45 protein-coding genes and 2 pseudogenes (2 of these 47 cut by a window edge) are annotated in these 57,671 nt (G+C 70.5%); 27 read left to right on the top strand and 20 right to left on the bottom strand.

Going from position 1 to position 57,671, the window contains the following annotated elements:
• Positions 1–335 (top strand): annotated as a pseudogene (locus DIZ27_RS48455) (IS630 family transposase); it begins 700 nt to the left of the window's first position.
• Here the strand turns inward: DIZ27_RS48455 and DIZ27_RS20085 are convergent.
• Positions 324–728 carry a hypothetical protein gene (locus DIZ27_RS20085; RefSeq protein WP_109379808.1) on the bottom strand — a complete coding sequence of 135 codons (405 nt, stop codon included), beginning with the start codon at positions 726–728 and terminating at the stop codon, positions 324–326. The pseudogene DIZ27_RS48455 and the gene DIZ27_RS20085 sit on opposite strands and share 12 nt — an antisense overlap.
• Before the next feature lie 416 nt (positions 729–1,144).
• On the opposite strand from DIZ27_RS20085, the gene DIZ27_RS20080 reads away from it, so the two are divergent.
• Together DIZ27_RS20080 and DIZ27_RS20075 are read left to right on the top strand one after the other, a co-directional pair.
• Complete coding sequence (locus DIZ27_RS20080) at positions 1,145–1,753, top strand: helix-turn-helix transcriptional regulator (RefSeq protein WP_109379807.1); 609 nt, start codon at positions 1,145–1,147, stop codon at positions 1,751–1,753.
• Positions 1,750–3,066, top strand: a complete 1,317-nt coding sequence (locus tag DIZ27_RS20075) for an MFS transporter (RefSeq protein ID WP_109379806.1) — start codon at positions 1,750–1,752, stop codon at positions 3,064–3,066. Before DIZ27_RS20080 ends, DIZ27_RS20075 begins: the two co-directional genes overlap by 4 nt.
• Positions 3,067–3,184: 118 nt before the next feature.
• Here the strand turns inward: DIZ27_RS20075 and DIZ27_RS20070 are convergent, their stop codons facing one another.
• The 3 genes from DIZ27_RS20070 to DIZ27_RS20060 form a co-directional block, all read right to left on the bottom strand.
• A complete protein-coding gene (locus DIZ27_RS20070) occupies positions 3,185–4,129 on the bottom strand; it encodes a hypothetical protein (RefSeq protein ID WP_109379805.1) in 945 nt (314 codons plus the stop codon).
• 87 nt (positions 4,130–4,216) lie between these two features.
• Positions 4,217–4,771 (bottom strand): helix-turn-helix transcriptional regulator, encoded by a 555-nt coding sequence (locus DIZ27_RS20065; protein ID WP_109379804.1) that lies wholly within the window; start codon positions 4,769–4,771, stop codon positions 4,217–4,219.
• A gap of 325 nt (positions 4,772–5,096) precedes the next feature.
• Positions 5,097–5,426, bottom strand: a complete 330-nt coding sequence (locus tag DIZ27_RS20060) for a hypothetical protein (protein WP_146228967.1) — start codon at positions 5,424–5,426, stop codon at positions 5,097–5,099.
• A gap of 132 nt (positions 5,427–5,558) precedes the next feature.
• Between DIZ27_RS20060 and DIZ27_RS20055 the strand changes: the two genes are divergently transcribed.
• A complete protein-coding gene (locus DIZ27_RS20055) occupies positions 5,559–6,017 on the top strand; it encodes a hypothetical protein (RefSeq protein ID WP_109379802.1) in 459 nt (152 codons plus the stop codon).
• A 520-nt stretch (positions 6,018–6,537) separates the two neighbouring features.
• On the opposite strand, the gene DIZ27_RS20050 is transcribed toward DIZ27_RS20055, so the two are convergent.
• The 4 genes from DIZ27_RS20050 to DIZ27_RS45790 form a co-directional block, all read right to left on the bottom strand.
• Complete coding sequence (locus DIZ27_RS20050; protein WP_109379801.1) at positions 6,538–7,440, bottom strand: MauE/DoxX family redox-associated membrane protein; 903 nt, start codon at positions 7,438–7,440, stop codon at positions 6,538–6,540.
• A gap of 36 nt (positions 7,441–7,476) precedes the next feature.
• Positions 7,477–8,091 (bottom strand): cell wall protein, encoded by a 615-nt coding sequence (locus DIZ27_RS20045; protein WP_109379800.1) that lies wholly within the window; start codon positions 8,089–8,091, stop codon positions 7,477–7,479.
• Positions 8,092–8,107: 16 nt separating this feature from the next.
• Complete coding sequence (locus DIZ27_RS48785) at positions 8,108–8,311, bottom strand: RlpA-like double-psi beta-barrel domain-containing protein (RefSeq protein ID WP_375231986.1); 204 nt, start codon at positions 8,309–8,311, stop codon at positions 8,108–8,110.
• Between the two features lie 1,059 nt (positions 8,312–9,370).
• Complete coding sequence (locus tag DIZ27_RS45790; RefSeq protein ID WP_181383608.1) at positions 9,371–9,535, bottom strand: hypothetical protein; 165 nt, start codon at positions 9,533–9,535, stop codon at positions 9,371–9,373.
• A 258-nt stretch (positions 9,536–9,793) separates the two neighbouring features.
• Here DIZ27_RS45790 and DIZ27_RS20030 point away from each other — a divergent pair, with 258 nt between their 5' ends.
• Positions 9,794–10,318 carry a hypothetical protein gene (locus DIZ27_RS20030; protein WP_109379798.1) on the top strand — a complete coding sequence of 175 codons (525 nt, stop codon included), beginning with the start codon at positions 9,794–9,796 and terminating at the stop codon, positions 10,316–10,318.
• Between the two features lie 1,031 nt (positions 10,319–11,349).
• Complete coding sequence (locus DIZ27_RS47195; protein WP_258308469.1) at positions 11,350–11,994, top strand: PP2C family protein-serine/threonine phosphatase; 645 nt, start codon at positions 11,350–11,352, stop codon at positions 11,992–11,994.
• 161 nt (positions 11,995–12,155) lie between these two features.
• Here DIZ27_RS47195 and DIZ27_RS20020 read toward each other — a convergent pair whose 3' ends face one another.
• Positions 12,156–16,841: a cation-translocating P-type ATPase gene (locus DIZ27_RS20020; protein ID WP_258308468.1), complete on the bottom strand. Its 4,686-nt coding sequence runs from the start codon at positions 16,839–16,841 to the stop codon at positions 12,156–12,158.
• Positions 16,842–17,406: 565 nt separating this feature from the next.
• On the opposite strand from DIZ27_RS20020, the gene DIZ27_RS20015 reads away from it, so the two are divergent.
• The 3 genes from DIZ27_RS20015 (at position 17,407) to DIZ27_RS20010 (ending at position 18,810) form a co-directional block, all read left to right on the top strand.
• Positions 17,407–18,054: a hypothetical protein gene (locus DIZ27_RS20015; RefSeq protein ID WP_109379797.1), complete on the top strand. Its 648-nt coding sequence runs from the start codon at positions 17,407–17,409 to the stop codon at positions 18,052–18,054.
• 283 nt (positions 18,055–18,337) lie between these two features.
• Positions 18,338–18,568, top strand: coding sequence for a luciferase family protein (locus DIZ27_RS45180; RefSeq protein WP_146228966.1), 231 nt, complete (start codon positions 18,338–18,340; stop codon positions 18,566–18,568).
• 20 nt (positions 18,569–18,588) lie between these two features.
• On the top strand, positions 18,589–18,810 hold the full coding sequence (locus DIZ27_RS20010) for a three-helix bundle dimerization domain-containing protein (RefSeq protein WP_109379796.1): 222 nt from the start codon (positions 18,589–18,591) through the stop codon (positions 18,808–18,810).
• An 88-nt stretch (positions 18,811–18,898) separates the two neighbouring features.
• Here DIZ27_RS20010 and DIZ27_RS20005 read toward each other — a convergent pair whose 3' ends face one another.
• Entirely contained in the window at positions 18,899–19,315 is a 417-nt protein-coding gene (locus tag DIZ27_RS20005; RefSeq protein ID WP_375231985.1) for a VOC family protein, read from the bottom strand.
• Positions 19,316–19,465: 150 nt separating this feature from the next.
• On the opposite strand from DIZ27_RS20005, the gene DIZ27_RS20000 reads away from it, so the two are divergent.
• Together DIZ27_RS20000 and DIZ27_RS19995 are read left to right on the top strand one after the other, a co-directional pair.
• Positions 19,466–21,886 (top strand): serine hydrolase, encoded by a 2,421-nt coding sequence (locus DIZ27_RS20000; RefSeq protein WP_309074881.1) that lies wholly within the window; start codon positions 19,466–19,468, stop codon positions 21,884–21,886.
• Positions 21,879–22,895, top strand: coding sequence for a serine hydrolase (locus tag DIZ27_RS19995; RefSeq protein WP_181383607.1), 1,017 nt, complete (start codon positions 21,879–21,881; stop codon positions 22,893–22,895). Before DIZ27_RS20000 ends, DIZ27_RS19995 begins: the two co-directional genes overlap by 8 nt.
• 549 nt (positions 22,896–23,444) lie before the next feature.
• On the opposite strand, the gene DIZ27_RS19985 is transcribed toward DIZ27_RS19995, so the two are convergent.
• The 4 genes from DIZ27_RS19985 to DIZ27_RS19970 all read right to left on the bottom strand — a co-directional run bounded on the left by DIZ27_RS19985 (position 23,445) and on the right by DIZ27_RS19970 (position 29,290).
• Positions 23,445–25,901 carry an ABC transporter permease gene (locus DIZ27_RS19985; protein ID WP_109379792.1) on the bottom strand — a complete coding sequence of 819 codons (2,457 nt, stop codon included), beginning with the start codon at positions 25,899–25,901 and terminating at the stop codon, positions 23,445–23,447.
• The gene (locus tag DIZ27_RS19980; RefSeq protein WP_109379791.1) at positions 25,895–26,632 is read right to left on the bottom strand and encodes an ABC transporter ATP-binding protein; all 738 of its coding nucleotides are present in this window, start codon (positions 26,630–26,632) and stop codon (positions 25,895–25,897) included. Before DIZ27_RS19980 ends, DIZ27_RS19985 begins: the two co-directional genes overlap by 7 nt.
• A gap of 120 nt (positions 26,633–26,752) precedes the next feature.
• Positions 26,753–27,268, bottom strand: coding sequence for a DedA family protein (locus DIZ27_RS19975; RefSeq protein ID WP_109379790.1), 516 nt, complete (start codon positions 27,266–27,268; stop codon positions 26,753–26,755).
• Positions 27,269–27,442: 174 nt separating this feature from the next.
• Positions 27,443–29,290: an AfsR/SARP family transcriptional regulator gene (locus tag DIZ27_RS19970; protein ID WP_109379789.1), complete on the bottom strand. Its 1,848-nt coding sequence runs from the start codon at positions 29,288–29,290 to the stop codon at positions 27,443–27,445.
• Between the two features lie 264 nt (positions 29,291–29,554).
• Between DIZ27_RS19970 and DIZ27_RS19965 the strand changes: the two genes are divergently transcribed.
• From DIZ27_RS19965 to DIZ27_RS19955, 3 genes are all read left to right on the top strand, one after another.
• On the top strand, positions 29,555–30,853 hold the full coding sequence (locus tag DIZ27_RS19965; protein WP_181383606.1) for a sensor histidine kinase: 1,299 nt from the start codon (positions 29,555–29,557) through the stop codon (positions 30,851–30,853).
• Positions 30,817–31,485, top strand: coding sequence for a response regulator transcription factor (locus DIZ27_RS19960; RefSeq protein WP_258308467.1), 669 nt, complete (start codon positions 30,817–30,819; stop codon positions 31,483–31,485). The genes DIZ27_RS19965 and DIZ27_RS19960 overlap by 37 nt, the downstream gene beginning before the upstream one ends.
• Before the next feature lie 467 nt (positions 31,486–31,952).
• Entirely contained in the window at positions 31,953–32,828 is an 876-nt protein-coding gene (locus DIZ27_RS19955; protein WP_109379786.1) for a helix-turn-helix transcriptional regulator, read from the top strand.
• 25 nt (positions 32,829–32,853) lie between these two features.
• On the opposite strand, the gene DIZ27_RS19950 is transcribed toward DIZ27_RS19955, so the two are convergent.
• Genes DIZ27_RS19950 through DIZ27_RS19940 form a run of 3 tightly spaced genes read right to left on the bottom strand, consistent with a single transcriptional unit; the run spans position 32,854 to position 35,181 of the window.
• Positions 32,854–33,303, bottom strand: a complete 450-nt coding sequence (locus DIZ27_RS19950) for an NUDIX hydrolase (RefSeq protein ID WP_109379785.1) — start codon at positions 33,301–33,303, stop codon at positions 32,854–32,856.
• A 23-nt stretch (positions 33,304–33,326) separates the two neighbouring features.
• Complete coding sequence (locus DIZ27_RS19945; protein ID WP_109379784.1) at positions 33,327–34,607, bottom strand: MAB_1171c family putative transporter; 1,281 nt, start codon at positions 34,605–34,607, stop codon at positions 33,327–33,329.
• Positions 34,608–34,614: 7 nt separating this feature from the next.
• Positions 34,615–35,181, bottom strand: coding sequence for a hypothetical protein (locus DIZ27_RS19940; RefSeq protein ID WP_258308466.1), 567 nt, complete (start codon positions 35,179–35,181; stop codon positions 34,615–34,617).
• A gap of 60 nt (positions 35,182–35,241) precedes the next feature.
• Between DIZ27_RS19940 and DIZ27_RS45175 the strand changes: the two genes are divergently transcribed.
• Positions 35,242–35,550, top strand: a complete 309-nt coding sequence (locus DIZ27_RS45175; RefSeq protein ID WP_146228965.1) for a hypothetical protein — start codon at positions 35,242–35,244, stop codon at positions 35,548–35,550.
• Positions 35,551–36,152: 602 nt separating this feature from the next.
• Here DIZ27_RS45175 and DIZ27_RS19935 read toward each other — a convergent pair.
• From DIZ27_RS19935 to DIZ27_RS19925, 3 genes and pseudogenes are all read right to left on the bottom strand, one after another.
• A pseudogene (locus DIZ27_RS19935) lies at positions 36,153–36,599 on the bottom strand (rhomboid family intramembrane serine protease); the annotation flags it as partial.
• A 616-nt stretch (positions 36,600–37,215) separates the two neighbouring features.
• On the bottom strand, positions 37,216–37,440 hold the full coding sequence (locus tag DIZ27_RS19930; protein WP_109379783.1) for a tautomerase family protein: 225 nt from the start codon (positions 37,438–37,440) through the stop codon (positions 37,216–37,218).
• Between the two features lie 21 nt (positions 37,441–37,461).
• Entirely contained in the window at positions 37,462–41,364 is a 3,903-nt protein-coding gene (locus tag DIZ27_RS19925; protein WP_109379782.1) for an amino acid adenylation domain-containing protein, read from the bottom strand.
• Positions 41,365–41,607: 243 nt separating this feature from the next.
• On the opposite strand from DIZ27_RS19925, the gene DIZ27_RS19920 reads away from it, so the two are divergent.
• The 12 genes from DIZ27_RS19920 to DIZ27_RS19860 form a co-directional block, all read left to right on the top strand.
• Positions 41,608–41,913, top strand: coding sequence for a chorismate mutase family protein (locus DIZ27_RS19920; protein ID WP_109379781.1), 306 nt, complete (start codon positions 41,608–41,610; stop codon positions 41,911–41,913).
• On the top strand, positions 41,910–44,000 hold the full coding sequence (gene pabB, locus DIZ27_RS19915; protein WP_109379780.1) for an aminodeoxychorismate synthase component I: 2,091 nt from the start codon (positions 41,910–41,912) through the stop codon (positions 43,998–44,000). Before DIZ27_RS19920 ends, pabB begins: the two co-directional genes overlap by 4 nt.
• A complete protein-coding gene (locus tag DIZ27_RS19910; RefSeq protein WP_109379779.1) occupies positions 43,997–44,863 on the top strand; it encodes a prephenate dehydrogenase/arogenate dehydrogenase family protein in 867 nt (288 codons plus the stop codon). Before pabB ends, DIZ27_RS19910 begins: the two co-directional genes overlap by 4 nt.
• Positions 44,864–44,995: 132 nt before the next feature.
• Positions 44,996–46,672: a class I adenylate-forming enzyme family protein gene (locus tag DIZ27_RS19905; RefSeq protein WP_109379778.1), complete on the top strand. Its 1,677-nt coding sequence runs from the start codon at positions 44,996–44,998 to the stop codon at positions 46,670–46,672.
• The gene (locus DIZ27_RS19900; RefSeq protein ID WP_109379777.1) at positions 46,669–47,283 is read left to right on the top strand and encodes a DsbA family protein; all 615 of its coding nucleotides are present in this window, start codon (positions 46,669–46,671) and stop codon (positions 47,281–47,283) included. Before DIZ27_RS19905 ends, DIZ27_RS19900 begins: the two co-directional genes overlap by 4 nt.
• Positions 47,284–47,387: 104 nt before the next feature.
• Positions 47,388–50,000 carry an ATP-grasp domain-containing protein gene (locus DIZ27_RS47190; protein WP_258308465.1) on the top strand — a complete coding sequence of 871 codons (2,613 nt, stop codon included), beginning with the start codon at positions 47,388–47,390 and terminating at the stop codon, positions 49,998–50,000.
• On the top strand, positions 50,000–51,325 hold the full coding sequence (locus DIZ27_RS19885) for an MFS transporter (protein ID WP_109379776.1): 1,326 nt from the start codon (positions 50,000–50,002) through the stop codon (positions 51,323–51,325). Before DIZ27_RS47190 ends, DIZ27_RS19885 begins: the two co-directional genes overlap by 1 nt.
• Entirely contained in the window at positions 51,322–52,569 is a 1,248-nt protein-coding gene (locus DIZ27_RS19880; protein WP_109379775.1) for an ATP-grasp domain-containing protein, read from the top strand. Before DIZ27_RS19885 ends, DIZ27_RS19880 begins: the two co-directional genes overlap by 4 nt.
• Before the next feature lie 22 nt (positions 52,570–52,591).
• Positions 52,592–53,548: a PLP-dependent cysteine synthase family protein gene (locus DIZ27_RS19875; protein ID WP_258308464.1), complete on the top strand. Its 957-nt coding sequence runs from the start codon at positions 52,592–52,594 to the stop codon at positions 53,546–53,548.
• Complete coding sequence (epsC, locus tag DIZ27_RS19870; protein ID WP_258308463.1) at positions 53,538–54,101, top strand: serine O-acetyltransferase EpsC; 564 nt, start codon at positions 53,538–53,540, stop codon at positions 54,099–54,101. The genes DIZ27_RS19875 and epsC overlap by 11 nt, the downstream gene beginning before the upstream one ends.
• A 155-nt stretch (positions 54,102–54,256) precedes the next feature.
• On the top strand, positions 54,257–56,824 hold the full coding sequence (locus DIZ27_RS47185) for an ATP-grasp domain-containing protein (RefSeq protein WP_258308462.1): 2,568 nt from the start codon (positions 54,257–54,259) through the stop codon (positions 56,822–56,824).
• A protein-coding gene (locus DIZ27_RS19860; protein WP_258308461.1) for an MFS transporter crosses the window boundary here: on the top strand, positions 56,821–57,671 show its 5' portion. 415 nt of this gene lie beyond the right edge of the window; the window shows 851 of its 1,266 coding nt (coding positions 1–851); the start codon lies at positions 56,821–56,823; its stop codon lies beyond the right edge, outside the window. The genes DIZ27_RS47185 and DIZ27_RS19860 overlap by 4 nt, the downstream gene beginning before the upstream one ends.

Raw genomic sequence — 57,671 nt, 5'->3', positions numbered from 1 at the left:
TGGCCGCCCACCCCACCGCCCCGGTCGTCGCGGTGCTCTGCGACAACGACTCCATCCACCACGCGAAGGCGGTGACCGCCTACCTGGCCGGCCACCCCCGCCTGCGCCTGCTGTTCGGCGCCCGCTACAGCTCGCACGACAATCCGGTCGAGCGCATCTGGGCCGCGCTGAAGGCCCACCTCGCCAACACCGCCGTCACCTGGCCGGGCCGCCTGCGCCAGGTCCACGCCTTCTTCCGCCAACGCTCACCCACCCAGATGCTGACCACCGCCGCACCCTGGTCCTCGCCCTGGCTGCCGAGGAATTACGCGCAGAACTTCAGGTCATCCGCTTAGCAGCGCGGCCAAGCCGCCGTCACCGATCGGCAACTGCTCGACTCCGGTACCTTCATGCGCAGGAAGAAAGCCGTCCCGGCCGAGATAGAAGAGCGAAGCCGGCCCGAGGACATCAAGAACAGGCAGCACCGCACGCAGACGAGCGATGTCGACGAGCTCTGTGTGGGTCATCTTCCGCGCGGCGTCGTCCACCATCTCGGCAGCCCGCACGCTCGGCGCAGTGACGATGGCAGCGTCACCGATCCGTACGATCCCGGTCCACGACGGCGGAGACAACCGCGACCTGGGCGCGACCACAACCCTCGCCCCTCCTGAGGGGCAGAACTCGACCGGTGTGTCCGCCAGCTCCACCCACAGCTCCCGGGCGCGAACGAGCAAGAGATCATCAACCATGGCCGCATCCTGTCGTCTCCGCAGCCGGAGCGCGACTAGATTCCTCCCGGAGGGACAGCCCGTACCGCAAATGTCCGGTCTCATCGAAGTTAGTCGACTGGATTGCGTTGACCTGCGTGGACTGGATTGAGTGAGACAGCGTCGGTGGGAGACCAAGCCCGCCCTGCGGGCCTGAATGCCCCGTTCCAGTCGAACCGGCTTCGGTCTCAGGCGATCTGGTCAAGGGCCGGGCGCAGTCCGCTGGTTGACATCGAGGTCGGCAGGATCCCTGCCGACTCGCCCGCACCGGGCCCGGCAGCAGGCCGCCGCAGGCGCCTAACTGCGTCTGCCTTCCATGAACGTGCCCCCGGCGGCTGCCCGACGTTGGCCAATGTGAGCGTTGACTCTCACAAATCATGAGAGGAGACTCTCACATCATGGACTCCAATAATCGCCTGGGCGATATTGAGATCACTGACCCGCAAGCGATGCGGGCGTTGGCGCATCCGGTGCGGTTGGCGATCCTTGCCCGGCTACAGCGATACGGGCCGGCGACTGCGACGCAACTCGCGCCTGACGTGGGAGCGACTCCGACGGTGACCAGCTGGCATCTGCGCCACCTGGCAGGCTTCGGACTGGTCCGCGACAGCGAGCCCGGACCGGACCGCCGCCAGCGGCGGTGGGAGGCGGTGGCGCGCGGATTCCGGTTTGAGTCGCCGCAGGACCCGGCGGATGAGGATGGTCAGTCAGCCGCGCGGGTGCTGTCGCAGCAGATGTTCCTGCATTATGCAGAGGTTCCGAGCCGGTGGGCTGCCGAGATCGAGCCCGAACTCGAGCCGGAGTGGCGCAGGCTGGCCGGGCTGGCCAACACCCGCGTCGTCGTTTCCGCTGAGGAACTCGCCGCTATCGAGGACGGGATCGAGCGCCTTCTCGCGCCGTACGTCACTCGTGACCCGGCCGAGCGGCCTGCCGACGGCCGTTGCGTCCGGCTGATGCGCTACGTCCTGCCGGAAGGTGCCGAGGAGCAGACCGGGCAGACACCGTGAACAGCCCGGACCGGACCGCTGCAATATCACTGTGGCGGGACCTACGGTTCCGCCGCTTCTGGGCCGGTCAGTCGATCTCCCAGTTCGGCGACCGGATCACCGAACTGGCCCTGCCCCTGATCGCCATCAGCGCCCTGAACGCTTCGGCCAACCAGGTGGCGTGGCTGACCGCACTGATCTGGATCCCGAACCTGCTCGCAATTTTCCTGGGGGCGTGGGTCGACCACCGGGCCCACAAACGCCGTCTGATGATCCTCGCCGACCTGGTGCGCGCCGCAGTGCTGCTCAGCATCCCGGTGGCCTACCTGTTAGGGGCGGTGACGCTGGGACAGTTGTATGCCGTGGCGTTACTGACGGGCGCCGCCGGGGTCCTGTTCAACACCGCCTATCCGCCGTTCTTCGTGCGCCTCGTGCCGCGCGCATCCTACGTCGACGCGAACAGCAAACTCAGCGCCAGCCGGTCCGTATCGTATGTCGCCGGCCCGGCCATCGGCGGCGCCCTGGTCCAGGCGTTGACCGCACCCGTCACCCTCGTTGTGGACGCCCTGACCTTCCTGGCGTCAGCCGTCCTGATCAGCAGGGTTTCCGTCGACGAGCCCCCGGCAGCCTCCGGCAGCGCAGCGGCACCCTCACTGTTGCGGCGTGCCAGGGAAGGCCTGTCGTTCGTCATCCGTCACCCAGTGCTGCGGGCCGGTCTCGGCTGCGCGGCGACCGTCAACTTCTTCACCTTTGTCGCGGGCAGCGGGCTGATCGTGTTGTTCGCCAGCCGGAGCCTCGGGCTGTCCGCCGGAGTGATCGGCATCGCATTCGGGATCGGCGCGAGCGGTGCCCTGCTTGGCGCGGTGTTCGCCCCGAAGATCTCGCGACGGATCGGCGTGGGGCGCAGCATCGTCGTGGGCGCGGTGCTGTTCCCGGCGCCGATCGCCATCGCCGCCGCGGCAAACGGCCCACTCTGGCTCCGTGCCGGAGCCTTGGCCTCGGCCAAGTTCCTCTCCGGCTTCGGCGTCATGCTGTTCGACGTCAACCTCAATTCGCTCCAGGCCGCGGTGATCCCCGATGGCATGCGCAGTCGCGTGGCCGGCGCGTACAGCACCCTCAACTACGGCATTCGCCCCGTCGGTGCCATCGTCGGCGGCCTGCTCGCGACCCACCTCGGCCTCAGGACGACACTCCTCATCGCCGCTGCCGGCGGAGCCCTGTCACTGCTCTGGCTACTGCCCTCACCGATACCTCGCATCCGCACCCTGGCCCAGACCCGCGTCGCGGACACAGCAGGCGACGGGGAGGGCGACAATCGACCAGCACCTTGCTGACCCGCGCCGGCAGCGGGCCAACCCAGCTTGAAGCAGAGGCATACCGGAGCTGACAAGCTCCATCCCAGTCGGTACAGCCACCCCAGCACCTCCAGCGCGATAACCCGCACGACCAGGTTCACTGAGACAGAAGGCGAAACGACTGGGTTCGCTGAGTAAACGCCTCGATTGGATGAGAGCGGTCAAATTCGGTTTCTGAAAAAGAGGAGGAAGATTCTTCAAGATCAGGGATAATTCGGCTGTCCAAGACGAGCGCGGCGACGCATTCGTCGTTCTCGGGGTGCTGGACGGCCGGCGAGGTGTCGGCGGTGGTCCAGCCGCGGGCGTGCAGGGCGCGGGCGACGGCGGCGAGGTAGGGGCGTGCCTGGCGGCCGCGCAGGACGGCCGCAGCCCGGATGCCCGCGCGGCGGGTCAGGCCGGCCGGGTAGCCGAGCTCGGCGGCGGCCTGCGCGGCGGTCACCCCGCGTTGCTCCATCACGTCGGCCATCCGCTCCGCGCGCAGGGCTGTCAACGCGGCCTGGGCGGTGTTGCGATGCACGCCGAACCGGTCGGTGACACCGGCCGCGGTGACGGTGGGGTCGTCGTCCAGGAGCTGCGCGACGCGCGCCGGGAGCTGGTCACGGGGGACCTGGTCCCCGACGCCCGCGGGCCGTCCCCCGCCACCGGTGCCGGTGCGGCGGCGGGGCGTGGGGGTGTGGTCGCGCACGATGTGGCGGGGCCAGTGCTCGACTCCGCCCACGAGCACCAGGTGCTCGCGCACGGCCGGGTCCTTCTTCCGGCGGTCCCAGGCCTGCGGGTCCATCCCGCGCAGCGCTGCAGCCTCCTGGCGGTCCAGCAGGTCATCGTCATCGTCCGCCGTCGGCAGCGCCGGGACGGGACGCCCGGCGAGGTAGGCGTCGACCTGCTCGCCGTCGTAGAGCCGGGTCCGGCCCGCGTTCAGCGGGGCGGGGAACCCTTCGGCCTTGAGGCGACCCGAGTTGATCAGGGTCTGCACGGCGATGCCCTGCTGCGCGGCAATGTCGGCGAGGGTGCGCACCCACTGCTGGCGTCCGGCGCGGATCATCTGGGTCCTCCCACCATCCGGCGAACCACCGGAGGTCGAGAAAACGGTAGCGGTTTCACTACCGTCACGGGGGCGAACAGCAGCCGCCTACAGGTCGAATTCCATTTGCTCGATGTCGGTGAACTCCACGTCCAGGCCGTGGGCGCGGCGCCCGCCGTCCTGGAAATACACCTCGCCGAGCGCCTGGCCCGCGAGGTCGCGCAGCTGCTGCTCGCTGGCCCCGGCGTCCTGGGCGGCGAAGAGGCGGGCCGCGTACTGCGGCGGCAGGGCGAGGGTGATGTGCCGCAGGCGGGCGTCATCGGTGGTGCCCGGCGCGGCGGTGAACCCGAACCGGGCCCGTACGTCGATGACGACGCCCGTGCTGGTGGCCGCCTGACGGCGGGCCTGGGCGCGCACGCGAGGCTGCCAGCGCTCGCGCACGGCGTCGGCCAGGCGCCGGGCGAGGTCGGCACGGGGCCGGCGAATCTGGTCCTTCACGTACCGCTCCACGGTGCGCTGCGAGACGCCGAGGGCGTCGGCCACCGCGCGGGTGCCTTTGAGCTGCTTGACCAGGTAACGCATCTGCGCCCCGGCCGACTTGGGGATGGGGCGGGTGAATGCCTGCTGCACTGCCTTGTTCAGGCCGTCGTCCACGATGCCCATGCGGGACTCTCCGTTCTTGATCGGCTGTGTGGGCCGCTGTGGGGCGATCATGACCGGGCCGGGGTAGTTGCCCGGCGCCAGGCGGGGGTGTGGCTGACAAGTGGCTGCCGTTCGTGGCTTCAGGCGCTTGGCCGCCCGGTGCCCCACGGCGACGCGGCACCCATGAGCAACCCCTTCCCGGAGCGATCAACCTGAAGATCACCCTACGGGAGCTCGCCAACGTGACAGTGCCTGGCCAGCGCCGCGTGCGGAGAGCGAACCGGTGCGGCGAAGTCGCAGAAACACGGATGTGGAACTGGATCACCCCATGGTCTGCAGACCATTCTCAGGTCCTCTTCTTCATCGCTTCGATCTCTTCGAGAGTGGTCACCCGCGCCCGGCGCCGGGCGCTCGGCTTCCTGGCCGGTTTCTCGGACGCCGACGGGAAGACAGGCAGCGTCACGGCCCCTGCCTGTTCAGCGCCGGGCCTGACGCCCGCGCTTGCTGCGCTCGCCGCGTCCTGCCCCTTCGTAGCGATCGCGATGAGTTCTTCGAGGGGCGCGGCATGTGCTCGGCACAGGTCCAGCGTGACCGTTCTCCCGCCGTCCACCGTGATCTCGTACGACTTCGCCGGAGTCCGGCGGTCGATGTCGCAGGCGGTGATCTCGACCTTCATCCCACTCCCCCTTTGCTCCCGAGGCGACGCCTTCGCGCTGTCGCTGTGCAAGGTTGACAGCACGCGAACCGGCGAGTGCAAGTACATCCCATAAGATCATGCGAACAAGAAGCGGAATCCGAGGGGGAGCGCGTGGGAAAGCGCAAGATCGTGGACGAGGGCGAGGTCATCAGGTGGTTCGAGGAGGGCTGGACCTACAAGGAGATGACCGATGAGTACAAGCGGAAGTACAACATCGAAACTGCGTCATCGATGTGGAGCAACTTCCGCCGACGCAGAGGGCTCGACCGGCGCATCGCGCGGGACGACGATCTCATTCCCTGGGCCGTGAATCTCGAGCACCGCCAGCGGTATCAGGTCGCCATGCTCCGGGCCGAGGCACGGCGCCGGGCCGGCATGTCTCTCGACGAGGATCGGTCCAAACGGCTTTACGCCTGGCGCCTGATGCTCGAGGAGGAGAACGCCGTTGTGCACTACGACCCGGACACGGTCGACGGCTTCTTCTACGTGCCCCGGGAGCCGAGCGACGACGACATCATCCGCCAGCCGGCCCGGAAGTCCACCCTGCGGAGGAACGCCGACAGGCAGTGACCCGCACTCGGCGACAACGATGCAGGAAGCCGTGTGAAGCAGTAACCGACCGAGCCCCCGCGACCAGCAGCCCTGCCCCAACCTCACCGGGAAACGGACAACACCTCAGTAAAGGGCGGCTCGTGAAGGGAATGTCATGAATTAGGCCCTGTCTCACATGCGGTGGTGACGGTAAGTAGTTGCCGTGGCTGGCAGTAACACTCGCAGACCAGCACGGGTGACGCCACCGTCGACACCGTGTCTGTCCCGCTCGATGGCGCGTCTGTGGCTGCTCTCCTCAGCGCCCGGACCAGGCACATCAGCGATGACGTTCTGTCACCACCGAATGTGAGCCAGGACCGTTCGCTGTACAGACCCCCGACACACCGTCAGACAATCATGCACCCAACAACGTGACAACGCTGTCCAGCCCCGTGGCGGCGAACGGCTCACCACCGCCTGCGAGGACGTGGGCAGGGGCGGTGAGCCACAGGATGCCGGTCCGGCGAACCGCTGGAGCCGGAGCCGGTGGTCCAGCTGTTCAGCCGACCGTCGGCAGAGCCCGGCGTGAAGAAACCGCGTTCAGCATCTTCTGCGCCACCGGCTCCCCGCTGTCCGCGTCGACGAAGCCGACGCGGACAGCGGGGTCATCGGGGGTGTCGCGGCTGGCGGTGGCGTCCAGGGCGAAGACCACGGACACCGGTCGTGCGTTCTCCCGCGTCCCGTACACACCCGAGTACAGGAGGATGCGCCAGCCGTCTTCCTCCCAGTGGTCCAGCAGACCCGACCGGACCACCGGGGAGGCGGTCTGCCAGGCGAGGGAGCGCTCCAGCAGTTCCACGCTGGCGGCGACCGGCACGCGGTCCCCCCGCTCACTGCCGAAGAACGGGTGCCCCCACACACGGAGCCTCAGACGGCGCAGGGGAAGCAGCCACCACCGGTCGAGATCGACCGAAAGTGCCACCAGGACGACCACGGCGACGGCCAGAAACACGAGCGAGCCGCCGGGCTGTTCGACGAGCGTGGACCACCAGGCGCCGTTCGCCACCGCCGCAGTCGCGCCGCCCGCGAGCACCACCGCGGCACGTGTGAACGCGCGCCAGGTGATCGGGGTGTCCTCATTCGCCGAACAGCCGCAAGAGGACTCCGGTGCCAGCACCCGGCCGTAACCGAGATAACCGAGGAATCCGGCCCCGAGGGCGGCGGTGGCCGTGCCCGGCACCGGGCTCGCCGGCAGGGCCAGCAGTCCTATGGCGAGCAGGAGTTCCCCGGCGCCGACGGCACGCAGCACCAGTGCCGCCCGCTCGCTGCTGCGCAACATGCGGGCCAGCGCCGTCTTGGGTGCCTGGCGCGCGGTGTCGCGGCTGAAGAGCTTGACCGAGCCGGTCCACCCCAGTAGGCCCGCAAGGACCAGAGGCACGAGGCTCGTTGTCAGTGAGAGCATCTTTGTCCCACCCTTCTCCCTCCTGTGATCCGGACGTCAGTGCCCGACGGAGATACGAACGATGTCCACGGAGTCGTCGGACGGCCGCCAGGCCCCGAGTACCTGGGCGCTCTGTCCGATACGCAGCCGGGACAGGTCCGAGGTGAGCGCGCGGCCCGCGTAGGAGGCGTTCGTCGTGTCCGGGAGGACGTGGCCGATGAACTCGTGCCGCCCGTGGGAGAGGTGCAGCCGGCTCTTCGCGATGCCGCGGATCTGGGTGTCGATGTTCACGATGTTCACCCACACCGCGTCGGCGGCGACGGTACCGTCCGGCATCGGGACACCGCGCGCATAGAGCCCGTCGCCGACCTCGATCTCGGCGGCGGTGGTGGGCTGGACCTTCCACACGCTGGTGGCGTTGGTCATCTGGACCCGGGAACGGTCACCGTAGGATCCCGCGACCTGAAGCACACTGCCGGTGATGCCGGTGATCCGGCCTTCCACGAAGGACGATGCGGAAATCGCCGGGTCGAGCGACGGCTCGGAGGCGAAGGCCGCATCGGCGTCGATCCCGCCGAGGGCGGTCGCGCCGACGATGGTTGCGCCGCTGAGGGCGGCCGTGGTGAGGAAGCGCCGGCGGCCCAGGCCGCCGTTGTCGTTCTGGCGGTACATCACGGTGAACGCCTCCTCACTCGTAGATGTAGACCGGCAGCTTGCCGGAGCTGAGGCTGCCGATGGCCGAGAAGGCGGCCGGGGTCAGGTCCAGGACCCGGTTGGTGCGGCAGGCACCGTTGCAGCAGGCGGCCTCGCCGCACCAGCTCTTGGTGCGCGGTCCGCAGTCGGTGATCGTGATGCAGACCGTGGCGCCGGAGCACTGGTGCCTGACGTTCATGACGGAGCCGCAGCCGCGTCTGGGAATGTTCTCGCCGCACAGGTCGGGCCGGGTGATGTCCCAGCACGCCTGTGACGCGTTGGGCCAGGCGCCGTGATTCGCACTGGACCGGCAGTTGCCGCAGGCGCCGCCGCCTGCGCTGCCGCACGGACCCCATGAGGATCCGCAACAGAACCAGGTCGTTTCACCGGCCCACAGGCTGGTCGATCCGCAAGCCATCGTGCCGCCTCCCTCTACTGAGAAATGTCGCGCTCATGACAAATCACTCGAAGGTTGTTGCGCACAGCACTGCCATGATGCGCGTATCTACGCGCGTTGGCCAGAAGGCCGTTGAAAACCGATCGATCCGGCCGGGGCCGAGTATGGCCAGGGGCGGCCCCGGCGGCTGTTGGGTGTGCGGTGACAGGTGACATCAGCAACGTGCAGCGTGCGGGTGTCGTGTGCGAGGAAAACCAGGGCGTACAGGCGTTGCAGGCCGATGGTGTCGATGCTCAAGAGGTCGCAGGCGATCACGGCGGTGGCCTGCCCGGACAGGAACCCGCGCCAGGTCGGGCCGGCCCGGCACGGGGCCGGATCGATGCCCGTGGCGTGGAGGATCTCCCAGACGTCGAGGCGGCGATCGGGTCTCCGAGCCGGGCCGGCTCACCCTGGATCCGGCCATGACCCCATCGGCTGTTCTCCTGCGCGAGGCGCGGCACGAGCTTTTTGATGGCGGCGGTCGGGGCGGCCGTCCGGATCTGTGGCGCCGCTGGGAGTAGTCCCACCGACGGGCGACCAACGTACGGTGCCATGCCGGCAGTGTGCCCGGCGTGACGGGGAAGATCTGCGTCCAGCGGCGGCGGGAGATCAGCGAAGACAGGGCCACGAGCCGCAGCCGGTACGCGGGTTCGTACCGCACGGGTGCATGGAGTTGGCGTCGCAGCACCGCATTCTCGTGCCGCAGCACGAGCAGTTCGGCAGCCCTCGCCGTGTCCTGGCGCAACAGACTGCCGGATCGGAGAGCAGACGTCGGGTCACCTGGTAGAGGAGCGGCACGATCGCCCCAGCACGGCCGCAGATCTACGTGCGGAGTCCTGGCTCTTTGACCAGCAGCGACGAATAACCGAGCCCCACACGATCGAGCTTGCCTCTCACCAGCGTGGTGATGTCGTACGTCGTCCGCAGCCAGGGCATGACGCCTTCGAACGCCCCGGCCTCCCGTTCCTTGGTCAGCCCCGAAGTCATGGGCATCAGTGTGCCGGTTCGGTCAGGTTGCCTCGAACCGAGAGGTCGCAACATGGGCGCGCGTACAGCAGCAGCGAACTCTGGAACTGACGACGCCGAGCGCACATCACACGACATGACACTGCGCCTCCCCGCGTGCCTGCGGACGGATACCGTCCGCCCTCTGGCGGACGCGCGTAGACATCCGCCATGATCTGCGTGCACCACCTGCACAGCCACCCCCCAAGGAAACCTGGCCCCCAGCAGGAAGGTTCGCACATGAAGGCCGTGAAGGCTCTGAGGTTCCCGAGGATCCGCTCGGTCCTGATCGCTCTCGCCCTGGTCATCGCCCCCGGTGCCGCCGTSATCGGCACGGCGGGCGAGGCGTCCGCCGCCACGAAGATCAGTCATGCCACCGCGACCTCGATGTTCCGTGAGGTGGGCATCACCTGGTCGTCCTCCGGCAACTGCTCGAATCGCAACGTCTCGACATGCACGTCGTTCGAACAGCTCAACCTCGCCACCGCCCAGGGCGCCCAGACCCTCAAGCGGGCCAGCGGCTGCGCACTGAACGTCACCGGCGGCACCGAGACGGGCCATGCCTCCGGGACGTACTCGCACTGGAACGGCTACAAGCTCGACTACAGCAAGTACACGTGCCTCGGGAACTACATCAAGAACAACTTCGCCTACATCGGGGTACGCGGAGACGGCGCCCGGCAGTGGCGTTCCGGTTCCGGCAACATCTACGCCGAAGAGAGCAATCACTGGGACGTCACGTACTACAACTGCGGCGGCTGCTGAGCCGTCCCCCGCACACCGCGCAGCCACCGTTCGACCCGTCGAGGGCGGGCCGAACGGTGGGCTCGGTGCTGTCACGTTGGCTGACAGTGATGATGTTCACCGGTGTCAGCGGCACGACACCGACCGTCACCCTCCCGACCAGAGCCAACACCACCCCGGATCACTGACACTCCAACACCGAAACCACACCGACAAACCGACGTAGATCATCACTGGGGTGGCTCGTGCTGCGCCCCGCTGCGCTGCGATATCTCGGCCTCGTGTCAGTGAACCACCATGGGATATACCGCGTCGTGACAGTGAGCCCTGGTGCCCGTGTCACTCCCATGTCAGCAGCGGACAGTCACTCGCCCCCACCGTGACCAGCGAAAAGACGGCGAGAAGTAGCTGCCGGCGACTGCCGGCCACTCCACTGACACGAACCCGACACCTCGCAGCTGGTGCTCCGGTCGCCGCGGCCGGGAACGCGGCAGAGACTGAAACCCCGATCCCATCCAGGAACACCCCGGAGCGCAGCAGCATGGGCCCCACCCGCGCGTCACCGCCCCGTCAGAGACGGTGGCCTCGATGGCTGCCCGCCGCGCTGATCCTCGGCGTGTTCGCCCTCAACCTCCTCCTCCCGCGAGGCGTGAGGTTGTTCATCCTGCTGGCGGCCACCCCCGTGCTGGTCGCGCCCTGGTTCTCCCTGGCCGGGACGATCGCCACCGGCGCGGCGGCGCTCCTCGCCGCGGTGCTCCTGCCGCTGGTGCGAGGCAGGACGCCGTTTAGCGTCGATGACATCGTCCCGTTCTCCACCTTCGTCACGCTGACCCTGCTGGCCGCGGTGGTCAACCGGCTGCTGGCCCGTGAGCGGCGGCAGCTGAAGACCGCCCGCGAGGTCGCCGAGGCCGTCCAGCTGGCGGTGCTCCCCTCCCCGCCCGGCCGGATCGGGCCGCTGGCCGTGGCCGTCCGCTATCAGGCCGCCGCGCGGGAGGCCGCCATCGGGGGGCGACCTGTACGCGATCCACTCCACCCCCTATGGCATCCGGCTGATGATCGCCGATGTCCTGGGCAAGGGCCTGGGCGCGATCCGGACCGTCAACGCGCTGCTGGGCACCTTCCACGAGGCCACCCTGCGCATTTCGGACCTGCCCGGCGTGGTCCGCTGCCTGGAGGAGCGGATCCAGCAGGCCAACGCCGCCGAGAACGGGAGGGCAGCCGAGCGGTTCGCCACCGCCGTCATCGCCGAACTCTCCGCCGACGGCTCCACCCTGCACGTGGCCAACCGGGCACACCCGGCGCCGCTGCTGCTCCACCACGGCCAAGCCCGCCCGCTGGAGCCGGGCACGCCTTCGCTGCCGCTGGGGCTGGCCGACCTCGGCACCCCGGACGTCCCGGTCGACCGGTATCCCCTGCCCGCGGGCGCGGTCCTGGTGCTGTTCACCGACGGCGTCGTCGAGGCCCGCGACCACCGCGGGATCTTCTACGACCCCCTCCCGCACCTGTCCCGCCCCCTCCCACCGGACCCACACCACGTGCTGGACGCCCTGCTCACCGACCTGCACCGATACACCGCCGGACGCCTCGACGACGACGTCGCCCTCCTCGCCATCGGCCTGCCCCGCCACCCGGACGACGGCCCCGGCAAGACCCCGGCCGCCCACCGGAGGACAGCAGACGACGGCCGGCGCGTGTGAGGAAACCCGCGACTTCGCCGCGCAATCCCCCGGGGCCGCGGGACCGCACTTTGCGGCCTGCGGCGACGCGGCCATGCTCGGCGCTCCGAGCGGCTGTTCCCACGGGGCCGGCGTTCGTGCGGGTCGTCGAGCGCGCTCCTCTCCTCGTTGCGTCCAGACATTCACACGGGCCCGGGAGTGAGTCGGCCGTTCAGGAGGCGGGGGGCAAGGGCCGCGCCGAGGGTGGCGACGGTCGCGCAGCCGGTCACGACGGCCCAGGCGAGAGGGCCGAGGGGCGTGCAGCCGAAGAAGTGGCTGAGGCCAGGGGTTTGCACGACGGCGATGAGGGCGGCGGCGGACACGATCCCGGTCGCCACGACCAGGGGGCTGTGCCAGTCGGTGATGAGGGTCTGGCCGAGCTGGGTGATCACCAGGGCGGCCAGGCCCATGGTGCCGGAACGGCGTGGCAGGCCGGTGAACCGGCCGATCTGCCAGGCGGCGGTGGCGCCGAGGGTGGTGGCGGTGCCGCGCACGGCCAGCAGCCACGCCAGGTGGCGTCCGAGCAGTGCGGGGGCGGAGCCGCCCGCGAGGGGGTCTTCGCCGGACCGGGGGGTGCGGGCGGGTCTGAGGGCGACCGCGAGGGCGGGCAGCATGTCGGTCAGGAGGTTGACCAGCAGCAGCTGGCGGGTGCCGAGAGGCGCCCGGCCGGACAGGGCGGTGCCCAGGACGGTGAAGGCGACCTCGCCGGCGTTGCCGCCGACGAGAATGGCGACCGCGTCGCGCACGCTGCGCCACAGGGTCCGGCCCTCGTGGAGGGCGTCGAGGAGGCGGGTGGGATCGGGGTCGGTGAGGACGAGGTCGGCCGCGGCGCGGGCGGAGGTAGAGCCGTGGGCGGCCAGGCCGATGCCGACGTCGGCCAGGCGGATGGCGGCGGCATCGTTGACCCCGTCCCCGGTCATCGCCACGACGTGCCCGGATGCCTGCAGCGCTTGCACGATGCGGACCTTGCCCTCGGGGGAGACGCGGGCGAAGACCGTGGTCCGGTCGATCGTTCGGAGGCGGTCGGGTTCGGGCAGGGCGTCGAGCTGGGCACCGGTCAGGGGGGCCTCGGTCAGGGCGGTGCCGGTTTGCGGGATGCCCAGGTCGCAGGCGATGGCCGCGGCCGTGGCGGGATGATCACCAGTGACCATGACGACCCGCACACCCGCGTCGGTGAGGCGTTTGACGGTATCGGCCGCCCCGGGCCGGGGAGCGTCGGCGATCGCCAGGAAGCCCAGCAGGATCAGTTCACCGACCAGTTCGGCCGGCTGATCGGCGGGATGCGGCGTGGTGGCAGGCGTGCCCTGGGCGACGGCCAGCACCCTCAGTCCGTCGCCCGCGAGGCGCCGTACGAGGCGGTGCGCGGCCTGCAGCCGGGGCGGGTCGAGGGGGACGATGCCGGCGGGACCGTCCTGGGCGGCGCTCAGGGTGGTGGTGCACCGGGCCAGGACGGTCTCGGGAGCGCCTTTGACGGCGAGAAAGGGCCGTCCCGCGTCGGTGCCCAGGCACGCGGAGTAGCCACGGCCGGCTTCGAAGGGGAGCTCGGCGCCGGGTTGCCAGGCATGGTCCACAGGGCACTGGGCGGTGGCGGCGTCGACAACGGCCTGGTCGGTGGCATGGGCGAGGGGCCGTCCGTCGGTGGGGCGGGGGCAGGCCCGTGCGGCAATGCGCAGGAGGCGTTGCCCGGCGGGGCTGTCGACCAGGAGATCGTGGTCGAGTGCGGCCAGGCGGGTGACGGTCAGGCGGCCCTCGGTGAGGGTGCCGGTCTTGTCGAAACAGACCACGTCGGTGCGGCCGAGGGCTTCCAGGACGCGGGCGGAGCGGGTCAGGACCCCCTTCCGTGACAGGCGGCGGGCGGCAGCGGACTGGGCGACGGTGGCCACCAGTGGCAGGCCCTCGGGAACGGCGGCGACCGCGACGGCCACCCCGGATGCCAGGGCCTCGCGCACCGGCAGGCCGCGCAGCAGTCCGAGGAGAGTGACCGCGCCGCCGCCGATGCCGACGGCGGGCAGCGCGGTCTTGGCCAGGGCGGCCAGGTGGGCCTCGAGACCCGGCGGGGTGGTGGCGTGACCGGCCAGCTCGGCGGCGCGGCCGGCCTCGGTCTGGGATCCGGTGGCCACCACGACGGCGTAGCCGGTGCCGGCCAGGACGGTGGATCCCTCGTAGAGCATGCAGGACCGTTCGGCCAGGTCGGCACCGGGCGTGGCCCGGGGGTCCTTGAACACCGGGGCCGACTCGCCGGTCAGGCTTGCCTCGTCGGTTTCCAGGTGGTTGCTGACCAGCAGGCGGGCGTCCGCCGGGATCACATCCGCGGGGCCCAGCGCGATCACGTCCCCGACCCGCAGCTCCTGCGCGGTCGTGGTGTGCACGGGGCTGGTGCCGAGTCCGGCGAAGAATTCGTCCCCGTCCGGCACTTCGGTGAGGGCGGGGGGCGTCCACCGCACCCGCCGGGCGTTCGTGTTCTCGGTGAGGAGCAGTCCGCGCAGTGCGCGTTCGGCGCGCAGCCGCTGGACACCGCTGACCGCGGCGTTGCCGGCCATCACTCCGCCCACCAGGGCGGAGTCGACGCTGGAGCCCACGGCGGCGGAGGCGGCGGCGCCCAGCGCCAGCACGGGGGTGAGGGGATCGCGCAGCTCCTCCCGCACCGCGGCCAGCAGCTGCGTGGCCCCGCAGGTCGCTGCGGCGAGGCCGGTGGCGCCTGCTGCGGCGCGTACGGCTCGGGGGATCGCGCCGCCCGGGGGACGCCCGGGGCCGGCGGCCGGCCGCCCGGCAGGCCGTTCGCCGGCCGGGCTCTCGCCGAGGCCGCCCAGCAGGCCGAGCGTCTCCCGGGCCCCGAGGGCGTGCCAGGCGTGGCGGACGCGGGGCGCTGGCAGGGGCCGGCGCGCCAGGCGGCGAGCCGCTGCAATGCCACCCAGCTGGGCAAGGAACGCCGCGCCGTAGACCGGTGAGTGGGTCAGCCCGGCCGTCTTCCGGCGGGTGCCGGCAGCCGCGATCAGAGCTCCGAGCGTGGATCCGCCGTAGGACAGGCGGGCGGACTTGCCGCTGACCCGGCGTGCCTCGTCCAGGGCGGTCAGGACGCGCCAGGTGTGCGCCAGGCCGGGACCGCAGAGAAGGTCCGCGGCCCAGCACACCCCGTCGGCGGTGTCGGGCCCCGGCACCACGGCGACACCGACGTCCGCGGCGGCCAGGGCGGCGTCCTGGGCAGCGGAGACCAGCAGGACGACGTGCCCGTCGGCCTGGAGACGCCGCACCTCCTGGGCCAGGGGTGCGGACGCGGGCAGGGTCCGGTCCGCCCGGGGCAGCAGTTCGGCGGTGCTCGCGTGCTCGGTGAGCCGCAGGGGGCGGGTGCCGGTGCGGGCCGCGGCCAGCACCGCGTCGGCCAGCGGGTCAAGCTCGCAGCCGACCAGGATCCGGCCCCGGCGCCGGCCGTCCGCGCCGTGCAGGTCCAGGGGCATCCCCGCAGGGGTGTCCGGCCTGCCTCGCGGCGCGTCCGCGGGGCGTTCCAGCCGCCACCCGTCCCGGGTCCACGGCCCCGGGCCACCCAGTTCGCGCAGGGACCGGCCGGCCAGCACCGACTGCCCGGCATCCCACAGGCCGGCCTCGTCCACGTCGCCGGTGGCGGTCACCGACAACAGCCGGGGGCGGGAAACGCACAGGACAGCCGAATCGATCAGGACGGTCGAGACCCGGTCCAGCAGCCGCAGGGCGGCCCCGTCCATCGGCAGCACGCCGCCGCGGGCCAGATCGCGGCCCAGCCGGGCACAGAACGCCTCCCGGCCCATGTCCGCCGCCTTCGGCACGGTCGCCAGGATCGCCTGCGCGGCCTGCTCGGAGCCGTGCGTCCACCCCAGCACGCCTCCCGCGCCCAGCAGCCCCGCCAGCGAGGTCCGCTCCCCGCACGTCTCCACCGGGCCGGCCGGCAGCGGCACCGGCCGGGGCAGCCGCTCGGGCGGGTGGTGTCCAAGCCCTTCCCCGGCCCCCACCAGCTCCCTCTCCCGCAGATCCCATACGGTCCGCCGACTGCGGAGCTCAGCGAGCTGCCACACGCGCTGCAGCGCGTCCAGCGCCAGCGGCGCCATCCCCTCCGTCAGGGAGTGCACGACCGCGTTGGCCACCGCCAGCACCGTCTCGGCGTGCGCCCGGCCGAGCCGGTCCTCGATCAGCCGGCGCAGCCGCGGCTGGGTCTGCGCCACCACCACGGGCAACCGCAATACCGCGGAGGGCGGCGGCAGCGGCGTCACCCGTCCGGTCGCGGCCACCACGATCCCCAGGCAGTCCGCCACCAGCGACACCCCGGCCAGCACCGCGGGCGTCGTGTCGAACGGCGGACACGGGCGGCGGCCGGGAAACGGCTCCCCGGCGCCGCCCTGCGCCTCCTCCACCCGCTCGACCAGCTCCAGCAGTTCGTCCAGGTCGAGACCGTCCTCATCGCCGTCGACCACCACCAGCCCCAGCGCCGCGTTCACCTCCGCCCAGCGCACACCCGCCGCGCCGCGCAGCACGGCGGTCACCTCGTGCGCCAGCCGCCCATGCCGCTCCCCGTGCCCGCTCAACCCGCGCACCTCGAGGTACGCCCTGCCGTCACGGGACCACACCCGCCGCCGCGCGCGTCCCTCACCGGCGTCCACCAGCACGGCGGCCACCTCCGCAAGAGGCGTGGAGAAGCGGTAGACCGCACCGCTCACCATGTGCCGGCCCCGGCAGGCCACGCCGTCCAGAACAGCCCACGCCTCACCGGCCAGTGATGCCGCCGTGTCCAGGGCCGTGCCGAGCACCCCCGGCACCGGCCAGGACGACGGGGAAGGGAACACACCACTGCTCGGCAGCACCGGCAACTCCTCGGGCAAGGGACATGGGCGACATGAGCCGACGGGAAAGCCGCCCGGCGATGCCCTTGGGCAGGTCGAAGCATCAGAGCACGACATTCACAAACAACCCACTGTCCACGCAAGCCGGACAAGCCACCTGAGGCATTGTGTACACCCGCAGAGCAGCCTTCATCCCATACCACCCCGAAGCCGGACAGCCCGGAGAACCGCAGCCCCTGCAAGCACGGCCCGCACACCTTCACCCGGTGGTGGTGCTGCGGGACCCGGGGGGCCGGGCCCGGACCGGCTCGGCGGCGCCTGCCCGTGGCGCGGCGAGGCGTGCGAGCACGGCGAGGCCTGCAGCGACTTCCCGCTGTCGCTCGTCGGCTCCGCGTCGTTGTCGGCCGCCTCGCCGTGCCGCCCTGCAGAAGGACCGTCCGGCGCATCGAGCAGCACCCCGCCGCACAGCACGTCCGCCTGACCGACCCCGTCTGCCGCGCGACGCGCATCAACGCACCGCCGGCGGGCATAGGGGTGGACAGGCAGATGCCGCGGAGCAATGACGCCGCCGGAACGGGAAGATGCGATGTCACCCGAGGTGAGGACCCCCCAATGGTCGCCGGCCTCCTTCCTCGCGGGGCGGCTGATCGAAGCGGTCCCGCGGATCCCGGTCCGCGATCTGAACACGCTGCGTCGGCAGTTCCCCGGCCTGGGCCCGGAGGAGATCGCCGACCACCTGGTCACCGGTGCGGTACGGGGCACCGAGGCCGTMGGMGCGGGYGTCGGGTCCGCTGCGGCGCTGCCCACGCCCCCGGCCATGCCCGCGGAGCTGGCCGCGGGCATCCTCGSAACGGCATCCGTCGAATTCAAGCTCATCGCCGAACTGCACGAGGTGTACGGCCTGCGGGCCCCTGGCACCGCACGACAGCGTGCCGCACTGTATCTCGCGGAATGGACCGAGGGACGCGGCCTGAACGTCACGAAACCGGCCTCCGCCGTCGGTCTCATGCTCAGCGTCCGGGTGAGAAGGGAACTGCGCCGACGGCTCTTGAGGCTCACCGTCCGCCGGATTCCCATGCTGATGCCCTTCATGGTCGGCGCGGCCATCGGCGCCTCGCTGAACCGCTACGACACCCAAAGGCTCGCCCAGCGCATTCGTGCGGACCTGCGCGCCCGTCAGGTGCCCCGGAAAGCCCCGCCCGCTGAGCGGGAATCCCCGGATGATGAGTCCTGAGCCCGTGGCAAGCGCCGGCAGCGCACAGTAGCGCCAGCGGTACGGTCCGCTGGGCAGAGCCTGCGGTGGGGTCGCAATCCTGCAGAGGCCGGGTGGCACAGAGGCGAACCGGGTCAGGATGCACCCGAGAACGCGGCGTGACGCGCCATGGAACAGCTGCGGACCTGGCCCGGCCTGACCTCGGCCCCCGCCAGCTGAGGCACCGGGCAGGCGCTGCGCTACGCCGAATGCGAGTCGTGCACTTCAATCCGGACGGGACGCGGACCTGCTCCTCACCGACCGGGTGATCCGGACTCCCGGTGATCAGCTGGGGCGCTCGACCGCGATCCGGCTGCTGCCGCAGTCGCAATGGGTGACCGTTCATCTGGATGACGACTGCGACGCCGACACCCTGCTGGGCCTGGTCATTCTGGCTCTTCGGGCACACGCCGGCTGCAAGGGCGCGTCCGCACCGCCGCCGTGCGGCCTCACCCGCGTAACGTTCTCGGACAGAAGCGAACAACATCCTCAGTGACCTGTGCGGGGAGGAAGCCGTTGCCTGGGGATTCACGGGAGGACGCAGCCGTCCGGGAGGTCACTGAACGGCTGAAGTCCGCTTACGCCGGCCGTCGCACGGCACAGGAGATCGAGGCCGCCGTTGGGAAGGCGTACCACCACCTGCGGGACAGGCCCGTGCGGGATTTCGTCCCCGTCCTGGTGGAACGCCGAGCCCGCCGTATCCTGGCCGACCTCCCCGATCCGAGCGAAATGGACTGATCGGGCGGTCGCCTCTGAGCTTCAGAATCAAGCTCAGAGGAAAGCGATCTATCATGGGCCAGCCGGCTGGTGGGGATGTTCCTCAGCACTACTCGGGCTCGCCGTTGGGCCGCGCAAAGATGCCTTCCGGCATGCCCGTGGCCTGGCCGACCTCGATCAGGTAACCGTCAGGATCGCGCATGTAGCAGCGCAGCTCGGCGCGCCGGTCGATCGGCGGTGTCAGGAACTGCACCCCCTTGGCGCTCCAGTCGGCGTAACAGGCCTCGATGTCGGCAACGCGGATGTTCATGAAGCTTGAGACGGTGTGCGGTTCGGTGGGCGGTTGCGGCGTCACGTCCGGCTTGTCGGGGGTCGGTCCTCCGCCGGGGTTCATGATGATCCAACTGTTGGCGAGCTTGACGATGCAAGGGTTCTCGTCCAGCGCGATCTCTCCGCCGAGCACCTCAGTTTCCTCATCCTCGCTCGGCCTGCGGGCTGTCCGGACGCCAACGGTGGCCAGGAGCAACGCGCGTTCGCAAGGAACGCGGGTTCGCAAGGACCGTCGCAGTGGCGTCACCTGATCAGCCCAGCATCACCGCGCCGGACGGCCGGCGGCCGGACACAGTGAGCAGCGACGGCCACCCCCGGCCGAGGAAAAGAGGCCCACCATGCCCCGATCCCTATCACCCACCGGGGGCTCGCGCACCGGGTCACCTGGGCGGTCCGCGAACACGGCCTCGGCCCCGCCGACCGCATCCTCCACAAGACGTCGATCGGCTTCGACGCGGCCGGCTGGGAGCTGTTCGCCCCCCTGGTCTGCGGCAGTGCGGTGGTGCTCGCGCCGGCCGGGGCGGAACGGGATCCGGCCGCGCTGCTGCGTTCCGTCGCCGACCACCGGGTGACGGTGCTGCAGGTGGTGCCGTCGGTGCTGCGCCTCCTGGTGGAGACGGAAGGCTGGGGCTCATGCACCGCGCTGCGGCTGCTGTGCTCGGCGGGCGAGCAGCTTGAGGGTGGACTGGCTGGTCACTTGCAGGCGTTGTGTCCGGGCATGGAGCTGTGGAACACCTACGGCCCCAGCGAATGCACCATCGACGCCACCGCGTACCGGGTCCCGTCCGGCCTCGCCGCAGGGCCGGTGCCGATCGGCCGTCCCCTTCCGTACGCTGGCGCCCGGGTCCTGGACGCCGACATGCGCAGGGTGCTGGTCGGGGTGACCGGTGAGCTCTACATCGGGGGCGCCGGGCTGGCGCGTGGCTACGCGGGCCGGCCGGACCTGACCGCTGACCGATTCGTACCCGATCCGTATGGTCCGCCCGGTGCCCGCCTCTACCGGACCGGCGACCTGGCGCGGGTGCTGCCGGACGGCACGATCCAGTACGTGGGGCGGACGGACGACGAGGTCAAGATCAACGGGGTGCGGGTGGCCCCGGCGGAGGCCAGAGCGGCGCTGCTTGTCGCGCCCGGAGTACGGGACGCGGTCGTGGTCCCGTGGCGGGACCACCAGGGCGAACAGCGGCTGGTGGCCTACGTGGTGGCTGAGGACGTCGATCCGGCCAGGCTGCGCCGCCTGCTCTCCGCCGTCCTGCCCGCCGCCCTCGTTCCCGCCCTCTTCGTCCCGCTCGAACGCATCCCGCTCACGGTGAACGGCAAGCCGGACCGGGCCGCCCTCCCGGCGCCCGAGCCGGCCGGGGACCGTACCCATGTGGCCCCGAGTACCCCCATCGAGCGGGCGATCGCCGAGATCTGGTCCCGGGTGCTCGGCCTGGAGCGGGTGAGTGCGCACGACAACTTCTTCGACTACGGCGGGGACTCCCTGCTGGTCATCAGGGTGATCGGCGCGGCACGCCGCCGCGGTCTGCCGCTGACCCTGCGGATGCTGTACGAGTACGACACCCTGGCCGCCCTGGCCGAGGCCGTCGACTCACTGATGGAAGGACAGGGCATGACAACCGACGCACATCCGACTGCCGAGCCGGTCCGGGCCGTCCTCTTACCACGGACGTTCCGGCGGGAACTCCAGGAGCTCATGGCGTCCCACCACGTCCCCGGTGTGAGCATCGCGCTGCTGCGCGGCGGCGAGGTGGTGTCCGTGGAAGGGTACGGGGTGACGGCCGCCGACCGCCCCGAACCGGTCACCCCCCGCACCGCCTTCCAGGTGGCCTCGGTGAGCAAGCACGTCACGATGCTGGCCGTGCTCCAGCTCGTCGGTGACGGTGTGCTCAACCTCGATGCCGACATCAACCGGTACCTCACCACATGGCAGGTCCCGGACGGCGCCCGGATCACCCTGCGGGAGCTGATCAGCCATCAGTCGGGCCTCAGTCACGTCCCCCCGACCAACTACCTGCCCGCCGAGCCCATGCCGGAGATCCCCGAGATTCTCGAGGGCCGCCCGCCCGCCACCAACGCGCCGGTGCGGGCCGAGCACCCGGCCGGCACCGTCTTCAAGAAGACGAACATCAACTTCTCGGTCCTGGAGCAGTTGCTCCTCGACGTCACCGGGGAGCCCTTCGAAGCGATGATGCGGCGCCTCGTCCTGGACCCGCTGTCCATGGCAGACAGCAGCTTCGACCAGAACCACCCCGGCGTCGCACCGGCCCCGGTGGCTGTCGGCCACGATCCGGACGGTGCCCCGATACCCGGCCGCTGGCGCGTCCGCAACGAGGTCGCGGCCGGCGGGCTGTGGGCGAGTGCCGAGGACCTCGCCAAGGTGGCGCTGGAGGTCCGCCGCGCCTACCTCGGCGAACCCGGCACCCTGCTGAGCCGCCCACTGGCGCAGCAGATGCTGACGATCTGGCATCCCGGCAGTTTCTACGGCCTCGGCACCGTCGTCGACACCACCGGAGGCGATGTGGAGTACGGCCACGGTGGCCGTACCGTCGGCTACCGCGTCGGCTACCGCGTCGGCACCTTCACCCGCGTCGACAGCGGCGAGGGTCTCATCGTGCTGACCAACTCCGAGAACGGCAAACAGGTCAACACCTTCATCGCGGACACCGTCCGACGGGCGGGCGGCGGCCTCGGCACCGGGGAGATGATCGCCACCTGGGCGCATGCCGACGACGAGCCTGTGGAACGGGTGGCGTCGGGTGAATGAGGCGCTCGAACAGGCGGTGGGCAGGCACCCGGACGACGAGGCCACCGCGGTACTCCTGCGGGTCGAAGGACCACAGGGCCCCTGGTCGGCGGCGTCCGGGGTCGCCGACCTCACCACCGGCGAACAGGCCGGCCTCGACCACAAGTTCCGCATCGGCGGAGTCACCAAGACCTTCGTCGCGGCGGTCGTGCTCGGGCTGGTCGACGACGGCCTGATCGACCCGGACGAGCCGGTCGAGCGCCACTTGCCCGGGCTGCTCCAGGCACCCGTGACCGTACGCCAGCTCCTCGACCACACCAGCGGGCTGGCCGACGACAGCGACGTCCGCTACAACGACACACCCTGGTTCCTGCGCCACCGCTTCGACGTCTTCACCCCCGCGCAGCTGATCGACCTCGCCCTGCGGGAGCCGCTCACCTTCGCCCCCGGCACCCGGCAGCAGATCACCCGTGCCAACTATGTGGTGGCCGGGATGCTCGTCGAACAGCTCACCGGACGCCCGTACGCGCAGGACATCGAGGAACGCATCCTGCGCCCTCTCGGGCTGACCGCGACCACACTGCCGGGCGCCGACCCCACCATGCCCGCACCGCACATCCGTGGGTACGAGAACGGGATCGACGTCACCGAACACAGCCCCACGATTCACGGTGCCGCAGGCGAGATGATCTCGTCCGTCCCGGATCTGGACCGGTTCCTGACGGCCCTGTTCGACGGTGAACTCCTCACTGCCGAGAGTCTCGCGCACATGTTCCGGGTCCCGGACGTTCCGTACGTCAGAGGCGGCCGGGCCTTCTGCGGCGCGGGACTCGACAGCATGGTCCTGCCCGGCGGTACCACCGTGTGGGGCATGGCGGGCGTCGTCCACGGTTACCTCAGTGGCATAGGGGCCACCCGCGACCTGGAGCGCCGCGCCGTGTACATGATGAGTCCGCGCACCCGGGGGACCCTACGAGTGCCGCCGACGGTCCAGTCGCTGCTCACTGCGGCCCTCACACCAGGCCACTGACACACAAGGCGGGCCCGGTACTCACCGGAGTGCCGGGCCCGCGGTGTCCGCGGACGGTCGTGAGGGAGCAGCGTCCATGTCGGGGCCGTGCTGCTGCTCCGTACCCTCCGCAGGGCCGGACCGGATCAGGTGATACCGGCGGCTCCGTCACTTCGACCGGCAGCACGACGACCTCCTCGTCGTCGACAACATGCTTGCCGCGCACGGCCGCTCACCGTTCACCGGCCACCGGAAGACCGCGGTGGCGAGGGCGAACCCCTCCGCTCCAGTTGCAGACCGATAAAGCAGCCGGACCGACACACCCCCAGACGACAACGCCGGACCCCCCCACCGCGGTGGCGGCTCACGCGCCAGGCAACGGCCTCAGAGCACCGTGCCACCCGCACAGAGCCCCCTCGCCACCTCACCCGGACAAGGCCCGACGGCGGGGACGCCTCCCAAAGGCGTCCCCGCCGGCGGGCGTCCGCGTCGCGGTCACGAGGGTGTCGCGCGACGCGGAGGCGGCGCCGGACGGAACGGGGGATAACCGCTCGGCGCCGGGTCAGAAGGTCACTCCCGTGTGCCCGCCAGCTCCACCGCCCTGTGGCGCAGGGAGAGGCCGGCCGGAGCGACCGCCGAGATCACGGCGAGCACCGCGCAGGCACCCAGGGCCGCCGCGAGCGTGGCCCACGGGATCTCGATGGACGTCCACACCGAGAGCAGGCCCAGCGCGCTCCACATGCCCACCAGGTTGAGCCCGGCGACCAGCGCTCCCAGCAGTCCGCCGACCATGACCACCATCAGCGCTTCGGCGCCCACCAGCCGCAGTACCTGCCACCTGGTGGCGCCGGCCAGCCGCAGCACGGCCAGCTCACGGACCCGGTCGGAGGTCGCCATGACCATCGTGTTGGCCAGCGAGATGCCGGTGTAGAGGAGAGCGATCCCGAGGACCAGGAAGAAGCCCATCCGGGTCGTCCGGTTGGTCTCGGGGTACGTCGCCCGCACCCAGGCGTCCCTGGTGAGCACATCCCCGCCCGACGCCTGCACCGCCTGACGCAGACCGGCGGCCACGGTGCCCGCGTCGGCGCCGTCCGCGAGGCGTACGTCGACCCGGTCGACGGGCGCCGCGGGGGCGTTGCGCGGGGTGACGTAGACGCCGTTGTTGCCGGTGCCGATGGTCATGACCGCGGCGATCTTCAGGGACTTCTGCGTGCCGTCGCCGAGCCACACGTCCACTCGCTCGCCCACGGTGTGCTTCTCCCACTCCTCGTTGACGATGATCGAGTCGTCGTCCAGATCGCTCACCTTCCCCGCGGCAAGCGGGAGACGGGCCGTTGCCGCGAGTGGTTCCGGCTCGACGGCCCTGGCATCGGACCTGATGAGCGCTACGCCGTCCTCCAGGACGTAGACGGCGCTCGACGAACTCGCCGAGACCTCGGCACCGGACACGGCCCGAAGCCGCCGCAGCGTCACCTCGTCGAAGCCGGCGTCGCCCGCCGGAGTGACCGCGAAGTCGGCGGCCGTCTGCTCGCGCACCTCGGTGGCCTTCGCCTCGTTGAGGGTCGCGGTGGCGCCGAGCAACGAGCCCGCCAGCGCGACCGTGACCAGTACGGGCGCCGCGACGGCGGCGGTGCGGCGCACCCCGGCGGCGGCGTTCTCCCGCACCAGCATCCCGCCGGCGCCAGGCAGTTGAGCCGGCAGCCAGGCGATCAGCCGGGCCAGTGGCCGCACCAGCACCGGCGCGAGCAGCGCGACCGCGGTGATCAGCAGCATCGGCCGGCTCACATAAGTCTTGCGCTGCAGCAGGTCGCCCGGGTTCGTCACCAGGGCCAGGGCCAGCGTCATCACCGCGGTGATCAGCAGAGCCGCGCCGAACAGCCAGCGGCCCCATGTCATCGCCCGGGTGTCCACGGACGCCTCGCGCAGTGCCTCGGTGGGACCGGTGCGCCCCGCCCGCCAGGACGCGGCCAGCACCCCGCACAGGGCCACGAACAGGCCCGTCCAGAACGCCATGTGGTAGGGCCAGGTGTAGTCGCCGATGGTGAACCAGCGGGGCGCGAGGCTCTCGTCGACCGCCCACTCGGCAAGCTTCGGAGCCCCGTAGGAACCGAGCACACAGCCGGTGGCCGAGGCGAGCACACCGACCCCGAGCGCCTCGTGGACGACCATGCGGCGGATCTGCCCCGGGGTCGCCCCGGCGGTGCGTAGCAACCCGAACTCGCGGCGCCGCTGAGCCACCGCGAACGCGAAGGTCGAAGCCACCACGAACACCGACACGAACCCGGTGACGCCGCCGGCCGTGCCGAACATGGCGTTCATCGCGGTGAGGGCCTCGCTGTCCCGGTCAGGGTCGGCGTCGGCGTACCGGCGCGCGTCCCCGGTGAGGACCTGAACGCCCTCGCTGCCGCGCACCGCCTCGCGCACGGCCGCCGCATCGGCGTCGACCACGAGCTGGAGGCTGCGCGGCGACAGTTCGGCGGCGCGGGTGTCGCTGTAGAACACGGCGTTCTCGAAGCCGAGCCCGGCCACGGTGCCGACGACGCGCACCATGCCGCCGTCGGTCCGCACCCGGGCGCCCGGACGGGCCCAGCCACCGCTGACGACGACCTCGTCAGAGGCCTCGGGCGCGCGTCCCGCGTCGAGCTCGTACGGCGCGAAGGCCGCAGTGGACCAGGGGTGGCCCACCAGATCGGCGGGCCCGCCCTCGGCCCGCACGGCGAACGACCGGTCCTCGACGACGGTCCCGAGGTCGCGCAGCTTCGCGACCGCGTCGTCGGGCACGGCACGCGGCTCCGCGAGCTTCTGGATGCGGTCGCCGATCGAGGTGGGCACCTCAAGGGTGTCCCGGCCCTTGACGACGACCGGCGCGGCGGCGAACCGCTCCGGCCTCCGATCGGGTGCGTCCAGCGAGGACGCCAGGGCCAGCCCCATGACGGCGATCAGCGCCACACCCAGGGAGAGGGCGACGAAACTGCCGACGAAGGTGACCCAGCGGGTGCGCAGGGTGCGCAGCGTGGTGCTCAGCACGGCGCCGCCTCAAGCTTGGTCATGCGCGCCGCGATGTCCTCGGCGGAGGCGCCGATCAGCTCGCCGTTGACACGGCCGTCGACGAGGAAGACGACGCGGTCGGCGTAGGAGGCGGCGATGGGGTCGTGGGTGACCATGATGATCGTCTGGCCGTCCCGGTCGACCATGCCGCGCAACAGGGTCAGCACCTCGCGGCCGGTCTGCGAGTCGAGCGCACCGGTCGGCTCATCGCCGAACAGCACTTCGGGGCGTGTGATCAGGGCGCGGGCCAGGGCAACCCGCTGCTGCTGGCCGCCGGACATCTCCGTCGGCCGGTGCCGCGCCCGGTCACCGAGTCCGACCTGTTGGAGCACCTCGCGCACCTGGGACTTCTTCGGGCGGTGGCCGGCCAGCCGCAGCGGCAGGGCCACGTTCTGCTCGGCGGTCAGCGAGGGCAGCAGGTTGAACGCCTGGAACACAAAGCCGATGCGCTCGCGGCGCAGCAGGGTCAGCTTGGTCTCGCTCAGGTTGGTCAGCTCCGTGTCGCCCACGGTGACCGAGCCCGACGTGGGCCGGTCCAGGCCCGCGGCGCACTGCAGCAGGGTCGACTTGCCGGACCCGGAGGGGCCCATCACGGCGGTGAAGCTCCCCCTCGGGAAGGCGAGCGATACCTGGTCGAGGGCGGTGACGGACGTGCCGCCCGAGCCGTACCGTCGGGTTACGGAGCGCAATCGGATCGCGTCGTTGCTCATGTGTTCCAACTCGTGTCTGTGTCGGTCCTCCCGCGACCTGGGCGGGACGGAAACTTCGGGGAACGGCTTAGTACCGGCCGTTCTCGGGGCAGCCCGGTCACCCGGGTCGGTCAGGGCCGGTCACCCGGGTCCGGCCGGGCCCATGACGTAACCGATCAGGACGAAGGCAGGTGCCCAGACCGCGCTGCTGAGCACGGACCAGAGCAGATAGCGGTGCAGCGGCATCCTGGTCGCCCCGCACAGGGTCGGTACGAGGGTGCGCAGGACGGCGGTGAAACGGCCCACGAACACCGCGCCGCCGCCCTGACGCTCGATCAGCCTCAGGGCGCGCTCGGTGAACCGGCGGTGGCGGGAGCGGCTCGTCATCCGCGCAATCAACCGCTCCTTCCAGCGGCTTCCGATGGCGTACCCGGCCAGGTTGCCCAGCACCGCGCCGACAAGCGCGGTCAGCAGTGCCGCCTCGACAGTGACGTGCCCGTGCCAGGCAAGCACCCCGCTCAGCACCACCGCGGTCTGACCGGGCAGCAAAGCACCGATGACCGGGAGCGCCGCCTCCAGAGCGGGCAGCAGCAGCACTGCGGCGAGGATGCCGAAGCTGCCATGCACCAGCATCTGCTCAGCCAGCCATGCCATCATGGGGCGCCGCCTCCCTCGTCTCCGTACTGCCTCCACGAAACCGCGGGGGACCCTCGCGATGCACTGCGGCAGAGACGAGACTTGGGGTAGTGCCAAACCTACCCCCCGGCGTCGGGCCCGGCTCACCCCTGGCCGCGGCCACCGGGGCCGCTGCCTCGTGGGAGGCGACGCCGCTCAACCCGCCCGCAACAGCTCGCCCTCCGTAGGGAAGTCCTCCAGGCTCGCCGCGGTGAGACGGAGCAAGGGGTGGAAGCAGTAACAGGGCGTGCCCGTGGCGTCGATGCCGCGTACCTCCAGAAGCGACGCCTCGACCAGCCGTTCCAGGAACTCCTCGGCCACGTTCTCGGGCAGCCCGAGCAGCACCGCAGCCGCCATCGCGGTGAACTCGCCTTCCGCACGCACGGCGATTCGACGAATCAACTCTCCTTCCAACAGCGGACGTTGCAGCAACGCCGTGGACAGCGTCCGCCTCACGTCGAGCGTGCCCACCCGCAACTCCTCGATGCGGGAGATCGGATCCGTCAGGCGGCGCACGAGCCGCGCCATCGGCCAGTGCGGCCGGGCGGCGAGCCGGACGGCGGCAGCCCGCAGCGCGAGCGGCAGCCGTCCGCAGGCCTCGACGACGGCGTGGGCCGCCTCGGGCTCCGCGGCGATCCGGTCGCCCCCGGCGATCACGGAGAGCAGGTCCAGCGACTCACCGGTCTCCATGGGGTCCAGTGCCAGGGTCCACGAACCGGGCACCGCGGAGAGCCGGTTGCGGCTCGTCATCAGGACGGCGGAGTCGGTCGTGGCCGGCAGTAACGGGTCCAGCTGCAGCTCGTTCGCGGCGTCGTCCAACAGGATCAGCAGCTTACGGCCCGCCGTCCGGGTCCGGTACCTGTGGACCAACTCCTCCGTCCGGGTGGGCTCGCCGTTCGGGGCCGGCACGTTCTCGGAGCTCTCGCCGAGCGCCCGCAGCAGCGTGACCAGGGTCTTGTCGCAGTCCGCGGCGGTGCCGTCGTCGGCGCGCAGCCGGGCGTACAGCAAGCCGTCCGGGAACTGGTCGGCCACGGCGTGAGCGACCCGTACGGCGAGCGCGGTCTTGCCGACCCCCGGCATTCCGGTGATCAGCAGTCGGCGCGGCTGGAACACGGCACGCCCGTTCGCCGCCGTCGGCGTCAATCGCCTGCACAGCACGTCGAGCTCCCGCTCCCGGCCTGTGAAGTCGGTTGGTGTCGCCGGAATCATGACAGGCGGCGCGGTCACCGTCGGCATACCGGACGTCAAGCTCGGCGCGGGCTGCGGGAGGGTGTCCAATTCTCCGCTCAGCAAGGACTGGTAGGCAGCGGTGAGATCAGGCCCGGGGTCCACGCCCAGTTCCTCCGCGAGCACCTCGCGCCCCTCGTGATAAGCGCGCAGCGCCTCGGCCTGCCGCCCGCACCGGTACAGCGCGGCCATCAGCTGCGCACGCAGTCGCTCGCGTACCGGGAACTCGCCAACGAGCCAGGTGAGTTCGGAGGTGAGCCGCCCATGCCTGCCGAGCGCGAGGTCCGCCTCGATCCGGTGCTCCAGGGCGCTCATCCGGGCCTCCTCCAGCTGCGGCAGCTCCGCCTCCGCGAGGTGCGGCGTGACATTGGCCAACGCCGGTCCCTGCCACAGATCGAGTGCCTGTCGAAGCGTTTCGGCGGCCTGCGTGAACCGCCGTTCCTCCATCGCCCGCCGCCCGAGCCGCTCCAGCCGCTCGAACTCGACGACGTCGACACGCGCCCCATCAGCGACCAACTGGTAGCCGGGCTGGCGGCGGACCAGGTCGACCTCGGGTCCGATGAGTTTTCGAAGCCTCGATATGTAGGTGTAGATCTGAGCGTTCCACGTGGCAGGCGGATCCCACCCCCACAGCAGTTCGCTCAGCTTCCCGTCACTCACCACGCGACCACGGGCGAGCAGCAGCACGGCCAGAACCGTGTGCATCTTGGTGCCCGACAGCGCGATGCGACGCACCTCGTCTCTCGCCTCGACCGGACCGAGAAGCTGGAATTCCACGTAAACTCCCCCACTTGCCTGACGGCGGCCGAACGAAGGCGGCCACAGCCGGATCAGAACGTCAGAATGTCGGTCTTGCGAAACTTGTTTGCGTCACAAGTCGGCGGAACTACGCCTTCCTGTTGGCGGCAGCCTGCGGTGGCAAGCCCCTGCACTCCTCGCCCCGTGCCTCTGGGTCCGGTACGGGGGGTGGGGCTGGCCCTACCCCCGATCCGCGCCCTGGACCGATGGCACCGGGCGGGTTCGCCCGCCTACGGTGACCCCATGCACCCTCGGAATGTGTGGCAGGCCATGGCCCAACCGGGCTTCCTGCTGTCGGCCTGGCCCTGGCGCTCCGTCGCGTATCTGCTCACCGGCGCGGTGGCCGGCGCCGCCGTCCTGGTGGCGATCGTGACGGTGGCGGCTGTCTGCGGGGCGCTCGCCCTCGTCCTGGTGGGGCTGCCCCTGCTCGTCGTGGTCGCCCTCAGCGGGATCCCGGTGGCCTGGGTGGAGCGGCGCAGGCTGCGCCTGATCGACCGCGATCCGGCATTCAGCCAGCACCAGGAGCCGACCGCACCGGGGTTGTGGACCTGGCTGACCACCCGGCTGCGTGAGCAGGCGACCTGGCGGGAGCTCGGACACACGCTGCTGTTCGCCGGGCTGCTGTGGCCGGTCGACGCCCTGGCGGTCACGGTCGCCCTGCTCTTCCCGCTGTCCATGGTCGTCGCTCCGCTGATGATGGCCACGGTCGGCGGCGGCCACGAGACGAAGGTGCTCAAGCAATGGACGATCACCACATGGCCGACCGCGTTCGGCGTCGCCGTGCTCGGCCTGCTCCTCATGGGCCTGTGCTGCTACGTGCTCGGTATCGCGGCGGGCGCCCGCGCCGAGCTGACCCGGCTGCTGATCGCCTCCCGCGAGGGCGAGCTCGACGCCAAGGTGGTCGAACTGGCCCGCTCCCGCTTCCGCTTGGTGGACGCCTTCGAGGCGGAGCGGCGCCGCATCGAGCGCGATCTGCACGATGGCGCCCAGCAGCGGCTGGTGGCCCTGACGATGGCCCTCGGTCTGGCCCGGCTGGACGCACCGCCCGGCCAGCTCGCCGACCAACTCGCCAAGGCCCACGAGGAAGCGGGCAAGGCGCTCGCGGAGCTGCGCGAGCTCATCCAGGGCATCCACCCCAAGATCCTCGCGGACTACGGTCTGGAGGCCGCCGTCGCTGACGCCGCGGACCGCTCCGTGGTCCCCGTCGACGTCGACCTCGAACTGCCGGGTCGGCCGCCCCAGGCGGTTGAGTCCGCGGCGTACTTCGTGGTCTGTGAGGCGCTCGCCAACGTTGCCAAGCACAGCGGGGCCGACCGTGCGCAGGTGAGCGGCCGTCACCGCGACGGCCGCCTGTTCCTCCAGGTGCGCGACGACGGCCGGGGAGGCGTGGACCCCTCGGCAGGCAGCGGACTCACCGGTCTCGCGGACCGGGTGTCGGTTCTCGATGGCAGACTTGCCCTGTCCAGTCCGCCGGGCGGACCGACCCTGTTACTTGTGGAGTTTCCTTGCGAGTTGACAAAAGCGGCCGATCGCTCCGCATAGTGCTGGCCGAGGACAGCGTGCTGCTGCGGGAAGGACTCATCGGCCTGCTCAGCCGCTGTGGAAACGAGGTGGTGGCGGCCGTGGGGGACGCGGAGGCGCTGGTCGCTGCGGTCGAGGAGCACGCCCCCGACATTGTGGTGACGGACGTGCGCATGCCGCCCGGTTTCCAGGACGAAGGGCTGCACGCGGCGGTGCGGCTGCGAGAGCAGCGGCCCACTCTGCCGGTCCTGGTCCTCAGCCAGTACGTGCAGCGGACTTACGCCTCCGAGCTCTTGGACTCCGGTGACGGCACGGGGGTCGGCTACCTGTTGAAGGACCGCGTTGGCCAGGTCGAGGAGTTCGTCGATGCACTGCACGAGGTCGCGGACGGCGGGACGGTGGTCGACGCAGAGGTGGTGCGCCAGTTGCTGCGCCGCCGCCGCGATCCGCTGGGGCGGCTCACGCCGCGCGAGCGCGAGGTGCTGGCGCTGATCGCGGAGGGCAAGTCCAACGGCGCGATCGCAAAGGAGCTGGTGGTCTCCGAGGCCGCGATCGGCAAGCACATCAGCAGCATCCTCACGAAGCTGGACCTGCCTCCGGCGGACGAGACCCACCGCAGGGTGCTGGCCGTCCTCGCCTACCTGCGGGCCTGACCGGCGGCCCGGGCGTAACGGGGCACCGCACGGCCTTCGAGAGAAGCCTGAGGCTCTCGCTGCGACCAAGCCCGGTTTCGTGTCCAACCTTTCGATCTCCAAATGCGACACCCCTGTTGGTTGAGCTGTACTGACATGTGTGGAGCCCTGATGCGGTCCTGGCCGTAGTGGAGACGACCCGTGCTGGTGATATCTCTCGTGCATGGATGTGCATGGGTGGCAACGCCAACGCCGTCGACGCACCCTTCGGGACTGCGTATGTCCGGCCCTGGCCGTCACACGACCTCGGACCTTTGTGGCCGGGGTCGAGCCGCTTCCCTGAGGGAAGCGGGTCGCTCTACAGTGAGTAAATTGGGCAGTTGATCCGCAGGCAGCCGCCCCGGCAATCACTAAAAGGTGAAGCTATCGCCTTCCAGTGATCCGATCAAGTGGCCAGAGTGCTTACGCGAACCCTATGGAGTACCTGTATGCCCGACCGAGTCTTCGACGGCAGCAAGCTGCGCGATCGCCGCGTGGTCAAGCGCCTGTCGCAGGCTGACCTGGCCGCAGGCTTGAACGTCAAGACGAACGCCGTCTACCGCTGGGAGAACCAGTTGGCCACGCCGCCGCAGGAACGCCTGCCGGCGATCGCCGCGATGGTCGGGGCCGAACTCGACGAGCTCTTCCCGCGGCTGGGGCCACCCAACCTCGCCGATCTGCGCTGCGACGTCGGCATGAGGCAGTCGGACACCACGCGCTACACCAATACGGCGTCGCCGATGCCGATCCGCGCAGCCGAGCGGGGAAGGCGAGCACTGTCCGATGAGGCGGTGACGGCTCTGGCGGCCGCTTACAACGTCACCCGCGCAGAACTGCTGGCCGCACAGAGGCGATCGTTCGGTCACGACGTGCCGGTCGTGAAGCCAGAGAAGACGACATCGTCGCCACGGGTCGGCGACACTATTGCCGAGAAGATCAATTACTTGCAGACGGAGGTCTTCGACGGGGTTGTGCCCTCGGATGCGGATCTCGCCTCGTCCGGCAACCGCAAGAGTGGCCAGTCTCTCTTGACGGAGGAACTGGTGAGGGACCTGCGCGCGGGTAGACGGCTCACCGCCCCGGATGACGTTCTCGAAGCCCTGGCTTTGGCTTTCGATGTCCCTCCGGTGTTCTTCCGTAGCAGCGATCCGGAGATCGGCCGCTTGGTCGTCTCGGCGTGCGCCGTGCGCAGTCAGTTCACGGTCATGGCCGCGCGTGGCGGAGAGCAGAAGGTTTCGCAGGAAGTGCGGGATCAACTCCGGGACTTCATCAGCGACACCATGGCGGAGATCCTCGGCTCCGATGCGGACGACGTGCCGACGTAGCAGTCGCCCCCACCGTCGGTATCTCCTAGCCCACGACCTCCAGGTGGACGGTACTGCTACCCATGAGCGCGCCGAGCGCCGCGTCCCACAAGGGTCTGCGCGACGACGGGATCTCGTTCGGGGAGATCTCACTAGGTGTGCTGAAGCGGAAGGCTGTGAGCTCGCTTTCCTGCAGCACGATCGCCTGCTGCTGCTCAGCGGTGAGCGTTCCGCCGTCGAACACCCAGTAGATGTGCGCACCGTCCGCGGTGTGCACGTAGGCGGACAGCAAGAGGCGTCCAGGCGTCCGGTCGATGCCGAGTTCCTCCTTGAGCTCACGCCGGCATGCCTGTCTGGGTGTCTCGCCCTCGTCGACTCCGCCGCCTGGCAGATTCCAGCCATCCTTGTATCCGGGCTTGACGATGAGGTACTCACCATCGTCATTGGCCAGGACGGCCGCAGCCGACATGGTCGGTCGAGCGGGGCTGGCGTTCATCAGTTGCTCCTTGCCTTTGGGGATCAGGCGTAGTCGGCAGTGGTCCTCGCCAGTAGGGCGAGGGCTTCGAAATTGCGAATGCGGCTGTACGCGGCGGCCACAGCCCGCAAGTGCGGCACTTCGTGCCGTGGGTCGGCACCCGGGTCGAAAGGGTACGGTGCCAGAGTGGTCGGCTTGCCGGGAACCGTAGGCTCTTCGCACAGCAGAGCAGAGCGGATCCACAGTGCCTCGGCCCGGATCTCGGTGCCGTGGAGGTCATCCGGCACACTCCGCGCATAGTCGCGGGCCCGCTCGACAAGGTCTGCTGGAGCTCGTCGCCGCAGTTCGAAGATCACGTCGCGGATGTCGACCGTGTAGCGATTGAGGCGCACGAGCAAGGAAGCGTCAGGGCTCGCGAACACGTCGCGGAAAGTATCGAGAGCCTGGCCGACGAACGGCAGGCGCGCGAAGAGCCGGCTGGGCCTGTAGCGAACGACGTCAGGCGCGGCCATTGCCAACTCCCTCCAGAGCCAGTGCAGCGAGAGGAGGCTGCGGACCGCCCGGTACCGCTTGGAGCCCGCTCGGCTGACGGGCGCTATGGCGCCGATCCCCCAGAGCAGCGAGAACAGGTAGAGCAGGGAGTCGGTGAGTGCCTCCTGGGTCTGGCTGGTGTTGTCGGACACCGTCGTCACAGTGATCGTCACCACGAAAGCGATGCGCAGCAGCACGTAAAGCACGGCCAGGGCCATCGCGCAAGACATGAGGAGCATCCCGATACGGACCGACCGAACCGGGGTCGCTCGGGCTGCGCCGCCCCATTGGACGGCGCAGACCGCGGCGGCCGCGCCCATGTAGAGGTAGAACAGGCCCATGTAGATCGGCAGACCCAGATCTCCTTCGTGGCGCTCCAGGAAGAACAGGGTGCTGGTGTCCGGCGGGTCCAGCAGCAAGAAGAAGGCGGCCGCCATGACGGCGATCGTGCCGACCGAGGCGCGCGCAGCGATCCGGTGGACGACGGCGGATATGCGCGCGCTGCGTCGCACCTCGGCGTCCGCGTAGACCGCGGTGACATAGCGGAGCAACACGCAGATTCCGACGATCGCCGTGGAGTGCTTGACCAGGAAGCCGAGATCGGGGACGCCTGTTGCGTCCAGAAGATCGTTGACCGTCGATGTCCGGCACAACCAGCTCACCACAAGCGCGGCGAAAGCGCCCCACAGCGAGCGCTCGCGACGGCGCCCGTTCCAGGCGGACTTGGCCCTCAGAACGGCCTGGATGATCAGAAGGCCTGCGATCGCGTAAGCGAACGCATCGGTCACAGTCATGGCTTCCCTACAGGCCGGTATTGTTATTGAACGGGTTGGCGAAGTCTTCGGCGAGGCGCCGGGCTACGGAGTCTTCGATGAGGTCGGAGTCGGTGGCCAGCTGGTTGATGAGGGTGGCCGCGTCCTCGGTGCGCTGCTCGATGGCGGTGTCGTAGCGGTGCCGTCCGGCGGCTTGGCCAGCAGCTACCAATTGCTCGACTCGCGCCGGTGTGAGGTCGCGTAGGACCTCATCGGTACCGATGACGCCAGTAGCATCCTCGGCCCAGAGGTGGACGAGCTCGTGCATTTTGATCTGCCGCTCGTGCGATGGCGAAACGCCCTCGAGATGAAGGATCAGGTCGAGCGGCCGGAGGTCGTGTTTGATCCAGAGGCCGCAGAAGCCAGTGAGGTTGGCGAGGTGGGCCGGCATCGGCTTCAGGACGATACGTCGACGGCGGGCCTGCTCGATATTCTCAACGAACCGATCGAAATCGAAGGGCCGTGGGATCGGCATGGAGGCCACCAGGCGCTCGGTCTCATGCCGCAAAAGGCGTCGTCTACGCCGGGCTCGCAACTGGTCGAGGGGACCGTTCATGACACCTGAGTCAGGGTGCTGCCTCATCCGCGTCATCACTCACGCCCCCTCCTTGGCCTCATGCCTGAAGAGAAGAAGAGCGTGCAGCCGACAGCGCGCGCAAAGAACGACGAACGGCAGCGCAACAAGCGTTTTCAAGCCCGATATCGCGCTGGGCAGTGCCGTAGTGAAGCGCCAGAATCTTTCAGCAGGCAACTCGACAGACATTCTCGTGAGGAACAATGGATGGAAGGCGCGGAAATATGGGGTTATCTGGGCAGCGTTTCCCGCTGTCCGATATGGGCGCATTCATTCATGCCCTTCCCTCATTTGCTATTCGACCACTCGGCTGCAGAGCTCATCAGTTATTGGCTCGATGATCGCGGCTGACTCAATCACCGTCTGAGCACCAGCACACCCCTCGGCGATAAGGTTGGCGAAAATGGCTTCTATCGATGGCGTGTTCGAGTCGGTCTATCGCAACGCCGTCATCTGCCGCATCCGCGGTGTGCCTCGGCCTGGACCCACCGCACGACGGCTGGGGTGCGGAAGGCGGAACGAGGAGAGGTGCCTGCTGGCCTGCGATGATGGGAGTTCTCACGCTTCCATCCGCTGCAGCCGGAAAGGCGCCTCGTATGGGAAGACGACTTCACCGACCTGTGGACCGCCACCGGACAGTGTCTGCGCACTTGAACCCACTGCCTCGACCTGCCCGCTCACCGCCCGTGGGCCCTGGAGAACCCGTCACCGGAACGGTCATCCGGCATGCAGCCCTGCCCGAAATCGAGAGAACTGCCTGAAAATGAACGACACTGCGCGACCGAAAGTCATGCGGTGGATCCGGGGTGAGTCCTGCCAGAAGCTCAAAGATCCAGTAAAACATGCGAGTGGTTGAATCGCTCAATGACTGGCGGCTGACCTGAGAATGCAAATGTCTCTTATGCAAAGTGACTCCGGGTTTCCTGGTGCTGCCCGGCCCCCGGCGTGCGGCCCTACCAGTCCCCTCGGGTCTGCCGTCCGAAGAGGATGCCGGCCGGTTCGGGGGGTGGGGGAGTGCCCGGTTTGAGGGGCCAGGCGATCAGCATGCCGACGACGAAGCCGACCACGTGGGCCGCGTAGGCCACCGTCCCGGCGCCGGTGATGCCCGCACCGGCGGAGCAGGCCGCCTGCAGCAGGAACCACAGGCCCAGGACGATCCAGGCCGGCAGGCGCAGGGGCAGGAAGATCAGGAAGGGGACGAGGACCCAGACGCGGGCCTTGGGGTAGAGGACCAGGTAGGCGCCGAGCACCCCCGCGATGGCTCCCGAGGCGCCGATCAGGGGAGTGGTGGCGTTGGGGTTCGTGAGGGCGAATCCGTAGGCGGCCGCGTAGCCGCAGACCAGGTAGAACAGCAGGTACCGCAGACGGCCCATGCGGTCCTCGATGTTGTTGCCGAAGATCTGAAAGGTGGGCATCAGTGCAGGTCACAGGCGTGATTGCTGAGCCCTGGTCAGCAAGTAGCCAGCAAGCGGCGAGCGGAAGGCCCCGCCTTGCTGACCGCGGGCGCGTCAGCGGGACGAGGAAACCGGGTATCGACCCCAGGACGCGGCGGTCGAAAGGCTGACGGAGCTGTACGCCGACCGGAAGAAGATGTCTCCCTCGGTGGCGGAGGCGCGACGGGAACTGGGGCAGCAGACGATGGAGGAGTACGCCCAGACGTGGTTGCCTCGGCAGCGCCAGATAACCGAGTGCTCGGCCGCAAAGGCCCTGGCGAGTCACTTCAAGGCATAGATCAACCCGGTGATCGGATCGCGGAAGCTGAATGCGGTGACACCGACCGTGGTGGAGGATTTTCTCGATCACTTGGAGGAGGAGGGGGTGGGCCGTGGACACCAGTTGAACGTCTACAGGGCCCTGTCGGCTCTCCTCCGGGATGCGTTTGAGAAGGGGGCCCTTGGACACGGGCCCCCTTCCAGGCAATGCCGTGGGACGCGGCCGGGACGTACCCGTCCGGCTCATTTCAACGGAACGGGTGCGGGCCGAACGCGGACGTGATCAACCGACGGTGACCGCGGCTCAGTACGAGGGCACCTTCAGCAGCTGGTCGCGGCGGTCCGCGATCTCCGGCTGGTAGACCTCGGTGTACCACACTTCGGGCTCGACGGGCTGCAGCGCGATCGACACGGCGCCGCCGTCGACGCCGAAGGCCTCCTGAACGGCCTCGCTGATGCGGGCGGCGAGGCGGACGCGGCGCTCGTCGTCGAGCGGGGCGGGGAAGTGCTTGACTGTCACGTGGGGCATGGTCCTGCTCCTTCTCGGGCGTCAGATGATCGAATGGCGGATGACATGGGCGAGTTCGTCCACACCCGGGTCCCGCAGGAGCCCGTAGTGGGTCGTGTCCAGGCGGACGACGGTGGACGCGCCGGCCGCGAAGGCCGGGTCGCGTTCGATGAAGGACTCCTCGTCGCCGTGGGCCACGAGGACGGTGACCGGGGCCGTGACGGGGCCGGGTGCCGGTTCCCAGCCGTACGTACGGCAGGCGACGCGGATGACCCGGCGGACCGTGGTGGGGCCGAGGTCGGGGAAGTGGCGCAGCACGAACCGCGCGAAGCTCTCCTCGTCGGTGCCCTCGCGCAGACAGGCGTCGAGCAGGGGGCCGTCGGTGCGGCCGGCGAAGACGGAGTACAGGATCGTACGGAACGTCCGGTCGCCGAAGTCGGCTCCTGCCGCCGTCCAGGACGGTGGGCCCGGCAGCCGTGGTGAACCGGGCGCGAGGAGGACCAGGCGGTCGACCTCCTCGCCCGAGTGCTCCAGACGGCGCGCGGCGGTGAAGGCGACCCGCGCGCCGAAGGAGTAGCCCCACAGCGTGTACGGGCCCTCGGGCTGCACCCGGCGCAGGGCACGTACGTCGGCCGCGGCCATCTCCTCCAGGCTGTCATGGGGGATTTCGCCCTCGTTGAGGCCGTACGCCTGGATCCCGTACAGGGTGTGGGAGTCCGGGCCCTCGGCCAGGCGGGAGGCGAGCAGCCGCAGGTTCATGGCGTAGCCGCCGAGGCCCGGCCAGCACAAGACGGGCCGGTCGCTGGTGCCGTCCGGCCGCGGGTGTGCCGCACGGTGGTCCCGGGACAGGGGTACCAGCCGGGGCGGCGGGGCCGTGTCGGCGGCGATGCGTTCGGCGAGCTGCTCCACCGTGGGCGCGGTGAACAGCACCTGCAGGGGTAGGGAACAGCCGAACTCGCGGTTGACCCGGTGCACCAGGGACACCGCGATCAGGGAGTTGCCGCCGCAGGCGAAGAAGTCGTCCCTGACGGAGATCACGTCGCGGTGCAGGGCCGCCTTCCACAGCTCGCACAGGCGGGCCTCGGTGCGGTTGCGGGGCGGTACGACGGGCCGGACGCCGCGGGCCACCGCGGTGTCCGCGAGCTCGGTGAGGTCCTGGACGTCCAGCTTGCCGTTGGCGGTGTGTGGCAGCCGCTCCAGGATCAGGATCTGGTTCGGGACCATGAACTCGGGCAGCCGGGCGGCCAGGTCGTCCTTGACCAGCTCGGCCGGGCCCTTCATGTGGACGGTGTCCTCGTACATGCCCTCGTGCGCGATCTGGTCGTCGCTTATGCGGCCGCCGACGCAGAAGTACAGGGGCCCGGTGGGCAGGCCGAGGCCTTCGAGCAGCGTGGTCATGCGGCGGGCGGCGGGCAGGTCGCGGCCCGAGCGCGAGCTGTAGCCGGCTGGCATGAAGCCGAGGCCGGCCGTGTTGTGCTGGAGGTACTGCAGGGCCCGGCCGAGGTTCACGTACTCCGGTTCGTCCCCGGGGGTGTGGACGGTGAGGGTGATGCCGAGGGACGCCCGTTGGTAGACCTGCTGGTTGATGGCGATGACGTGCCGCCTGAGCACCAGCTCGTCCGCGATCCGCTCCAGGCGGCCGGCGCGGTGGCGGTACTGGCCGGAGCGCAGGCCCGTACCGCTGCCGGGGTGGATCTGGACGTGGACGTCCACGCGGTCGCGCCACTCGGGGCGGGTGCCGGGGTCCGCCGAGGTCAGGGCGTACGAGCCGAGGCAAGGGTCGTCGTCGGCGCAGCCGCACCGGTCGCAGACCCGCGGGTCGTGGGGCAGCGTCCGCAGACCGAGGCCGTACACGGGCAGGATCTCGTCGAACAGGCCGAGCATGTGACCGGTCTCGATCTCCAGGACTTCCTGGATGTTGGTCTTGTAGACCGGTTCGATGGCGGATCTGCGGCCCACGAAGTGGAAGGTGATGCCGGGCGCCGCGTCGGTGGCGTGGGCCGGGCGGACGAGGACCAGCTGGTGGCGCAGCGGGTGGTAGTAGTACAGGCCGGGGGCGAGGCCGGGCAGGCAGCCCGTGATCTCGGCGTAGAGCTGGGTGGCGTACAGCGACCCCGGAGACGCGTAGGCGTACTTGGGCAGCAGGCGTTCGGCACTGGTGTGCGGGCCGAAGTCCCTTAGGATGGCGCCGAGTTCGGTGAGCGTGAGCTGCTCGGGGCGGCGCGGCGGGGCCGAGGGCACCACGCGGGAGAGCGCGGCGAGGATGTCCTGCTCGGTGGGTGCTCCCCCCTCGTAGAAGCGGTAGGTCTTGCGGGCGAAGGCGCGACGGCGCTGTTCGGGCGTGGCCTCGGCGCCGGGCAGGTCCACGGCCCGCGCCTCCGCGAGGTCGTCGCGGACGCCCGCCGTCGACAGCTGTGCCCGGACCTGGAGCCTGGAGTCCTTCGAGATGTGATGGTCGCCGAACGTGCCCTGGTCCATGAGCGCGGCCTCGCGCGGGCTGAGTTCGAGGCAGGCGACAAGGTTCTGGAATCCAGTGCGCGGGTCGTCGCGGACCAGGACGGCTGCGTTCTTGACCCAGTCGTGCGCCTCGATCGCCAGGCGTATCTCGTCCAGCTCGATGCGGTGGCCGCGCAGCTTGACCTGGTTGTCGGCGCGGCCCGTGAACTGCACGGTGCCGTCGGCGTTCCAGTGGGCCAGGTCGCCCGTGCGGTAGAGCCGGTCGTGCGGCGCGGGGTGCGGCGACGGGACGAAGTGCTCCGCGGTCAGGTCAGGGCGGTGCAGATAGCCGCGGGCCAACTGCACTCCACTGATGTGCAGTTCACCGGTCTCGCCGGGGCCGGCCGGGCGGCCCCGGTCATCCAGGACGTGGTAGCGCAGGCCCGGTACGGGGCGGCCGATGGGCACCGACCGCGGACCGTCCTCCGGGGCGAGGACCGCGGGGTCGACGGTGTGCGCGGAGGTGTTGATGGTGCACTCGGTGGGGCCGTAGAGGTTCACCAAGGTGCAGTGCGGCAGGGTCCTGGTGCAGTGCAGTGCGAGTTTCCGGGACAGGCTCTCACCGCCGCTGAATATCTGTTGCAGAGAAGTGCAGCGGCTCATGTCCTGGTGGTCGAGCAGCGCGGCGAGAAGGGTCGGAACGCATTGCAGCGTGGTCACCGAGTGCACCGCGATTTCGTCGATGATACGGCCCGGGTCGCGATGGGAGCCGGCCGGCGCCATCACCGTTCTGGCGCCGCATGCGGGGGCCAGGAACTCCCATTGAGCGGCGTCGAAACTGAGGGGTGTCTTCTGCAGGACGACTTTATCGGGGCCGAGCCCGTACGCGCTCTTCAGCCAGGTCATCTGATGGGCGATGGCGCGGTGCTCGATCATCACGCCCTTGGGGCGTCCGGTGCTTCCCGAGGTGTAGATGACATAGGCCAGGTCTTCCGGACCCGGTTGTGGAAGCGGAATGCTCTGCATGTTTTCGTCGAGGCTCTTCCTGAACTCCTCTACATTTCTTTCCGTGACGATGCGAACCCCGGTTCCCGCGAGTTCTCGGGCTCGGTCGAGTAGTTTCTCCTCGGTGTGCACGACCGTGATTCCGGAGTCCTCGATCATGGTGCGAATGCGTTCGTCCGGATATTCCGGCGACAGCGGCAGATAGGCGCCGCCCGAACGCAGGATGCCCCAGACCCCGACCGCCTGCTGCAGCCCCGGGCTGGTGAACAGACCGACGCAGGTGTCCTTGCCGACGCCGAGAGTGCGCAGGTGGAGTGCCAGGTAGCGAGCGGCCTCGGTCAATTCCCGGAACGTCAGGGTGTCGTTGCCGTGACCGACCGCGACGGCGTCGGGCCGGGTCCGCACCTGTGCGTCGAGCAGTTCGATCAGGTCGCCGACGCCGGCGGATTCCTCGGTTCCGGCCGATTCGATTCCGGTTTTCCCGGTGTTGTTCACCGTACTCATTTCTCCCCCATCTCCGTCCCGTCCTCCCCCTCGAGCGGAAGAAACTATGGGTTCGGAGCGCCGATCTTGGCAAGGGTCGACTCTCGGCACGACAGGATGCTGCAGCATGGGCCCTATGTCCCGATTCGGGTATTATGCATCCCCGCACTGTGTGCAGTGCGGGGACCCGAGCTATCGACCGGGTGGTCACCGCAGCCCGCGGACCTGCAGAATTCTCTGCGTCAATGGGGGAGGGGTAGATTCATGCAGCAGAATTTACGTTCCGAAGTAACCATCGAAGATCTGCGTGCGGAACTCGACGCGATCGACAGGCAATTCCTTGAGGCCCTGCGTGCCCGCATCGAGAAGTGCGTCGAGATCGGCCACTTCAAGCGCGAGCACGGCGTTCCGATGATGCAGCCGCAGCGCATCGGTGTCGTGCAGGAGAGGGCCGCGCGGTACGGTGCGGAGCACAGCATCAGCCAGGAATTCCTGCGCGATCTCTATGACTTGATCATCGCTGAGACATGCCGCGTCGAGGACGTGGTGATCGCGGGGCGCTCATCATGAGAACACTGCTGATAGACAACTACGACTCGTTCACGTACAACCTTTACCAGCTTCTCGGCGAGGTGAACGGTCTGCCGCCGGTCGTCGTCAGGAACGGCACCGACTGGGACACGCTGGACCTCGCCGCGTACGACGCGATCGTCGTCTCGCCGGGCCCTGGACGCCCCAGCCGTAAGCGGGACTTCGGCATCAGCGCCCGCGCCATCCTGGAGAGCGGTCTGCCGGTGCTCGGCGTGTGCCTCGGCCACCAGGGCATCACGCACCTGTTCGGCGGCGAGGTCGGCCTCGCGCCGCAGCCCATGCACGGCCGTGTCTCCGCGGTGCGTCACACCGGCGTCGACATCTTCAAGGATCTGCCAAGCCCCTACGACGTCGTGCGCTACCACTCCCTGGCCGTGACCCGGCTCCCCGACGACTTGGAGGCCATCGCCTGGACCGAGGACGGCGTGGTCATGGGCGTGCGGCACACCTCGCTGCCGGTGTGGGGCGTCCAGTTCCACCCCGAGTCCATCAGCAGTGAGTACGGCCGCGAACTCCTCGCCAACTTCCGTGACCTGGCGCTGTCCCACGCAGGGAAGAAGGACGGCCGCCGTCCGCGCACCTACACCGTGCACGTGCGCACCGTGGCGACGGAGCCCGACACCGAGGCCGCCTACCGGGAGCTGTTCGCCGCCAGGGAGCACGGGTTCTGGCTGGACAGCGGTGCCGTCATCGATGGCCTGTCCCGCTTCTCCTTCCTGGGCGACGGCAGCGGCCCGCTCGCCGAGTACGTCAGTTACCGGGTCTCCGACGGCTTCGTCACCGTGCGCTCCGGCGGCACGGAGGAGATCGTCGAGCAGAGCTTCTTCGACTACCTCGACGAGCAGCTCAGACTGCGCCGGGTGCCCGTCCCGCAAGGCCTGCCGTTCGAGTTCAACCTCGGATACGTCGGCTATCTCGGCTACGAACTGAAGGCCGAGGCCGGTGCGCAGGCCGTGCACAAGGCCGAGACCCCCGACGCCGGCCTGCTCTTCGCGGACCGGATGCTCGCCGTCGACCACGCCGAGGGCGTCAGCCATCTGCTCGCGCTGTCCGCCGACGGCGACGCCGCGGAGGCCGAGCGCTGGCTCGACGAGATGGAGCGGCGCCTGCGCGGGCTGCCCACGGCGAAGGGCGCGAAGGAGGGGCAGGACGCGCCGGTCGCGCTGTGCGACGGCATGACCGCGCCCGAGGCCGTGCCCGTCACGCACCTGCGGCACGACGAGGAGGACTACCTCGCGCGGATCGCCGAGAGCCTGGAGGAGATCCGGCAGGGCGAGACGTACGAGGTGTGCCTGACCAACACGGTCACGATGGACGTGTCGATCGACCCGCTGACCACGTACGCCGAACTGCGCAGGATCAGCCCCGTCCCGTACGGTGCGCTGCTCGATTACCCCGGTGTCGCGGTGCTCAGCGCCTCGCCCGAGCGGTTCCTGACCATAGGCACCGACCGGGTCGCCGAGTCCAAGCCGATCAAGGGCACCCGGCCGCGCGGCGCCACTCCCGAGGAGGACGAGGCGCTGCGGCTGGACCTGCTCGGCCGGGAGAAGGACCGCGCCGAGAACCTGATGATCGTGGACCTGATCCGCAATGACCTCAACGTGGTATCCGAGGTCGGATCGGTGCACGTGCCGCGCCTGTTCCACGTGGAGACGTACGCGCCCGTGCACCAGTTGGTGTCCACCATTCGCGGCACCCTGCGCGACGGCGAGTCGGCGGTCTCCTGTGTCCGTGCCGCCTTCCCCGGCGGATCGATGACCGGAGCGCCCAAGCTGCGCACGATGGAGATCATCGACCGGCTCGAAGAAGGCCCGCGGGGGGTTTACTCGGGGGCGCTCGGCTGGTTCGCCCTCAGCGGCGCCGCCGACCTGAGCATCGTGATCCGCACGCTCGTCGCCACCGACGACCGGGTCGACTTCGGCGTCGGTGGCGCGATCGTCACCCTGTCCGACCCTGCCGAGGAGTTCGAGGAGACAGTCGTCAAGTCGCGGGCCATGGTGACGGCCGTGCTGCGTACGGCCGTCGACCGGGACGCGGCGCAGGAGCTCGCGCGGAGCACGTCATGATCAAGCGGGCCGTGGTCGTCGGCGGGGCCGGCGCGGTCGGACGCCTCTTCGCCGGGCGGCTGCTCGCCTCGAGCGCCGAGGTGACCGTGATCGACACTGCTGCGTCCTGCGGCGTCCCCGGCGCGCGGTACGTACGCGGCGATATCACAGCGCCCGGGTTCCGCGTCGGCGCCGAGGTGGGGCACGCCGACCTCGTCGTCCTCGCCCTGCCGGAGACGGCGGCCCTGTCCGCCGTGCCGGAGGTGGCAAGGGAGCTGCGCCCCGACGCCGTGCTCGTGGACACCCTGTCCGTCAAGCAGCCGATCACGCGGGCCGTCCGGGACGCGGCGCCCGGCGTCCAGGCCGTTGGCCTCAACCCGATGTTCGCGCCCTCGCTCGGCTTCGAGGGCCGTCCGGTCGCGGCCGTCGTGGTCCACGAGGGGCCGCGCACCGGAGAGGTGCTGCGGCTCGTCGAGGAGTGGGGCGCGCGGGTCGTGCGCGTCGGCGCGCAGGAGCACGACAGGATCGCCGCGGCCGTGCAGGCGCTGCCCCACGCCGTGGTCCTCGGCTTCGGGCTCGCCCTGCGCGCCCTCGACGTGTCCGCCGCAGACGTGGCGGCCGTCGCACCGCCGCCCGTGAACACGCTGCTCGCCCTGCTCGCCCGGGTCACCTCCGGCACTCCGGAGGTGTACTGGGACGTGCAGGCCGCCAACCCAGAGGCGGAAGCGGCCCGTTCGGCACTGGACGAGGGGCTGCGCAGGCTCGCGGAAGCCACGGGCGGCAGCGCGGAATTCGCCGCGCTCCTGGCCGATGCGCGCGCCGCGCTCGGATCCGGCCTCGACCACTACCGGGACACCTGTGCACGGCTCTTCCACCACGTCTGAGGCGTCCGCGCGTCCCGCGCACCCCAGAGCCCGAACGGCACTTCAGCACGCCCAGGACAGACCCGGTCAAGCCCGACCAGGCCTGCGCGCATTCGTACCGATGTCCGACCCGGAACACCGAAAAGGTGCCTCATGACCACATTCGCCCCGACCGTCCTCACGCCGGAGCAGCGCGCGGCCGTGGCCGCCGACAGCTCGATCGGCGGCGGCAACCTGCTGCGCAAGGCTCTCGCCGTGAACCCGCACCCAGACGTGCCGTTCATCTACGCCACGCGCCCCATCGCCACCCCGGACGGCGGGTCCAAGCAGGACTTCAGCCTCGCCGAGTTCGACGTGCTCGCCCAGAGCTGGTCGACCTGGTACCGGGAGCAGGGCGTGCAGCCCCGTGACCGCGTCGCCGTCTGGTTCGAGGACTCCATCGCGTACTCCCTGCACTTCTACGCCCTCGCCCAGATCGGCGCGGTCGCCCTGCTCATCAACTCCAATGCGTCGCAGGCCATCGCGGTCTCCCTGATCGAGCAGACGACGCCGGTCGGCCTCTACGCCGACCAGGCCCGCATCGACCTGCTCGGCTCCGCCGCACAGGACCTGGCGAGCCTGCGGTGGATCCAGTCCGCCGCCGAGCTGCCGGCGCCGCCCGCGGCGAGCCTGCCCGAGGACGCGTACTGGAACCACCACGACGAGGACCCGGTCGCGCTCCTGCACTCCTCCGGGACCACGGGCCGGCCGAAGCCCACCATCCACACTCACAAGTCGATCGTCTCGGGCCCGAAGTTCCGCCTGGTCGACCACGAGGAGCAGCCGGGTGCCCTGATGATGACCGCGCTGCCCCAGTCGCACCTCGGCTGCGTCGCGTACACCGTGTACGCGGTCCTCGGCGGCACCCCGATCGTCGCGCTCAGCGACCGCAGCGGCACCGAACTCGCCGCGGCCGTCAAGCGGTACCAGCCGACCTCAGTGATGTCGTTCGCGCACGGCTACGCCGAGCTCGCCGCCATCGACCCGGAGCCGGGCTCGGTCGACTCCGTCAACGCGTGGGTGTCCATCGGCGACGCCGTGCACCAGGCGCACATCACCAAGGTCCTGTCGATGCGCAGCCAGGGCCTCACGCCCGCCGCGTTCTTCGACCGGCTCGGCACCACCGAACTCGGCTGGGGCGTCCTGCTGAAGATCCGCACCCTGGACACCGAGCGCAACGACCGCTGCGCCGGCAAGCCGGTCGGCGTCGCCGAGGTCACCATCCTGCGCACGGACGGCAGCAAGGCCGACGACAACGAGGTCGGCTACCTCGCCGCCAAGGGACCCGCCATCACCCCCGGCTACTGGGCCGACTCCGACACCACCTACCGCTTCAAGCTGGCCGGTTACTGGCTGCCCGGCGACATGGCCTACCGTGACGAGCATGGCGACTTCTTCCTCGTCGACCGCGCCGCCGACGCCATCGAGACCGAGAACGGCACCGGCTATTCGGTGTTCATGGAGGAGGTCGTCCTCAACGACGTGCCCGACACCGGCGACGTCACCGTGATCGCGGGCCGCAAGGACGACAGGGTCGTCCCGGTCGCCGTGGTCACCGCCGCCGGCACCGACCCGGAGAAGCTGCTCGTCCAGGCCAACGAGGCGCTGCAGGCCGCGGGCCACCCGCTGCTCGGCCTGCTGGAGATCGCGCAGAGCGAGGCCGACTTCCCGGTCGGCGTCACCGGCAAGGTCCTCAAGCGGCAGCTGCGCGAGAAGTACGCGGACCTGACCGCCTACCTCGCCGCCGCCGACGGCAAGACGCTCGCCGCCACCGCCGAGGTGTCCGCGTGACCGAGGCCCGTACCCCGAAGGTCGACTTCTACTTCGACCCGGCCTGCCCCTTCGCCTGGATCACCTCCCGTTGGATCATGGAGGTCGCCCAGCTGCGCGAACTCGACCTGCGGTTCCGGCTGATGAGTCTGTACGTGCTCAACGAGGGCCGCGAGCTGCCGGACTGGTACCGCACGCTCGTCGACAACTCCCTCGCGCTGAACCGGATCTGCACGGCGGCCGCTCAGGAACTCGGCGAGGAGGTCCTGGCCGACCTCTACACCGAGCTCGGCACCCGCATCCACAACGGCGGCAACAAGGACTACTGGGCCGTCGCCGCCGAGGCCGTCGCCGCGCTCGGGCTGCCGAAGTCGCTGCTCGACGCCGCGGACAGCGACGCGTACGACGAGCAGCTGCGCAAGAGCCACCACGAGGGGATGGACCCGGTCGGCGAGGACGTGGGCACGCCCACGATCCACATCGACGGGGTGGCCTTCTTCGGCCCCGTTCTGAACTCGATCCCCCGCGGTGAGGAGGCGGCGAGACTCTTCGACGCGGCGCGGACGCTGGCGGGTTACCCCGACTTCTTCGAGCTGAAGAGGACGCGTACGGGGTCGCTCCGCTTCGACTGAGGTCCGGCCGAGGCCGGCCCTCGGGCCGTGGTGGGGGTGCGCGGCGGCGCACCCCCACCCCACCACTCACGACCACACCGGCACCAGTACCGACAGAGGAAGCCGTGACCATCAACGAGTCGAATCCCCAGACCGTGTGCCCGGACGCCTTCGTCCTCACCGGATCCTTCCTGGTCGTGTGCCGTGCGCCCCTGTACCTGGAGGAGCTGGCCCGGCGCGGGCTGAAGATCCTGCTCGTCACGCCGTCTGCGTGGCGGGACGAGGCCCTGGCCGCGTCCGAGGACCCGGACCACCCGGCGGCGCTCATCGACGAGTTCGCGTTCGTCGACGGCGACGTCGCCCGCGACAACTCGTACCTGCCGGGCGTGATCACCGCGGCGCGGCGCTGGCGGGAGGCCTACCGGATCGTCGGCGCGTACGCCGTCGGCGAGACCCAGGTGGAACCGACTGGGCTGCTCGCCGACGCCCTCGGCGTCCCTACACCGGGGCTGCGCGCCACCCGGGCCTGCCGCAGCAAGTACCTGCAGCGCTGGTACCTGCCCGAGTTCAGCCCCGTGTCCCTGACCGTGCCGCCGGAGGATCGGGCCGGGCTCGATGCGGCCGCGGTGCTGTATCCGGCCGTCGTCAAGCCCGCGAGCCGGCACTCCAGTTCGGGTGTCGAGACCGTGGCGGACGCCGGTGCGCTGCGGGTACTGCTCGACACCTACCCGGAGCACGAGACCGTGCTCGTCGAGGAGAAGATCGCCGGGCAGGAGTACTCGGTGGAGTCCCTGGTGCAGAACGGGCGCGTCCTGTTCGCCTCCGCGACCCGCAAGGACACCACCGACTCCCACGCCCATACGTTCGTCGAGCTGTCCCACACCGTGCCCAGCGACCGACTCGACCACGACGCGGTGCTGCTCGACGCCAACGCGCGGATGCTCGCCGCGCTCGGCTTCCAGGACGGCATGGCGCACGCCGAGTGGCGAGTCGACGTCGCGGGGCGTCCGTACCTGATGGAGGTCGCGGCCCGTACGCCGGGCGATGGGCTGTGCGTGCTGTATGAACTGGCCACCGGCGCCCCGCTGGAGCCCGAGATCGTCCGCATCGCCCTCGGCGAGCCCGCCTCCTACCCGGCGCCGGCCCGGGTGGCCCGCCAGGTCTACCTGGAGCACACGCCCGGCGTGCTGCGCGACGTCACCGTGGACGGCTTCGACACCGAGCCCGTCTGGGTCGGCGACGGCGGCCTGTGGCCCCGTATCGCGCCCGGCGCCGCCGGTGACGCGCCCGCCCTGCGCGCCGTCCTTGTGCACAAGGACCGTGGTGCCCGCCTGACCGAGCTGCGCAACTCCGAGGACCGCGCCGTGTCCTTCTTCATCGATGCCTCGACCATCGCCGAGCTCGACGCCCTGGAGGAGCGGGTGCGGGCCGCGATCACCCTGGACGTTGAACCCGAGGTGCCGTGGAGCGTCACGCACGTCCTCGTCGGTTACAGCCCGGTCATGCTCGCCAAGCTGGACACCCAGCTGCCCGCCGGGTCGGTCCTCGTCCTGGAGGAGCCCGCCGTCATCGAGGCACGCGGCCTTGCGGGCCTGCCGGAGCGGCACCCGTCCGTGGCCGCGCTGCGGCCCGCGCCGACGCAGGACGAGGCGCGCCCCGAGCGAATCGCGGGCGCCGTGCCGCGCCCGGAGCGGGTGCGCGCGGTCGTCCCGGTCGTCGAGTACGCGGTCGTGACGGCGGCCGCGCTCGCCGAGGCCTGGGGTCTGCCCGGTGCGGGCCTCGGTGCCGCCCGGATCCTGCGTGACAAGGGTCGGCTGCGTGCCGCGCTCGACGGGTCCGGGGTCGCACAGCCCGCGTGGGCGGTGGTCGACACCGCCGCCGACGTGGCCGCGTTCCGGGACGCGCAGGGCGGCGAGGCGGTGCTCAAGCCCGCCAACCGCCAGGCCAGCCTGGGCGTCCAACTGCTCGGCCCGGCCGACGACGTGGCCGCCGCCTGGCGCCACACCACCGCCGCCGACGAGCCCACGCTGCGTGCCGCCTACCCGGACACCGCCCGCTTCCTGGCCGAACAGCGCCTGCGGGGACCGGAGTTCAGCGTCGAAGCCCTCGTCCACGACGGCGGACTCGGCTTCGTCAACGTCACCGCCAAGCAGATCCAGGACTCGCGACACCCGGTCGAGACCGGCCACACCGTGCCCGCCGCCCTGCCCGCGGCCACGGCCGGCGCGCTGCGCGACGGTCTGGCACGGGTCGTGAAGACCGTAGGCTTCCGCACCGGCGTCCTGCACTCCGAGTGGATGCTCGCCGGCGACGGACAGCCGTACCTGGTCGAGTGCGCGGGCCGGCTGCCCGGCGGCGCCATCACCGTGCTGATCGATCTCGCCCACGACACCGACATCCTGGCTGGCCTGCTGAAGGTCCTCGAGGACCGCGGCCCCGTCGACCCGCTGCCCGTCCGGCGCGGCGCGGCCGTGCGCTTCCTGACCGCGCCGCCCGGGCGCGTCGACGAGATCGGCGGCGCCGAGGGGGCGCGGGCCACCGAGGGCGTGTACGAGGTGCACCTGGCCGTAGAACCGGGCGCCACCCTCCGCTCGGTCACCAGCTCCTGGGAGCGCGCCGGGTTCGTCGTCGCGACCGGGCGGGACGGAGCCGAGGCCGCGCGCCGCGCGGAGCAGGCGCTGGCCCTGGTCACGGTGCGCACGACGGATTCGGGGACGCGCGCGGAAGGTGAGCGCTGATGCGGCTTCCGACCTGGCGCGACTACGTCCCGGCCACCTCCGGAGGCCGCACCTTCACGGTCATCTCGCTCGTCAACGCGATCGGCACGGGCCTGTACCTGGCCGCGTCCGCGGTGTTCTTCGTGCGAGCCGCGGGCCTCACGGCCGGGGAGGTCGGCACCGGCCTCGCCATCTCGGGCGTGGTGGGGTTCCTGGCCACGGTGCCGATCGGTGCGGCCGGCGACCACTTCGGTGCCCGGCGTACGCTCATCGCGCTGCAGCTGTGGCGGGCGGGCGGGTTCGTGGCGCTCTGCTTCGTGCACGGCGTCATCGGCTTCACGCTCGTCTCGTGCGCGCTCGCCATGGCTGAGGCGGCGACCCAGCCGATGACGCAGGCCGTGGCGTCGGCGACGGTCGCGGGTAGCGACCGCACGCGGACCATGGCCATCATCCGTACGGTCCGCAACGTGGGCTTCTCACTCGGCGCGCTGCTCGCGGCACCGCTGCTCGCCGCCGACGGCGTGTGGACGTACCGGGCGATCGTCCTCGGCACCGCGACCGCGTTCCTCGCCTCGGCGCTGATGCTGGTGCGGCTGCGGATCTCGGGCGCCGACAGGCCGCAGCACAAGGTGGCCCCGCTGACCGCCGTACGCCAGTTCCGCGACTGGCGGTACGGGCTGTTGACCATCCTCAACGGCGTGCTCAACCTGCATGTGACGATCCTCTCCGTGGGCCTGCCGCTGTGGGCGCTCGCGGCCACCGAGATGCCGACCGGGCTGCTGCCGGGCCTCATCCTGATCAACACCGTGTTGTCGATCGTGCTGCAGGTCCCGGTGGCCAAGGCCGCCGAACGCGAGGGCGGCGCGGTCCGCGCGCTGCGCCTCGCCGGGATCGCGATGGTCCTGTGCTGCCTCGCGCTCGCCGCCGCGAGCGGACCCTCGGCCGCGTGGGTCGCGGGTGCGCTGCTCGTCGTCGGCTGTGTGCTGCTCACGTTCGGCGAGATGTGGCAGGCGACCGGCGGCTGGGATCTGAGCTACAACTGCGCGCCCGAGGACCGCAAGGGCATCTACCTTGCGGTGTTCAGCCTCGGCGGGACCGGTCAGCGCATCGTCGGCCCGGTCCTGGTCACGGCCGTGGTGACCGTGGCGGGGCCCGCCGGATGGTTCGGGCTCGCGGCGCTGTTCGCCGTGGCGGCGCTCCTCGTCGGTCCCGTGACACGGCTGCTCAAGCTCGTCGAAGCCGTTGAGCCCGCCGAGGCCGTTGAGCCCGCCGAGGCCGTCGAACCCGCCGAGGCCTCCGGCGTCGGCACCGTACCCGTCGAACCCTCCGAAGGACGTGCCCGATGACCACCGCATCGCTGGGCCCCGAAGGGCCGTACGACACCAAGGAACTGCTGCTCGTCGGCGTCGGCGTGATGGGCCGCCCCTACCTGGAGGCAGCCGCGCGGCTCGGTCTGCGCGTCCGTGCCGTCGAGTCGGCCGCCGCGTGGGACGGTCGCCCGCTCGACCTGGCCGAGCGTTTCCACCGGGTGGCCGGCGCCCACGACGAGTCCTGGGTGCGCGCCGTCACCGAGGCCGCCGCCGAGGGCACGCCTGACGGCCTGATCGCGTTCGCCGAGCCGCACGTCCTCGCCGGTGCGCTCGTGCAGGAGCGGTACGGGCTGCGCGGCCCCTCGCTGCACGCGGCTGTCGTCTCCCGCAACAAGGCGCTGCAGCGGGCCACGTTCGCCGCGTACGACGTCCCGCAGCCGGACCACGTGCACGTCGGCTCGGTCGCGGAGGCCCGCGACTGGATGCTCGACCGGCTGCCGGTCGTCGTCAAACCGCTGACCCTCGCCGGCAGCCGGGGCGTCGAGCTGGTGAGCGACGCGGCGGACGTCGACGAGGTGATCGCCCGCCGCGGCACCGAGGGCCAGGTCCTGGTCGAGGAGGCGGTCGAGGGCCCCGAGTACAGCTGGGAGGCGCTGCTGCGGGACGGCGAGGTGCTGTTCACGAACGTCACCGCGAAGGAGACCACCCCGCCGCCGTACTTCGTCGAGCTCGCACACCGCTGCGGTCACCGTTTCGACAGGGAACTCGCGGCACAGGTGGACGACTTGACGACCCGGGTGTGCGCGGCCATCGGGATGCGCACCGGACTCGTGCACCTGGAGTTCAAGGTGGGTTCGCGCGGCCCCGTCCTCATGGAGATCGCCGTCCGCACGCCCGGCGACTACCTGCCCGACGCGATCAGCCGTACGTACGGCTTCAACCTGTACGAGGCCATGGTGCGCCTCGCCACAGGACTGCCCCTCGCACCCCTGCCGCAGCAGCCGGTGTCGTACGCGGCCACGGTGTTCCCGACCGCGGCGCCCGGCACCATCCGGGAAATCACCGGCACCGACGAGGTCCTCGCGCATCCTGCAGTGGTGCGGGTCAGACTCCGCAAGGGCCCCGGTGACGCGGTGCTGCCGCTCACCTCGTCCGGCCGGCGCATGGGCCACGTCCTGGTCGACGCCGCCACGCCGGGTGAGCGCGAGGACGCCCTGAAGTTCGTGCGGGAGACCCTGCGCGTCCATGTCGATCCCGCCGGCTCCGGCGCACGGAACTGAGACCGAGGAAGACGCAGCCATAGTGAACCAGGTACGCACCGGCCGCATCGCCACGTCCTTCGAGGACCTCGTCGGCGACACACCCCTGCTCCGGCTCGCCCTCGACGGGCTGCCCGAGACCGCCCGTGTCCTCGCCAAGCTGGAGTCCGCCAACCCGCTGTCCAGCATCAAGGACCGGGCCGCCCTGTTCATGCTGCGCGCCGCCGAGGAGTCCGGCGCGCTCGCACCGGGCGCCACGGTCATCGAGTCGACCTCCGGCAATACCGGGATCGCCCTCACCGCGCTCGCCGCCGCACGCGGCTACCCGTGCCGGATCGTGCTGCCCGACAACGCCTCGCGCGAGCGCGTCCTCACCCTGCGGATGCTCGGCGCCGAGGTGGAGTTCACCGACCACACGCTCGGCTTCGCGGGCTGCGTCGAGCGCGCCGAGAAACTCCACGCCGAGATCCCGGGCTCCTGGTACGCGCGCCAGCACGAGAACCCCGACAACGTACGGGCCCACTACATGACGACCGGACCCGAGATCTGGCGCGATGCCGGCGGCCGCGTCGACTACCTGGTGTGCGGGGTCGGCACCGGCGGCACCCTGACCGGCTGCGCCCGCTATCTGCGCCGGCAGAACCCGGACCTGACGGTCGTCGCCGTCGAACCCGCGGGCTCCCCGCTCCTGTCCGGCGGTGAGCCGGGACCGCACCGCATCCCCGGCCTCAACGGCGGCTTCATCAGCCCTGTCACCGACGTGGACCTCGTCGACGAGGTGATCGTCGTCGGCGACGAGGACGCCGCCGCCACCACACGCGCCATCGCCGCCCGCACCGGGCTCCTCGTCGGGATCTCCGCGGGCGCGGCCGCGTACGGCTGCCTCGAACTCGCCCGCCGTCACGACCTGGCGGACGCGGTCGTGGCGACCGTGTTCCCCGACAGCGGTGAGCGCTATCTGAGCTGGTGGCCCGAGACGGAGCCCTCTGGTGAGCGCTGACGCGTCCCGCGAGAGCCTGCTGCGGCGCGCCTTCCAGGTCCTCGACGTGGTCACGGCCCGTGACCCCTCCGTGCGGTCCCGTCGTGAGGCCCTGCTGCACCCGACGGTGACCGCCCTGCTCGGGCATCGTGTGGCCTATCGTCTGTACCGGCGCGGCCATTTCGCCACGGCGCGGCTGGTCTCCGTGCTGGCGAAGGGCCTCACGGGCGGCGTCGAGATCCACCCCGGGGCGCGGATCGGGCGGCGCTTCTTCGTCGACCACGGTGCCGGTGTCGTGATCGGCGAGACCGCGGTCATCGGCGACGACGTGTCGCTCTTCCACCAGGTGACACTGGGGTCGCGCGGGTGGTGGCACGACAGGGAGCGCGGGCTCGAGGACGGGAAGCGCCGGCATCCGCGCCTCGGGAACGGGGTGACGGTGGGGGTGGGGGCGACGCTGCTCGGGCCGATCACCGTGGGGGACGACGCGCTGATCGGGGCGATGGCACTGGTCACGGCAGACGTGCCGAAAGGAGGCAAGGTCCGGGCCGTGGTCTCCGGGAACGCGCCCTGACCGAGGCGGGCCACCCGCACGCCCGCACCTTTTGCTCCCATACCGGATCCCCCCGATCCCCGCACTGCCACGACCCGAACCTTTGTCCCCATGGCCCCGCCGCCTTCGCACGAGACACAGTTCCCTGCGGACGTAGGGAGGAGAGAGGGACCGAGATGAACCCCGAGCGCACCCTGGTGCTCGTCGGCGGTACCGACGAAACGGTAAAAAAAGCCTGTGACCTCGGGCTGAGCGTGTTGCTGCTCCAGCATTCGACCAAGGTGAGCGAGGAGCAGAACCGGTTAGCCACGGCTGTCGAGGTCGTCGACTACACGGACTGGGCGCTGGTCGAGCCCGTCGTGCGCGCCTGGCACGAGAGTCCCGGTTTCACCGTGGCCACGTCGCTGACCGAGCCGGGACTGGAGAACGCCGGGCGGGTCAACGACTTGTTAGGGCTGCACGGGACCGGGTACGAGGTCACGCGCCGGTTCCGGGACAAGGCCGTGATGCGGCGGTATCTCGCCGAGCACGACCCGGCGCGGGCCGTACGGGCCCAATCCCTGCACAGCCGCGAGGACCTGGGCGCCTTCGGGGCGTCGTACGGCTTCCCCTTCGTCGTCAAGCCCGCCGACGCCACCGCGAGCATCGGTGTCCAGTGCGTCGAGGGACCGGATGACACCGGCCGGGTGTGGGACGAGGTGGACCGGCTCGTCGGCACCCGGACCGACCGGGTCTCCTCTCTGTTCGTGCTGCGGGACTTCCTGATGGAGGAGTACCTGGACGGGCCCGAGTTCAGCGTCGAGTCGTTCAGCTTCGCGGGCCGGCACGTGATCGTCGCGATCACGGAGAAGTTCACCGCGGAGGGCCACTTCGCCGAGCTGGGCCACGCCGTGCCGGCCCGGCTGCCCGCACGGGACGAGGACGCGCTGCGGGATGCGGTGCGCGGCTTCCTCGACGTGATGGGTCTGCGCGACGGCGTGTGCCACACGGAGGTACGCCTCACCGCCCGGGGGCCGCGCGTGATCGAGAGCCACAACCGGATCGCCGGCGACGTCATCCCCGAACTGGTGCACGGCGCGTACGGCATCGATCTGATCTCACTCGCGCTCTCCCATCCCTTCGGCCTGGCCGAGGAGCTGCCCGACCGGCCGCGGTCGCACGGCGGTGCCTGTGTCCGCGCCCTGGTCGGCGCGCCCGGCGCCCGCGTGGAGTCCGTCGCCGGGGTCGAGGAGGCGCGCGGAGCGGACGGCGTCATCGACGTGCGCATCAGTGCCCGGCCCGGCGACACCGTGCGGCCGCTGCGGGACAACTGGGACCGGCTCGGCCTGGTCGCCGTCGCCGCCGGCGACACGGACGCCGCCGTACGGCGCGGCGCCGAGGTCGTCGAGGAGCACCTCCGGATCGTCCTCGCGCACCCCGACGGCCGTACCGGTCTCGCACAGCCGGCGGGGACCGGGGAGCACGCGAACCTGCTGATCCTGCACCGCAATCCGCTGGACCCGTTCCCGTACCGTGCTTGGCTGCCGGACCACACCGGCGACATCGTGGTCCTCGCCGCCCGCGACAAGATCGAGCTGGCCGGCGAGAAAATGCCCGACGGCGCCCTCGGCTACACCCGGCTGGAGATCTTCGACGACTTCGACGCCGCCGAGGTCGATGCCCGTGCTCTCGAACTCGCCGCCGCGCACGGCGTCACCCACGTGATCGCGCTGCACGAGGCGGACCTGCTGCGGGCCGCTCGGCTGCGCGAGAGGCTCGGGCTGCCCGGTGCGTGGCACGCCGACGTGCTGCCGTTCCGCGACAAGGCCCTGATGAAGGCGCGCGCGCAGAAGGCCGGCATCGCGGTGGCGCCGTACGTCCAGCCCCGGACCACCGAGCAGGCCCGGCGGTTCGCGGCGGCGCAGGGCTTTCCGCTCGTTTTCAAGCACCGCCACGGCTTCAACTCGGTCGGTCTGCGCATCCTGCGGGACGAGGCCGCCTTCGAGGAGTGCCTGAAGGACGCGTACGGCGCGGGCGAGCGTGAGGACGTGCTGCTGGAGGGATTCGTACCGGGCCGCATGTGCCATGTCGACGGCTTCGTGGCCGACGGACGGCCGGCCGTGGCCTGGCCCTCGCAGTACCAGTACGACCTCGCTTCCTTCGCCTCGGACCCGGGCCCGCGCATCGACGTGACCCTCGACCGGGACGACCCGCTCACCCCGCGGCTGCTGAACTTCGCCGAGAAGGTCCTCGCCACGCTGACGCCCGAGGGCTCGCGGCTGCGCGACTACGCCTTCCACATGGAGGTCTTCCACACCCCCGACGACCAGCTCGTGCTGTGCGAGAGCGCCTGCCGCTCCGGTGGCGCCAAGATCCGAGAGGTCTTCCACACCCTGTTCGGCGTGCACCTCGGCGAGTACGCCGCGCGCGCCGAAGCCGGTCACACCCGTTCGGAAGCAATGAGGGAGCTGACGGAGACCTCCGGACTGCCCGCGCCCCGGTGCATGTCTGGGCAGATGCTCACCATGAAACGGCCGGGGCTCGTGCGCGCGTTGCCGCCGGAGCCCGACGAACCCTGGCTCACGGGCTTCTGGCTGTTCGCCGAGGAGGGCCAGGCCATCGCTCCCGCCGCGGGCTCCGCCGACTTCCTCGCCGCTGCGGTGGGCTCCGCGCCGACCCGCGCGGAGTGCGAGCGCCGGCTGCGCGCGCTCGGGGACTGGGTGCGGGAGCACACCGAGATCGCCGAGACCGCGGAGGCACCGTGACGACGAGAGGCCCGTCGGCGAGGGCGCGTTACATGCTGGGCATGGTGGTCGACGCCACCGGCAGCGGTATGTACCTGCCCTTGTCCCTGCTGTACTTCCACCACGTCACCGGGCTTCCGCTCACCCAGGTCGGCACCCTGATGACCGCCGCGGCGATGATCGGCCTGATCAGCAATCCGGCGGCGGGGGTCCTCATCGACCGGTTCGGGGCCCGTGCCGTCGTCACCGGCGGTTATCTGCTGCGGGCCGCCGGGTTCTGCACGTATCCGCTGGTGGACAACGGCGTCAGCATGTTCGCCGTGCTTCTGCTGGTGGCGCTCGGCGACATGTCGTACCCGCCGGCGATCCAGTCCTTCATCGCCGAGTTCGTCCAGGGCGCGGACCGCGACAAGCTGCTCGCCGTCCAGCGCAGCCTGCGCAACGCCGGTCTGGGCGTCGGCGGTCTGCTCGCGGGCGCCGTGCTTGCCCTGGGCAGCGACGCGCTCTACCACGTGATCGTGTTCGGAGCTGCCGCCGGCTACGTGGCCGCGGCCGCGTGCATCGGTTCCATTCCCGTACGGAAGGCGGCCTCCGCGGGCCCGCGTGTCTCCCGCAAGGGCGGCTACCGGCTCGTGGCCCGCAACCGCCCGTTCCTCGCCCTGACCCTGCTCAATGTGCCGACGGCGTTCGGCTACACGGTGCTCTCGGTCGGCATCCCGGCCTATGTCACCCAGGACCTGGGCGCGTCCCACTCGCTGGTGGGCGTCCTGTACGCCGTCAATACGGTGGGTATCGCGCTCCTGCAGATCCCGGTCACGCGAAGCCTCGTCGCGTTCCGCCGCTCACGCGCGGTGGCGTTGGGCGCGGC

The sequence above is a fragment of the Streptomyces sp. NWU339 genome, assembly GCF_003143855.1.
Lineage (GTDB): Bacteria > Actinomycetota > Actinomycetes > Streptomycetales > Streptomycetaceae > Streptomyces.
Note: the sequence above shows the minus strand (reverse complement) of the source record. Positions and strands in the feature narration are given on the sequence as shown.

Coding starts and splice junctions, on each gene's coding strand:
- DIZ27_RS20085 (WP_109379808.1), bottom strand. CDS start 728: ATGGTTGATGATCTCTTGCTCGTTCGCGCCCGGGAGCTGTGGGTGGAG.
- DIZ27_RS48785 (WP_375231986.1), bottom strand. CDS start 8,311: ATGAACGTCAGGCACCAGTGCTCCGGCGCCACGGTCTGCATCACGATC.
- DIZ27_RS47185 (WP_258308462.1), top strand. CDS start 54,257: ATGAACCCCGAGCGCACCCTGGTGCTCGTCGGCGGTACCGACGAAACG.
- DIZ27_RS19885 (WP_109379776.1), top strand. CDS start 50,000: ATGCGGCTTCCGACCTGGCGCGACTACGTCCCGGCCACCTCCGGAGGC.
- DIZ27_RS19975 (WP_109379790.1), bottom strand. CDS start 27,268: ATGATGGCATGGCTGGCTGAGCAGATGCTGGTGCATGGCAGCTTCGGC.
- DIZ27_RS19910 (WP_109379779.1), top strand. CDS start 43,997: ATGATCAAGCGGGCCGTGGTCGTCGGCGGGGCCGGCGCGGTCGGACGC.
- DIZ27_RS19940 (WP_258308466.1), bottom strand. CDS start 35,181: ATGAACGGTCCCCTCGACCAGTTGCGAGCCCGGCGTAGACGACGCCTT.
- DIZ27_RS20065 (WP_109379804.1), bottom strand. CDS start 4,771: ATGGGCATCGTGGACGACGGCCTGAACAAGGCAGTGCAGCAGGCATTC.
- DIZ27_RS19950 (WP_109379785.1), bottom strand. CDS start 33,303: ATGAACGCCAGCCCCGCTCGACCGACCATGTCGGCTGCGGCCGTCCTG.
- DIZ27_RS19880 (WP_109379775.1), top strand. CDS start 51,322: ATGACCACCGCATCGCTGGGCCCCGAAGGGCCGTACGACACCAAGGAA.
- DIZ27_RS47195 (WP_258308469.1), top strand. CDS start 11,350: ATGATCGCCGATGTCCTGGGCAAGGGCCTGGGCGCGATCCGGACCGTC.
- DIZ27_RS20070 (WP_109379805.1), bottom strand. CDS start 4,129: ATGATCCGCGCCGGACGCCAGCAGTGGGTGCGCACCCTCGCCGACATT.
- DIZ27_RS19925 (WP_109379782.1), bottom strand. CDS start 41,364: ATGAGTACGGTGAACAACACCGGGAAAACCGGAATCGAATCGGCCGGA.
- DIZ27_RS19965 (WP_181383606.1), top strand. CDS start 29,555: ATGCACCCTCGGAATGTGTGGCAGGCCATGGCCCAACCGGGCTTCCTG.
- DIZ27_RS19920 (WP_109379781.1), top strand. CDS start 41,608: ATGCAGCAGAATTTACGTTCCGAAGTAACCATCGAAGATCTGCGTGCG.
- DIZ27_RS19930 (WP_109379783.1), bottom strand. CDS start 37,440: ATGCCCCACGTGACAGTCAAGCACTTCCCCGCCCCGCTCGACGACGAG.
- DIZ27_RS19955 (WP_109379786.1), top strand. CDS start 31,953: ATGCCCGACCGAGTCTTCGACGGCAGCAAGCTGCGCGATCGCCGCGTG.
- pabB (WP_109379780.1), top strand. CDS start 41,910: ATGAGAACACTGCTGATAGACAACTACGACTCGTTCACGTACAACCTT.
- DIZ27_RS19980 (WP_109379791.1), bottom strand. CDS start 26,632: ATGAGCAACGACGCGATCCGATTGCGCTCCGTAACCCGACGGTACGGC.
- DIZ27_RS45175 (WP_146228965.1), top strand. CDS start 35,242: ATGCCTGAAGAGAAGAAGAGCGTGCAGCCGACAGCGCGCGCAAAGAAC.
- DIZ27_RS19945 (WP_109379784.1), bottom strand. CDS start 34,607: ATGACTGTGACCGATGCGTTCGCTTACGCGATCGCAGGCCTTCTGATC.
- DIZ27_RS19905 (WP_109379778.1), top strand. CDS start 44,996: ATGACCACATTCGCCCCGACCGTCCTCACGCCGGAGCAGCGCGCGGCC.
- DIZ27_RS45790 (WP_181383608.1), bottom strand. CDS start 9,535: ATGACTTCGGGGCTGACCAAGGAACGGGAGGCCGGGGCGTTCGAAGGC.
- DIZ27_RS20045 (WP_109379800.1), bottom strand. CDS start 8,091: ATGTACCGCCAGAACGACAACGGCGGCCTGGGCCGCCGGCGCTTCCTC.
- DIZ27_RS20050 (WP_109379801.1), bottom strand. CDS start 7,440: ATGCTCTCACTGACAACGAGCCTCGTGCCTCTGGTCCTTGCGGGCCTA.
- DIZ27_RS20080 (WP_109379807.1), top strand. CDS start 1,145: ATGGACTCCAATAATCGCCTGGGCGATATTGAGATCACTGACCCGCAA.
- DIZ27_RS20060 (WP_146228967.1), bottom strand. CDS start 5,426: ATGAAGGTCGAGATCACCGCCTGCGACATCGACCGCCGGACTCCGGCG.